Below are 57671 nucleotides of genomic sequence, written 5' to 3' on the forward strand. Positions count from 1 at the left end.
CCTCACCCTCATGGATCAGGCCCAACAGGATGTGCTCCGTACCGATGTAATTGTGGTTGAGCATCCGGGCCTCTTCCTGGGCCAGGACGACAACCCGTCGCGCTCGGTCGGTGAACCGCTCGAACATGCCCTCGTGCTCCTCACGTGCCGTGCGCACTCGATCTTGGTGGTCAAGACTCTCGGCGGGGCCGGATACGCGAGCGCCCGGGACGGGCGTCCGCGCCTCATTACTCTATCGCCGCGAGCCGACTCGGCTGACCTCGTGTGTCTGCGTCGTAGGCCCGGTACGCGTCGTTTTGCACAACCATCCACGCTCAACGGGTGTTCCGGGCATGGTCTGTGTACGCGCAGAGCGAAATTCGACCCGGCGGCCGGGGCCTCCCGGGAGCGCCGCACGGGGCGCCCCGGCCCGGGACGGCACCGCCACGGCACCATCCACAGGTTGTGGACAAGACATCCACCGGCTGTGGACAACATGCGGTGAGCCCCGAATAGTCCCGACGACGACGCCGGCCCGGAGAGTGTCTCCGGGCCGGCGTCGTGGCCGCTCTTGGTGGCTGGTCTCAGTGACCGGCCTTCGAGTGGTACTCGTCGACGATCTCCTGGGGGATCCGACCTCGGTCCGAGATGTCCTTGCCCGCCTTGCGCGCCCAGGCCCGGATGGCCTTGTTCTGCTCACGGTCGGCGGTGGCGCCACCGCGCCCACGGGCAGCCCGGCCACCGACGACCACACCGCCGCGACCGACCTTGGTGCCGTGAGCGATGTACGGGGCGAATACCTCGCGCAATTTCTCTGCGTTCGAACCTGACAGGTCGATCTCGTACTGAACACCGTCGAGCGCGAACTTGACGGTCTCGTCCGCGTCCCCGCCGTCCAGGTCATCGACCAGCTTGTGAATGATCTGCTTGGCCATGCCACATTCCTTTCGAGCAGGGCTGATCCTGCCAACTGCACAAGCACAATAACCCGTCAGATGCTTGCCGCGTCAATAGGATGCGGTAACGAGGCGGTAAGTTTTCGTACGACTACTCGGGGCGAACCAAGGGGAAGAGGATGGTTTCCCGAATTCCCAGGCCGGTCAGCGCCATCAGGAGGCGGTCGATTCCCATTCCCATGCCACCGGCCGGCGGCATTCCATACTCCATCGCGCGGAGAAAGTCCTCGTCCAGTCGCATCGCCTCGTCGTCGCCCCGGGCGGCCAACTGCGCCTGGGCCATCAGGCGTTCCCGCTGCACCACCGGGTCGACCAGCTCGGAGTACGCGGTGCCCAGTTCGAAACCGAGCACGTAAAGGTCCCACTTCTCCGCCAGGCCCGGCTCGCTGCGATGGGAGCGGGTCAGCGGACTGGTCTCCTCCGGGTAGTCGCGCACGAAGGTGGGCGCCTCCAGGCCGGGTACGACCAGTTCCTCGAACAGTTCCTCGGCGAGCTTGCCCGGCCCCCACTTCGGGTCGACGGCCAGGCCCACCTTGTCGGCGTACTCAACCAGGCGCGCCCGCTCGGTGTGCACCGTGACCTCCTCACCGAGCGCCTCGGAAAGCACACCGAAGAGAGTGACCGAACGCCACTCGCCACCGAGGTCGAACTCCCGACCGTCAGCGTGGGTGACCACCGTCGATCCGGAGACCGCGATCGCCGCCCGCTGGACGAGATTGCGGGTCAACTCGGCCATCGTGTTGTAGTCGCCGTACGCCTCGTACGCCTCCAGCATGGCGAACTCGGGCGAGTGCGAAGAGTCGATGCCCTCATTACGGAAGTTGCGGTTGATCTCGAAGACCCGCTCGACGCCGCCGACCACGGCACGCTTCAAAAACAGTTCCGGCGCGATTCGAAGATACAGATCGGTGTTGAGCGCATTGCTGTGGGTCACGAAAGGCCGGGCCGCCGCACCACCGTGCAGCAACTGCAACATCGGGGTCTCCACCTCAAGGTAACCCTCGCCGTGCAACGAATCGCGCAGACTGCGCAACGTCGCCGCCCGAGTACGCACCATGTGCCGCGCCTGCGGACGGACGACCAGATCGACGTAGCGCTGCCGGACCCGGGCCTCCTCGCTGAGCGGCTTGTGCGCCACCGGGAGGGGGCGCAAGGCCTTGGCGGTGACCGCCCACTGCTCGGCCAGCACCGACAACTCACCCCGGCGGCTGGTGATCACCTCTCCGCTGACCCCGACGTGGTCACCGAGATCCACCAGGCGCTTCCAGGCTTCCAGCCGATCCGCGCCGACCCGGTCCAACGACAGCATGGCCTGCAGTTCGGTGCCGTCGCCGTCGCGCAGGGTGGCGAAGCAGAGCTTGCCGGTGTTCCGCACGAAGATCACCCGGCCGGTGACCGAGACCCGGTCGCCGGTGGCGGTGTCCGTCGGCAGGTCCGCGTACCGCTCGCGCAGCTGGCTCAGCGTGCTGGTACGCGGGTAGCCGACCGGATAGGGCTGCACACCGTCGGCGAGCATCCGGTCCCGCTTCTCCCGGCGGACCTTCATCTGCTCGGGAAGGTCGTCGGCGGGGTCGACTGGCACGGGGCTCTGATGGGTCACGGCACGCTTCCTCAGCGGGAGAATTCGGGCGGGGTCAAGCCCCGAGCGTACTCAAACGCCCCGGGGACCGTTACTGGATAGCCTGCCGGTCATGACCGACCCCACCCAGGCCCTCTCCTTCGGCACCGCCGCCGCCGAATACGACCGCTACCGTCCCCGCTATCCAGCGGCGGCGCTGCGCTGGGCGCTCGTCGGCATCGACGCTCCCGCGCAACTTGTCGATCTGGGTGCCGGGACCGGCATCCTGGCGCGCGGGCTGCTCACCCTGGGGCACCGGGTGACCGCCGTCGAGCCCGACCCCGCGATGCGGGCCCAGCTGACGTCGCTCGACGGCGACGCGCTCGCTCTGGCCGGCAGCGCCGAGGCGATGTCGCTGCCCGACGGGTACGCCGACGCCGTCCTCACCGGGCAGGCGTACCACTGGTTCGACCGGCCGCGGGCGCACGTGGAGATCGCCCGGGTGCTGCGGCCCGGCGGGGTCTTCGCGCCGGTGTGGAACCTGCGGGACGACGCGTGCGCCTGGGTGACCGAGCTGAGCCGAATCGCCGAGATCGGCGACACCGTCGAGTACCTGCGGCAGAGCGTGACCGACTTCGGCGACTCCTTCACCAGCCCGGAGTGGGCCGAGTTCACCCACACCACCACGCTGACCCCCGACGAACTGCTCGGCCTGGTCCGCACCCGCTCCCACTACCTCACCGCCACCCCCGCCCGCCGAGCCGAGGTCGACCGCCAGGTCCGCACCCTGCTGCAAACCCACCCCGACCTGGCCACCAGAGAGACCATCACGCTCCCCTACACCACCCTCGTAGCCCGCGCCCGGAGAACCTGAACCACTCACGCACGAGACCGCGACAGACGGACGGCCCCCCACCCACCACCACAGACCCCACCCTCAGCGGACGGATGACGCGTACCCACCGAAGGGTTTCCGGGCAGCCCGACCGGCGCAGGGATCAAGCCTGACCGCCCGGAGCCGGTCGGGCTGCCCGGAAACCCCACCGCGACCACCGAAGCTGCCCGGAAACCCCACCGCAAGAAAGAGCGAGAAAGCGTCAGACGTTCCGCTCGTACACCATGCGCAACCCGATCAGCGTGATCATCGGCTCGTGATGCGTGATCGTCCGGCATTCGTTGAGCACCAGCGAGGCCAGCCCGCCGGTTGCGATCACCGCCTTCAGCTCGCCCATCTCGGCGGCCATCCGCTCCACGATCCGGTCCACCTGACCGGCGAAGCCGAAGTAGAGGCCAGCCTGGAGGCACTCGACGGTGTTCTTGCCGATCACCGAGCGGGGCCGGGTCGCCTCGACCTTGCGCAGCTGGGCGGCGCGGGCGGCGAGCGCGTCGAAGGAGATCTCGATGCCCGGGGCGAACGCACCGCCGAGGAACTCGCCCCGGGCGCTGATCACGTCGAAGTTGGTGGTGGTGCCGAAGTCGACGACGATGGACGGCCCGCCGTAGAGGGTGTACGCGGCCAGCGTGTTGACCACCCGGTCCGCGCCGACCTCCTTCGGGTTGTCAATGGCGAGCTGCACCCCGGTACGTACGCCGGGCTCGACGATGACGCTCGGCAGCTCACCGTAGTAGCGGGTCAGCATGGTCCGAAGCGAGCGCAGGGCCGCCGGGACCGTCGAGCAGGCGGCCACGCCGGTGATCTCGACGGCGTCACCGGCGAGCAGCCCCCGGAACATCAGCCCCAGCTCGTCGGCGGTCGAGCGGGCGTCGGTCTTGATCCGCCAGGAGTGCACCAGCTTGTCGCCGTCGAAGGTCGCCAGCACGGTGTTGGTGTTCCCGATGTCGATGCAGAGCAGCACGCACGCAGCCTAGACGGGTTCACTCCGTCCGCAGGTCCAGGGCGATGTCCAGGATCGGTGAGGAGTGGGTGAGCGCGCCGACGGAGAGGAAATCGACGCCGGTGGCGCCCACCGCCGCCGCGTCGGCGAGGGTCAGCCCGCCGGTCGCCTCCAGCTCGGCCCGGTCCCCGACGGCGGCGACCACCTCGGCGAGCACGGCCGGGGACATGTTGTCCAGCAGAAGAAAGTCGACGCCGGCCTCGACCGCCTCCACCGCCTCGGCGAGGGTGTCCACCTCCACCTGCACCGGCACGTCCGGGAACGCCGCCCGGACCCGCCGGTAGGCAGCGGCGACGCCGCCCGCCGCGAACTTGTGGTTGTCCTTGACCATGGCGACGTCGTGCAGGCCCATCCGCTTGTTCGTGCCCCCGCCGGCCCGGACCGCGTACTTCTCCAGGGCCCGCAGTCCCGGGGTGGTCTTGCGGGTGTCCAGGACCATCGCCTTGCTGCCGGCCAGCGCGTCCGCCCAGGCCCGGGTGTGGGTGGCCACCCCGGACATCCGGCTGAGCAGGTTGAGGGCGGTGCGCTCGGCGGTGAGCAGCACCCGGGTGGGTCCGGTAACCGTGGCCAGCACGTCCCCTCGGGCCACCCGCTCGCCGTCGCGGGCCACCAGCGAGACCTCGACGGTACGCCCGATCCCGGTACTCTCCGCGGCCAGTTCGAACACGGCGGCGGCGACCGCCAGCCCGGCCACCACGCCGTCGGCGCGGGCCACCACATCGGCGGTGTCCGTCTGGGTCGCCGGGATGGTGGCGACGCTTGTCACGTCGAGCCCGTCCGGACCGAGATCCTCGACGAGCGCGTTCTCGATGATCCGGCGCACCTGCTCCGGGTCCAGTCCGGCCGCCCGCAGCAGCCGTACCGTCTCGCTGGTCATCGCGTCTCCTCCCACCGGGTGGTCAACCGTCCCTGCTCGCCGACGGCACCGATGAGGTGGCCGTGCCACCGCTCGTCGGCCACCGGGAAGTCCTCCCGCCAGTGGCAACCCCGGGTCTCCCGGCGGGCGTACGCGGCGGCCACCAGCGTGGCGGCCACCGTGAGCAGGTTCGTCGCCTCCCAGTCAGCGGTACGCGGTGTGCCACGAGCAACGCCCAACTCGACCAGTTCGGCGGCGGTCGCGGCGAGCGTCGCGGCCGAGCGGAGCACTCCGGCGCCCCGGGTCATCGCCCGCTGCAACACCGGCGTCGCCGCGGCGGGCAGCAACCAGCCGCCCTCCCCACGCCACGCTCCGGTGTCCGCCGGGCGGGCCTGCTCGGGGAGACCGGCGGCGATGTCGTCGGCGATCCGTCGGGAGAAGACCAGCCCTTCCAGCAGCGAGTTGCTGGCCAGCCGGTTCGCGCCGTGCACGCCGGTGCAGGCGACCTCGCCGCAGGCGTACAGACCTGGGATCGAGGTCCGACCGTGCAGGTCGGTGCGGACCCCGCCGGAGGCGTAGTGCGCGGCCGGTGCCACCGGGATCAGGTCGGTTCCCGGGTCGACCCCGATGGCCAGGCACGACGCGACGATTGTGGGAAACCGGCGGGCCAGGAAGTCGCCGCCGAGATGGCGGGCGTCGAGGTGGACGTGATCGTCACCGGTGGCCAGCAGCACCCGGTGGATGCCCTTGGCGACCACGTCCCGTGGCGCCAGTTCGGCCAGTTCGTGCTGGCCGAGCATGAAGCGTTTGCCGTCGGCGTCCACCAGGTGCGCGCCCTCGCCCCGCAACGCCTCGGAGACCAGCGGCTGCTGGGCGTGGCCGGCCCCGGGCTCTCGGGAGTGTTCCGGCACGATCAGCGCGGTCGGATGGAACTGCACGAACTCCACATCGGTGACCGCCGCACCGGCCCGCATCGCCAGGGCGACCCCGTCGCCGGTGGAGACCGCCGGGTTGGTGGTGGCCGCGAAGATCTGCCCCATGCCGCCGGTGGCCAGCACGACCGCGCGGGCCAGCAGCGCACCGACACCGTCCTCACTGCCCTCACCGAGCACGTGCAGGGTGATCCCACACACCGCACCGAGCCCGTCCGGACCGTCACCGGTGGCGCGGAGCAGATCCAGCACCAGCGCGTGCTCGACGAGCCTGATCCACGGGTCACGGCGCACCGCTTCGTGCAGTGCCCGCTGCACCTCCGCACCCGTCGCGTCGCCGCCGGCATGCACGATGCGGTCGGCCCGGTGCCCACCCTCCCGGGTGAGCATCAACGAGCCGTCGGCGTTGCGGTCGAACTCGGCACCGAGGCGCATCAGTTCCCGCAGCCGGGTCGGCCCCTCCTCCACAAGTACGCGGACCGCCGCCGGGTCGCACAGGCCCACGCCGGCGATCTCGGTGTCGGAGGCGTGCATGGCCGGGGTGTCGGTCGGGTCGAGTACCGCGGCGATGCCGCCCTGTGCCCACCGGGTCGATCCCTCGTCGATGTCGACCTTGGTGACCACGGTGACGTGCAGGCCCGCCTCACGCAGGTGCAGCGCGGCGGTCAGCCCGGCCACGCCGGAGCCGACCACGATCACGTCCGTGGTCTCCACCCAGCCGGGTGCCGGGGCGGCCAGCCGGTTCGGCAGCGCCGGCAGGCCGACGGTCGGTAGGTCCATGCCCACAGTCAACCCGAATGGCTTTCGTCTCGGGCGGTGGGGGCGGGACGAGTGGTTCCCGCTACTTCGTCCGGACCGGTAGCTCGCCCGGGCCGACTCCCTTGAGCGTCCCGGTCACCCGACGGTCGCTGAGCCACAGATAGCAGCGGATCCCCCGATCGCCCACCCGCCACCGACCGGCGCTTGGCGGACGCACCACCACGTCGGTACGGAAGACCAGGTCGTCGTCGTCTGGCAGACCGGCGAAGCGGGCCAGAACCGACCGGCAACCCGCGTAGAAGGGTGCCCACTGCGCGCTGCGCGTCGGATACGGGCGGTCCGGGGCCGGCCAGACCCCGGCGAACTCGGCGTCGTGGCGCTCGGTGCACGGCACCGGAACCAGTGTCTGCACCACCCCACCCCCGCCGGTGCGCGTCCGCTGGCAGCCCAGTCGCAGCGCCGACGCCGTCCGCAGCACGTCACGCAGCGAGCCGGTCCGCAGCACGACCTTCGCACCCGCCTCGACCGTGTCGACCTCCATCAGGTCGCAGCGGTACCAGCGCGAGCCGGCCGCCCAGCCCGGCTCCGACGGCACCGCGACCGCCAACCGGAGCCGTCCGGCCCGCCAGTTGTCACCGACGTAGCCGGTGGCCCGGTTGTCACACTCGACGAAGGCGGTACGCAGTTCCGCCGAGCTGGTGGACGGCGGTTGAGTCCGGTCGGCGGGGAAGGTGCCGACGTGCACCGTCTCCACCCGGTGCGGCGCGGCGCAGTCCACCGGCGCGTACGCACCGAGCGGCACCACCTCGGCGAAGTCGGCCTCGTGACAGACCCCGGCGGCCGGGGTGAAGGCCCCGGGCGGCGGCAGCGCGGCCCAGTCGTCCACCAGGTTGCCGTCCAGCCCTCCGGTCGAGCCGCAGCCGGCCAGCAGCGCCGCCACGGTGAAGACGGTGACCAGGGTCCTCGTCGCATACTGCATGGCGCCGCCTCCCCCAGTCAGCGGCCGTCCCCCGACGGCGCCTTCAGGGTAACCAGAAATGACCTTCCGGTGACAGACCGGAATCGCGGCGCGATCGTCGCCGCCGGTCCGAGAGGTCGCCCGGGCAGGCGCCGACGAAGCCTGGCCGCCGGGCGGCCCCCGTTACACCGACAGCGGGTTCGGCACCGGGGTGCCGGCGGTGCCGGGCGCGGCTGTCGACGGGTCGGCACCGAGGTCGACGACCCTGTTGTCCGCGTCCACGTGCACCACCCGGGGGCGGTACGCACGAGCCTCGGCATCGTCCATCTGCCCGTACGAGATGAGGATGATCAGGTCGCCGGGCTGCACCAGGCGGGCTGCGGCACCGTTGATGCCGATCACCCCGCTGCCCCGCCGGCCCGGGATCACGTACGTCTCCAGCCGGGCGCCATTGGTGATGTCGACGATCGCCACCTGCTCACCGGGGAGCAGGTCGGCGGCGTCGAGCAGATCCTCGTCGACGGTCACCGAGCCGACGTAGTGCAGGTCCGCCTGGGTCACCGTGGCCCTGTGGATCTTGGACTTGAGCATCGTGCGGAACATCGGGACGCCTTTCGCGGGTATGTGTGGTCAGGAAGCCGGGTCGAGTCGGATCGGAGCGTTGTCGATCAGTCGGGTGGCGCCCACCCAGGCCGCCACGAGCAGTCGGGCCGGGCCGCGTACCGGCCCGGGCTCCAGATCCGGGTCGGTGAGCACCAGGTAGTCGAGCCGCGCTCCGGAGTCGCCGGCGCCGAAGGCCACGTGCGCGGCGGTCAGGACCGCCGCGGCGTCACGACCAGCCGCGGCTGCCTCGGCACCGGCCCGCAACGCCCGGGACAGGCTCAGCGCCACCGAGCGCTCGGCCGGCGAGAGGTAGCGGTTGCGGCTGGACAGGGCGAGGCCGTCCGGTTCCCGGACCGTGGGCACCCCGATCACCTCGACCGGCACGTCCAGGTCCCGGCACATCCGTCGGACCAGGGTCAACTGCTGGTAGTCCTTCTCACCGAAGAAGGTCAGGTCCGCGCGGGTGAGCTGGAGCAGCTTCAGCACCACGGTGAGCACGCCGTGGAAGAAGCCGGGCCGGCTCAGCCCTTCCAGATCCTCACCGAGCGGCCCCGGATTGACCCGAACCACCGGCTCGCCGCCGGGGTACATCTCCCCCACCGGGGGAGCGAAGACCAGGTCGGCACCGGCCCGCCGACACACGTCAAGATCAGATTCGAGAGTACGCGGGTAGCGGTCGAAGTCCTCGTTCGGCCCGAACTGCAGCGGATTCACGAAGATTGTCACGATCACGTGGTCGGCGCGCGCTCGGGCCTCCCGCAGGAGGGTCTCGTGTCCCTCGTGCAGCGCGCCCATGGTCATCACCACCCCCACCGTCCCGGTGCGGGCGGCTCGCGCCCGGGCCAGGTCGGCACGGGTGTGCACCAGTTCCGTCACGTGATCCACCTCGCTCGACACCTGTCCTCCGCCGACGGTCACGCCGCCACCCCGCTCCGGTAGTCGTCCAGGACGCCGAGCAGTGGGGCCACGTCACCCGGACGCAGCCGACCGGCCGCGACAGCCCGATCGGCGGTACGCCGCGCCAGCACGAGGTAGGGCTCGACCGACTCTGGTGCGGTGGCGGCGAGCTGCGCCAGGTGCCGCCGCACCGTACCCGCGTCGCCACGCGAGACCGGGCCGGTCAACGCGTCGTCACCGAGGCGCAACGCGTTCTCCAGCGCGGCCCGCAGCAACGGGGCGAGCACCTTCTCGGGCTGACCCACCCCGGCGTCACGCAGCCGGTCGGCCGCCTCGTTGACCAGGGTCACCAGGTGGTTGGCACCGTGCGCCAGCGCCGCGTGGTACAGCGGTCGGTCCGCCTCGGCGATCCACTCGGGCACCCCACCGAGGTCGACCACCAGACGGGCGGCCAGCGGGCGCAGGTCGGCCAGCGCGGTCACCCCGTATGAGATGCCGGGCAGCCGGCCGAGGTCGTCGGGCGTACCGGCGAAGGTCATCGCGGGATGCAACGCCAGCGGTCGGGCGCCGGCCGCGCTGGCCGGCGCCAGGACCGCCAGACCGTGCGCCCCCGACGTGTGCGCGACCACCTGGCCGGGACGCAGCGCGCCGTCGGCGGCCAGACCGGCCACCACCTCGGTCAACGCGTCGTCCGGCACGGCGACCAGCAGCAGATCGGTGGCAGCCCGAGCGACCTCGGTGGCGGACCGGCGAGGGACGGTCGGCAGCAGCAGTGCCAGGCGGGCCCGCGAGGCACCGGACGCCCCGCTGGCGGCGACCACCCGATGGCCCGCCGCGGCCAGCGCGGCGCCCAGGGTGGCACCCACCCGCCCGGCGCCGATGACGCCGACAGTGAGCACGGAAGCGGTGGCGACCTGGGTCGATGCCACGGTCGCGGGCCGCCGACGGGCGGCCGAGTCGGTGCGCAGCGGTGCGCTCATGTCACGATCCAGTCCTCGAGACGGGGTACCGGTCGGGGCAAGTATGCGTCGCTGACGCGGATCTGAAACAAGGATGTGTGAAATCGTTCACCGGTGTGAGGAGGGCCCCATGTCGATGCGCTGGCGCGAGGCGATGCGGCAGGCGCTCTACGGACCCGAGGGCTTCTTCGTCTCCGGCACCGGGCCGGCAGCCCACTTCCGGACCAGCGTTCATGCTTCCCCGATCTTCACCTCCGCGCTGCTCCGCCTGATCCACCAGCTCGACGCCACGCTGGGCTTTCCCGACCGCCTCGACGTGGTGGATGTGGGGGCTGGGCGGGGTGAACTGCTCCACGCTCTCGCTGTTGGGGTTTCCGGGGAGCCCGCCCGCGCCGGGCGGTCAGGCTTGATCCCTGCGCGGGCGGACTCCCCGGAAACCCGGACCACCACGGCCGCCGTCCGCCTCGGCCCGGGTGGTGTCTCGTTCGGATCCGTCGATTCGTCGCCCTCCGCGCCGGTTCCGCTGGCTCGGCGAGTACGGTTCACCGCCGTCGAACTCGCCCCGCGCCCTGCCGATCTCCCCGACCAGATCACCTGGACGAACGAGATCCCCACCAGCATCACCGGCCTGCTCCTGGCCACCGAGTGGCTCGACAACGTCCCCCTCGACCTGGCCACCCGCACCGACCACAACTGGCACTACCTCCTCGTCGACCCCACCACCGGCGCCGAGACGACAGGCGAACCGATCAGCCCCGCTGACCTCCACTGGCTGACCACCTGGTGGCCCACCCCGACCGACCAGCCCCCCAGGGGGCGGACAGTCGCGGACGGCCCGGATCTCCCACCACAGACCGAAACGGACGGGTCGGACCCGACCACGTCGGGTATCCGGGCAGCCCGGCCGGCGCAGGGATCAAGCCTGACCGCCCGGAGCCGGCCGGGCTGCCCGGAAACCCCCACGGACGGCACGCCCACGGACGGCACCCCCACGGACCGCGTACCGCCGATGGGGCGGGCGGAGATCGGGCGGACCAGGGACGTGGCATGGGCTGACGCCCTGAGGCGCGTCGACCGAGGGCTGGCGTTGGCGGTGGACTACGGACATCTGCGTGCGGAGCGGCCGATCGACGGGACGCTTACCGGGTACCGGGCTGGGCGGCAGGTGCCGCCGGTGCCGGACGGCTCCTGCGATGTCACAGCCCACGTCGCCATGGACTCGGTCGCCTCCTCCGGTGAACGGGTCGCCCGGTGCGCGTACGTCCTGACCTCGCAGCGGGAGGCGTTGCGAGCGCTCGGGGCCGACGGCGGACGACCGGCGTTGAGCCTGGCCTCCAGCGACCCGGCCGGCTACCTGCGGGCGCTGGCCACCGCGTCGGCGGCGGCCGAGTTGACCGACCCGGGCGGCCTCGGCGGCCACTGGTGGCTGTGGCAGCCGGTGGGACTGCGCGCCGACCAGCTGCCGTCTCTCGCGGCCCTGACCGACGGTGCCGACGGGCGGCGCGGCTGATGGGCGACCACCGCCAGTCCCGGCGGTTCATGGCACGATGGCGGGCATGACCACGGGCGAGCTGCGCGAGCTGACCGTTGGCACCGGCGCCGGGCTGGTGGCCGGCACCGGCGGCGAGCAGCTCGGCGCGGACATGGTGCTGAACATCGGACCGCAGCACCCCTCCACGCACGGCGTGTTGCGGCTCAAGCTCGTGCTCGACGGCGAGCGGGTGCTCGCCGCCGAACCGGTCGTCGGCTACATGCACCGGGGTGCCGAGAAGCTGTTCGAGGTGCGCGACTACCGGCAGATCATCGTGTTGGCCAACCGGCACGACTGGCTCTCGGCGTTCGCCAACGAGCTGGGCGTGGTGCTCGCGGTGGAACGGCTGATGGGCATGGAGGTCCCCGAGCGGGCCACCTGGCTGCGGATGGCGCTCGCCGAGTTGAACCGGGTGCTCAACCACCTGATGTTCCTCGGTTCGTACCCGCTGGAGATCGGGGCGATCACTCCGATGTTCTACGCCTTCCGGGAACGCGAGACGCTCCAGGCGGTGCTGGAGGAGGTCTCCGGCGGGCGGATCCACTACATGTTCAACCGGGTCGGCGGCCTGAAGGAGGAGGTGCCGGCCGGCTGGACCGGTCGGGCCCGGGCGGCCATCGGTGAGGTACGCCGCCGGATGCCGGACCTGGACAACCTGATCCGCCGGAACGAGATCTTCCTGGCCCGTACCGTCGGGGTGGGGGTGCTGTCGGCGGCCGACGCGGCGGCGTTCGGTGCCTCCGGTCCGGTCGCCCGGGCCTCCGGACTCGACCTGGACCTGCGCCGGGACGAGCCGTACCTGGCCTACGACCAGCTCGACGTGCCGGTGGTGACGAAGACGGCCGGCGACTGCCACGCCCGCTTCGAGGTGCTGCTCGACCAGGTGTACACCTCGCTCGATCTGGCGGAGCAGTGCCTGGACCGGGTCGACCAGCTCACCGGGCCGATCAACACCAGGCTGCCGAAGGTGCTCAAGGCACCTGAGGGGCACACGTACGCCTGGACCGAGAACCCGCTCGGCATCAACGGGTACTACCTGGTCTCACGGGGCGAGAAGACGCCGTGGCGACTCAAGTTGCGCACCGCCTCGTACGCCAACGTGCAGGCCCTGGCCACCCTGCTGCCCGGCTGTCTGGTGCCGGACCTGATCGCCATCCTCGGCTCGATGTTCTTCGTGGTCGGCGACATCGACAAGTGACGGCCCCTTTCCGGTGCCACTGGCGGGCGGCGGCAGCGTCCCGGGGTCAGCGCCAGCGGCCAGCGCCGCTTTCGTACGCGGCCGGGCCGTGGTCAGGCTCCTCCACGCGGTGCCGGCGGCCATACGGCTCCCCGGTCGCACGCTGTCCCCGCGCCGATTCGGGCTGATACCCGTACGCCGGCTCCGGCGGATAGCCGCGCGCCGGATCGGGCTGGTAGCCGCTAGCTGGTTCAGGCTGGTGACCGCGCTGACGGGGCGGGCGCCACTCCTGCGGCACCGGCACCCCACCGGCGGGTAGCGCCGGACGGCTCTCCGGCTCACCCCAGGCGTCCCGCCACGCGTCGTCGCTCGCCGCCTCCCGGCGTGGCTCGTCACGACGTACGCTCGCCCAGCGGTCCGCCATCCGGTATTCGGTGCCGCTCGGGTCGGCATGCAGCTCGGCCCGGCGTTCGCCGACGCGCAACTCGCGGCCCCGGTCGTCGTCGCGTACCGCCGCCCACCGGTCGCCGGCCCGCAGCTGCGCCCAGTACTCACCGGTGTCGTCCGCCCGGTGCCCCCGGGCCGCCGGCACCGGGTCGGCGGGGGCCTCCCAGCGCTGGTCACCCGCGTCCCAGCCCCGGTCGTCGCGCGGGCTCCAGTTGCCGTCCCGGTCCGCCGAGGGCCCGTCCGGATAGCCGGAGCCGCCGTCGCGGGCGGCGGACCACTCGTCGTGCGCGGCGGACCAGCGACCCTGCTCCCGCGATGGGGACCAGGAGCGTTCCTCTTCGCCGGGTGAACCGGACCAGGAACGCTCGTCGTCGCGGGACGATCCGGACCAGGGGCGCTCCTCCTCCCGGGCTGCCCCGGACCAGGAACGGTCGTCGTACCGCTCCGCACCGGACCAGCGGTGGCCGTCGTCCCGGCGGGCACGGTCCTCGCCGTCGGACCACGAGTGGTCGTCCCGGTCAGTGCCGCGCCCCTGCCCGTGCTCCCCGGGCTGCGCTCCCGACCACGCCGACGAGTATCCGCCGTACCGGCCGCCGGACTCGCCCACGATGGTGTGCCGGGTGGTGACGTGCACCGTCTCGGTGTGCCGGACCATCCCGAGCGGCCTCGACGCCGGCTCGCCCGGACGCGTGTCCTGCTCCGGACGGACCGGCGAACCGTAGACACCGGCTGAGCCGCTGGCCGGGCGATCGTTGCCGGGCCGGGAACGTTCCCCGCCGTACCCACCGACCGGGCCGTGACCGGGCTGGGCCGTGCCATAGACCCCGGCCTGCGCGGCCGGCCTCGGCGGAGCCTCCGGGGCCGGCACCCGGGCCCGGCCGGGGCCGGGTGGCTCGTCGTTCGTGACCGCGTCGACGCTACCCGCGTCGATGCGCCGACGTACCCCGACCAACGCCTCCTGTACCCGCTGGACCTCGTCGAGCGCCTGGTTACCGCGCTGGGCGGCGGCCACGATCTCACCGCGCAGCTCCCGCCGCAGCTCGTCGACCTCCGCCCTGAGTTCCTCGGCGTGCTGTCCACCGCCGTCTGTACGCAGCGTGATGGAGAGCCCGATCAGCACCACAGCCAGGATGGCCAGCACCGCGGCGAAGCGCAGCGGCCCGTTGCCGTCAGCGACCAGCAGGATCAGCACTGCGACGGGAGCCAGGGCCACACCGCCCCAGAAGAGCACGGTGAGCAGCTTGCGCGTATCGGCGGGCACCGGGGCGGGCATGGCTCCGCAGCCTACCGAGAGTTGCGTCACGTGGGAACGGCTTGACGGCAGGTCTCCGATGCGAATACCACCGGGGTTACCGCTGAGCGGTTACGGCCGGCACACGACGTGGCACCCCGGCCGAGTCGGCCGGGGCGCCATCGCGGTTGGCGCGGCTGCTCAGCTCTGCGCGTACGCCGCGTCGGTAGAGAAGACCAGGCCGACGCTGATCGTGCCGTTGCGCAACGCGGTCTTGGTCAGCGGGCCACCTCCGTCGAGCGAGGAGAACGAGCCGACCGCGAGCCCATAGGTCTGCTCCAGACCGGGCTTGCAGAACGGACGCTCCTGACACTCCGGCGGGCCACCCAGCACCGTCGCCGTACCCGAGCACTTCTCGGCCAGGTCGGACAGGGTCCGCACGCCGTACTTCTCGGCGAACTCCTGGGTCACCGCGAAGGCGTTCTGGGTCTGTGCCGCTGCCGGCGCGCCGAAGGTCAGGCCGACCTTCTCGCCCAGGCCACGCAGCGCGGTGACGGTCTTGTCGACGTCCGGCGAGGAGACCGGCTGGCCACCGCTGTTCACCTTGCCGTTGAGGAACTCGGCGAGGGTGGCCGCGTACTCCGGGACGACCTGGATCTCGCCCTTCTCCAGCGCCGGCTCGTACAACTCCCGGTTGCCGATCTGCTGCACGCTGGCCTGGTAGCCCGCGGCCGCCAGCTGGATCTTGTAGAGCTCGGCGATGATCTCGCTTTCGGTGAAGTTGCCCGCCCCAACCGTGATCTGCCCGCCCGGTCCCTGCTCCACACCGTCGGTCAGCGAGTTGGCGTCGGCGAACTCCTGTGCCGCGGCCTGGGCGCTCTTGCGGTCGACGTCGACCGCCTTGTTGAGCTGAATCAGCTTCGGCGTGTCGAGCACTGCGGAGACCTTGTCGAGCGCGGCGATCAGCTGCGGGGTCGCCACCTCGCTGTTGACCGCCGGAATGATGTTGTCGGCGTTCTGCAGTGACTTGTCGTCTTCGAGTGCGATCAGCTGCTCACCGGCCACCGGCGCACAACCCTCACCGGAGGCACCCTGCTCGGGCGCCTCGGTGCCGGACGAACCAGCGTCGCCGCAACCCGCCAGGACCGCCGCCGCCGCGACAGCCCCCACGACCGCGATGGACAGTCTTCTACCTGCGCGCATCAGCCCGCCTTCCGTGTCCCGGCGCGGCCCGGGTGGGCCGGCCGCGTGTCCGACGGGCGATCCGCCCTCCGGCCGCCCGCGTTTCCACCCAACATCCTGACGCGGCCCCCCGACAACCCGAGGAGGCGTTCGTCACCGGAACGTCACCCATTGGGGTCATCGCGGCCGGGCCGGTGCCCCCGCAGGTGGCGTCGACCGCGCGTCCGGCCCGATGGGCCGGGGTGTTCGGTCCCGTGGTCTTCGATTGAGGGGGTCCCCTGGTCAGGAGCCGGCGACGGCGTCCGCCGCACGTCGCCCGGCACCACGCCGGGCGCGGCGCAGCGGGCGGGGGTGACCAGCCGTTCGACGAGGGCGAAGAGCAGTTCGACGCTGACCGCGAGCCCGGCGACCAGTAGCCCGCCGGCCAGGATCTGGCCACCACCGACCGCGATGCTCAGGCCGAACCCGAACCGGATGATCTCACCGAGGCCACCCCCGTTGACGAAGGTCGCCAGCGCCGCGGTGGCGACCACCTGGACGGCGGCGGTGCGAAACCCGGCCGCGAGATAGGGCACCGCGAGCGGCAGTTCCACCCGACGTAACACCTGCGCCCCGGTCATGCCCATGCCACGGGCCGCCTCCCGGGTCTGTGGATCGACCTGCCGCACCCCCGTGTACGCGTTCGCCAGCAGCGGCGGCACGGCGAAGACCGCCAGCGCCACCACCACCGCCGGCCGGCCGAAGCCGAGGAAGGTCAACGGAAGAATGGTGAGCAGGGCCAGCGTGGGCACCGCCAGGGTCAGGTTGGAGACGAGCACCACCAGTTCGCCGCCTCGGCCGGTGTGTCCCAGCCACAGACCCAGCGGCCAGGCCAGCAGGCAGCCGACCAGCACCGCGGCGGCCGACATGCTGACGTGCTCGCCGAGCCGGTCCAGGATGCCGCCCGGGTTCGTCCAGTTCAGCGGATCGTTGAGCCAGACCACCGCCTGGGACACCGGATTCGCCGCGGCGCTCATCCGGTCCGCCCGCGAAGCCATGGGGTGAGCAGCCGGCCGGCCCCCACCAGGAGCAGGTCGAGCACCAGCGCCAGCAGGACGCAGAGCAGCGTGCCGGTCATGATCTGGGCCTTGTAGAGGTTGTTCTGGAAACCGGCGAAGATGATCTGCCCGAGCCCGCCCCGCCCGATCACCACACCGACGGTGACCAGGGCGACCGTGGACACCGTGGCCAATCGCAGTCCGGTCAGGATGCCGGGTAGCGCGAGCGGCAACTCGATCCGCAACAGTCGTCCCCAGCGGCCGTACCCCATGCCCTCGGCCGCCTCGCGGACCTCCGCCGGCACCTGGTTGAGCCCGGCCACGGTGTTTCGGACGATCACCAGCAGCGCGTACAGCACCACCACGCTCAGCACGGTCGCGACACCGATGCCCAGATAGGGTGCGACGAATGCGAACAGGGCCAGGGAGGGAACCGTGTAGAGCACCCCGGTCAGTGCGAGAATCGGCCCGGTGAGCGGCCGGAACCAGTACGCCACCACCGCCAGCGGGACGGCGATCAACGCGGCGATGAGCACCGCCCGGAGGGTCAGCGTGGCGTGCTCACGCAGGGCGTTGAGCACGGTTTCCGAGTTGTCCCGCAGGTACTGCCAGGAGAACCACGGGTTACCCGGATCAGCCCGGTAGCTCAGGCGGAAGGACATACGTGGACGTTACCCCGGGTGCCGACGGCGATCGACGTGCCGCGTCGATCACCCTCGACGGCATCGGCAAGCGCTACCCGGACGGCACCGAGGCCGTCCGCGAGCTCAGCCTGCATGTCGATGAGGGCGAACTGGTCGTGCTGATCGGTCCCTCCGGTTGCGGCAAGTCGACCGTGCTGCGGATGATCAACCGGCTGATCGAACCCACCGAGGGCCGGATCCTGCTCGGCGAATCCGACGTCACCCGGGTCGACCCGGTGAAACTACGCCGCCAGATCGGCTACGTCATCCAGAACGTCGGGCTCTTCCCGCACCAGACGGTGGCCGCCAACGTCGCCACCGTGCCCCGGCTGCTCGGCTGGGCCGCCGGTTCCGTCAAGCGCCGGGTCGAGGAACTGCTGGAACTGGTCGGTCTCGATCCGGCGCAGTTCGGCCGGCGCTACCCCCACGAACTCTCCGGCGGCCAGCGGCAGCGGGTCGGGGTGGCCCGGGCGCTCGCCGCCGATCCGGTGGTGCTGCTGATGGACGAGCCCTTCTCCGCCGTCGACCCGATCGTGCGCACCCGGCTTCAGGAGGAGTTTCTGCGGTTGCAGGCGGAGGTACGCAAGACCATCGTCCTGGTCACCCATGACCTGGACGAGGCCGTCCGGCTCGGCGACCGGATCGCGGTGCTCTCCGAGGGCGGCCGGTTGGAGCAGTACGACACCCCGGCGGCGCTGCTCGGCGCCCCCGCCACCGGCTTCGTCCGCGAGTTCGTCGGAGCCGACCGGGGCATCCGCCGGCTGGTCGTCACCCCGGTGACCCGGGACGTGCTCGATCCGCTGCCGGTCGACGGCGTGGCGGACCTGCCATCGGTGCCGCTGGGCGGGTCGGCGTACGACGCGCTGGCCGTGCTGCTCACCGCCGCCGGTGGCCAGGCCGTGGTCACCGAGGACGGCCGCCCGGTCGGCACGCTCAGCCGGGAACGCATCCTGACACTTACGGATTCGGCCGGCTGAGTGCCGCGCGGGCGTCGCCCGGCTGACGGCTGGGCAGGGCGTGGCCGGTCGTCCGGCACCGGGTACGGCCGGGCCCGTCGTGCCGACGGACCCGGCCGTACGGTCAGCGCCGGCCCCGGTAGCCGCCCAGGGTGGCGATGCCGATGATCCAGCCGACGAAGAGGCCGTACTCCGCGCCGTCCCCCGCAGCCTGGAAGGCGCCCAGCAGCGACGGGTTGGTCCGGATCAGCGTGGTGAACAGGGCCGCGAAGGCTCCGGCGAAGACGAACGCCGCCCAGCCGGCGAAGAACTGGCTGATGGTGCCCCGGGCACGGGCGAGCTGGGAGCCCGGCAGCAGGTAGAGGAACAGGAAGGTGAGGACGACCACGAGGATCGCCCTCAGGTCGTCGGCGAAGATCTCCTGGATCGAGTCGGAGGAGTCGAACCGCCAGGCCGGCCAGGCGAGCAGTCTCAGGAACCACCCGCCGGCGCTGTCCGGATCGGTGTTGTCCCTCGCCCAGTCGACGTACCAGGGACTACCGAAGACCAGGACCAGGATGAGCGCGGCGAGCGTGCCAGCGCCCGGTGCGGACTTGTATCGATTGGTGAGAGCCATGGCCCCGCTATTTCCCAGCGGATCGACGCGGGCAAACGCGAGGCGTCTTTTATGGTATTACGCGCGTTTGTCGACGCCTAGTGCTTCATCAGGTAGTCGATGAACGCGGCGCGCAGCAGCGGTGCCGACTCCTCGTAACCGTGCCCGGTCATCTCGCGCCAGAGGGCCACCGCCTCATCGACCGTCGGCCCCACCGAGTTGGGCGCGCCGTCCAGCGCCGCGGCCTCGTCCGCATTCGGCAGGTGCCGCAGCACCGACCAGAAGAACCGTACGTCGCGGCGCTCCCGAGCGAGGGTGAACGCCCGTTCACGCAACTCCTCGGTGGAGAGGACGTCCAACTCCTCGAACGACCGGCCGCCGGAGATCGATGATGTGTCGGTCATGTGCCGAGCCTAACCGTCGAGATCACGCTCGGCGCGCCGACAAGCTGCCGACCCGTCATCGGTCGTCGGCCTCCCAGGCCGGCGGGCCGGTCTCCCAACGCCGGGTCCCCCACGGGTCGGTACCGCTGACGGTGGGTTGGGCCGGCAGCACGGGCGGCCAGTCACCGACCGGTTGCGGCTGCGTCACACTCCATCCTGCCCCGGTATTCGGTTCGGCGGGCGGCGGGGGCAGTGCCCCGAGGACCGGCAGCGGACGTCCGTACCTCTCGACCAGGCGCGTGACGATGAGCCCGACGGCCAGCGCCGCACCACCGACCGCCCAGTAGCTGACCGTCCAACTGCGCGCCCCGGCGTACGCCAGGAACAGCCCGATCGCGCCGGCCGTCAGCAGCGTGCCGAAGACTCCGCCACGCAGCCCGAACGCGCTGGTACCGGCGAGCAGCGTCGCGCCCACCGCCAGCACCGTCCAGTCCAACCCCGCCGCCGGTGTCACCGTCCCGTCCGCCGCGGCGATCAGCACTCCGGCGAGGGCCGCCAGTACGGTGGAACAGACGTATCCAGCGGTGGCGACGAGGGCGGCCGCCGCTCCTCGCCGCCGGGCCGGGTCGGCGACCGGACGGAACCGGCCGACCAGCCGACGGATCGGGCTCACCGCTCCGAAGAGGCCACCGAACACCGCGATCGCGGCGAAGCCCACGAAGAGCTGTCCGGCGGACCCCCGAGGGTCGTAATCCCCCTGCACGAGTACGGGCGCGGAGCGCTGCTCGATGTAGACGATGACGCCGGCCGCGCCACCGAGGCTCGCCGCCCAACCGGGCACGTGCAGCAGCGCGACCACCAGCCCGAGCAACAGCCCACCGATCGCGGCCACGGCCGTGGCCATGCCGACGGTACCGAGCAACCCGCGGTCACTCTGTTCGGCGAAGTGCAGCCCGGCCGCGACGGCCACCGGCCCGACAGCGAGGTTGACCGCGGCGGTACGCAGCGTCAGCCCGACGGCCAGGGCGAGCAGACCCAGGCCCACCACGTCGACGATGAGGTCCCGCAGTCCGCTGCCGCGCAGCAGGGCCGGATCCTCCCGCCACACCAGGTAGACCAGTGCGCCGAAGCCGAGCAGCAGGAGCGTCTCCCAGACGATGAAGACGCCGAAACGGTCCCGGCCCGGCTCGGCGTCGGGATCGTCGAGCACGGCCTCCGCCCCGGTCGCGGGACCGGCCGAGGTAGGCTCCGGCCGTCCGTCACGGCCCGGCTCGTCGTACCCCATGATTCCTGCCTCCCAGCGGTCGCCCGGACTCCACCGACGCAGGGACGGACCAGCGGCGGGGCGTTGCCCTTCGGTCGCAGGCACCGTACCCGCGCGCGGGAGCGGACGTAACCCCCTGCCTGGGCGGGTGGCTGACGGCCCAGACCACGTTGCGCAGGCCCGGCGAGCCTCACGCAACGGGTCGAGCGCAGTGTCCAGGCGACCTAGCGGTGGCCCGGGTGGTTCTCCCAGTCGTCCGGCTCGTGCTCGTCGTCGGGCCGTTCCGGGACGCGGCACGCCCGCTCCAGCCAGAGCGCGGCGGCCACCAGGGCGGTCGAGGCCAGCAGGCCGGCAATGGCAGCCGGGCGGTCGTCGGCGGCCGCCCGCGTCGGTTGCACGAACAACCAGCCCGTCAGCCCCGCGTACCCTCCGGCGAAGATGGCACCGACCAGCGCGGACGCCTTGGCCAGTACGACGAACCGAGCCACCATCAACGGATTGACCGGGTCGCGGCCCGGTCGGCGGTCGATCCGACCCCGGGTGTTGATCGCGGCGTACGCCTCCAGCACAGCCAACCCGGCCAGCGTCACCACCGGCAGCCAGGGCAGCGGCGGCAGCCGCTCGTAGTAGATGCCGCTGATCAACAGCCAGGCCACCGCGGCGGCGGCGAGGGCGGCCACCACCAGCGTCGAGATGCGGGTGGGGCCCATCCGCGACCCGTCGGGCGGCGGTGAAACGCTCATGCCGGCGCCCCGCTGCACGTCGCACCGCCAGGAGACACCGTCGCGCTGAGCCTGATGGTCCGCTCGGTGCGCTCGCTCATGCCGTCGACTCTAACGTCAGATCGGGTCGGGGGCTCAGTTCCGGCACCTCGGCGGCGAGCGGACCGGTGGTGAGCAGGTCGGTCAACGAACCATGCCCGGGCAGTCGGCCGTAGGGCTGGATGTCGATCCACGGTCGCAGCACGAATGCCCGCAGATGGGCCCGGGGATGCGGCAGGGTCAGCTCGGGGTCGTCGTTGAACACCGGGCGGTCGTCGTCGGTCCACACCGCGACGACGTCGACGTCCAGCGTGCGGGGACCGAAGCGCCGCCCCGAGTCCCTGACCCGGCCGGCGGCGGCCTCCGCCGCCCGCGCCCGCGCCAACCAGTCGTAGGGGCCCGCGTTCGGGTCTGCGGCCAGCAGCACGGCATTCAGGTACGCCGGTTGTGCGGTGTCACCCCAGGGTGGGGTCTCGTAGACGCCGGAGACCACCAGCACACTGTCACCGAGGACGGTCAGGGCGGTGCGCAGGTGACCGAGCCGGTCACCGAGGTTGCTGCCGAGGGAGAGCACGGCTCGGGTCATCGGGTACGCGTCCGACGCATCGTCACGGCCACGTCGGTGAAGGCGTGCGGGACCGGCGCCTCGGGCTTGTGCACCGTGACCGTCACGCCGGACACCCGCGGATCCGCCAGGCAGACCTCGATCAGCCGGTCGGCGAGCGTCTCGATCAGATTGACCGGCTCGCCGGTGATCACCTCGACCAGCCGCTCGGCCAGTTCGCCATAGTGCACGGTGTCCCGCACGTCGTCGGACCGGGCGGCCGGCCCCAGATCGAGTTCGAGCACCGCGTCGACGACGAACTCCTGGCCGTTGGCGCGCTCGAAGTCGTACACCCCGTGCCGGCCGTGCGCCCGCAGGCCGGTCAGCTCGATCCGACCGGTCATCGTCGCCCCCGCCCGTCGATCGCGCTCCCGTCGGCGGCAGCCGACCAGACGACCTCACCAGCGGTCGGCCCGCCACCGGGGATGATATCGGCGGCCAGCCGGGGACGGCCGGTGGCCTGCCAGACGGCGAGGGCGTCGACGGTGGCGCGCACGTCGTGCACGCGTACCCCCCAGGCGCCGGCCGCGACCGCGAGCAGGCTGGTGGCGACGGTGGCCGTCGTCCGCCCGTCGGTGGGTCGGGGCACGCCGTCGGCGTCGGCCAGCAGTTGTCCCAGGTACGACTTGCGGCTGGCGCCGAACAGCAGCGGGTAGCCGAGTTCGATCAGTTCGGGCAGCCGGGCGCTGAGTTGCCAGTTGTGGGCGGCGTTCTTGGCGAAGCCGAGGCCCGGATCGATGATGATGCGACCCGGGTCGACTCCGGCGGCGAGCGCCGCGTCCACCCGCTGAGCGAGTTCGGCACGGACGTCGGCGACCACGTCGCCGTAGCTGGCCAGCTCGCTCATCCGGCGGGAGTGGCCACGCCAGTGCATCAGCACCCAGGGGCAGCCGGCGTCACTTACCACCCGGGCCATGTCGGTGTCGGCGAGCCCTCCCGAGACGTCGTTGACCAAGACCGCGCCGGCGTGCAGCGCCGCCACGGCCACCCGGGCTCGGGTGGTGTCGATGCTGACCGGGACACCGGCCGAGGCGAGTTCCCGGATCACCGGCACCACGCGGGCGGTCTCGGTCTCCGCGTCGACCCGGTCGGCACCGGGGCGGGTCGACTCACCACCGACATCCACCAACCCCGCTCCTTCGGCTTGTAGCCGGACGCCGTGTGCGACAGCGGCCTCGACGTCGGCGTAGCGTCCGCCGTCGGAGAAGGAGTCGGGCGTGACGTTCAGGACGCCCATCACCACCGGGGCCGGAGCCCCCACCAGATCGGTCACGAGTAGGACGGTACCGGTCCGGTGGCACGTCGCAGACCGCCCCGTCGGCACCCCTGACATGGCAATTGGAACAGGTGTACGATCGGTCGTCCGGGCCGCTTCGGGCAGCATCTTCGCGGCTTGTCGCAAAGGGGGGCGGCCCGTACGCTGTGGAATTGCCCAGCATCGAGATGGCGACGGCAGAAGGGAGGGCCGAAACGGGACAACCCGCCCAAAAATCGCCACCCTACGTGGCGGTTGTCGTACGCAGGGTCTTGAGCGCTGCGCACATTGAGCACCGATCCCGCCAGGCTTGCCTACTGCACCACCGCGGCGCCGCCGGCCGCGACTTGGGGAGGTTTCAGTGATCGCCATCGAGCTGATGGAAACGGCGTCCACCAGCGCCGTCCACCTGCTCTCCACCCTGGCATCGTCGATTCCGTTCGCCGCCGAGGAGCCGAAGGGGATCGACACCGAAGGCGTCGTCACCTTCTTCGCCAGCAAGATCGCTCCGATCCTGCTGGCCGTGCTGGGCGTCATCTTCATCGGCCGCGCCAGCCGAGGCGAGATCTCCAAGGTGCTGACCAGTTCGGCCATCGCGATCGTCGGGTTGGCCTTCATCGCCGGAGCCGCCACCCTCTTCTTCATCGGCGACTTCCTGATCAACCTGATCTTCGAATAGGCGCGGGCACGAGATGCGGCTGCGCACCGACGACGACATCTACCGGGCCCGCCTGGTCTATCTCGGCCCGCCCGGCTACACCCTTCCGGTCCACCTGCCGTACGCCCAGTACGGGCTCTTCATGCTGCTCGTTCCCCTCTACATGTTCATCCACTGGCTGTTCACGCTGCAGGTCGAGCTCTTTCCCGCCTGGGAGATCGCCCTCGCCATCGTGACCACCTCGTTCGTCTTCCGGTACGTCGACCCGGACCGTCCGGCGCGCATGGTGATCCGTACCGCGCTGACCGACTGGCGACGCACCCGGGAGCCGGCCGCCGAGCAGCGCGATCCGCGCCTGGTCGGCAGCAGGATCAGGATCCGGGAGGAACTGGCATGACCGGCTGCACGCCGTACGGGCCGAACGAGGACACGGGCAGGGCGATCGCATGAGCCGCTCCGCCACGCCGGGATCCCCGGCCGGACGTCCGGCCGCACCACACGGTAACCGTGCGCGTTCGTTCGACTACCCTGAATCCGACGAGCGGGACGAAGCCACGCTGGATCCGGCGCTCGCCACCACCCCGGGTCACGGCAGCGTCGGTGTGTTCCAGGCACCTCGCCCGCCGCAGCGCCGGGCGGTTCCGGCCGACCCGACCCCGGCCACCCGGGACGGCGCAGACATCGACTCTCCGTTCCTCGATCTCTTCGGTGGCGCATACCCTCGCGGCGGTTCCGCCCAGCGGGGCAACGGGCTCCCCGCGCGGGCCCTGCCGCAGCAGCCGCACCCCACGCCACCACCCGCCGTCGGGCCCGCACCGGCCGCTCATCGGGCGGCTACGCCACCGGCGCACCCGCGACCGCCCGGCCCCACGCCGGCCACGCCGCCCGTCCACCTGGTCGACGACGCGGTGGCAGCCCCGAGCCTTCCGCCGGCCCCCTCCCGGGTGGCACCGACCCCCTCCCGGGTGGTGCCAACCCCCGGAGACCGACTACCGAGCGCCCGGCCACCCGCCGACGATCGTCCCGCCGGAGACGACCGTCCGGTCCGGGAGGACCGCCGCGCCCGCGACAACAACGACAACGACCCGGCATCCGCCGATGCCGAGACCCGGACGCCTCGCCGGATGGCGCCGCCGGCCAACCGCCCGGCTCCCCGGCAGCGGTCCGTCGACCACCGGGACCGGCCGGTCAAGCCGGTCCGCGTTCGGCCACCGAAGATCAAGTTCGGCGATCGGGATCCGGCGGTCGAGCTGGCCATCACCGAGATCGCCGGTCACCTGACCTTCACCCCCAACACGGTCACCGCCTGGTACTGGCTGCCCGAGGTGCGCTGGGCCTTCCGCCCCGACGCCGAACGCGAGGCTTTGCTCGCGGCCATCTCCGAGCAGTACGCGGGCCTGGCCGGCTTCCGGCTGCACCTGCGCCGGACCACCCGACCCTTCCCGGCCGACGAGTGGGCCCGCACCATCGACGCCAACACCGCCGCACCGCTGCCCGACGTTCCCGGCACGCCCGGGTGGGCCGAGCACCTGGTCGCCGCGCAACGGCACCTGCTCTCGGTCAATCACGCCGAGGGCCAGACCTACCTCGGCGTCACCTTCGCCCGCCGTTCCCTCGGTGACTCGCTCACCGAGCGACTGCTGCGCACCTTCGGTCGCGGCGTCGCCGATGGCGAGCGACGCAAGCTCGGCCGCACCGTCGAACAGTTCGACGAGGTGCTCGGCGCCTTCGGCATGCGCGGACGGCGGGTCACCGCGCACGAACTGGAATGGCTGCTCTACCGGTCGGTGGCGCTCTGCATGGCGCCCCCCGGCACGCTCTCGCCCATCACCGACGGACGTTGGGAACGCGGCGACCTGCTCGCCCTCACCGAGCAGGTCGAGCGCTACCGCACGCCCTACGGCTCCACGGTCAAGCTGGTCCACCGGATGACCGGCGAGGAACGGCACGTGGCGGTGCTCGCCGTGGGTCGGATGGAGCCGCTCGAGATCCCCGAGCGACACGAGCCCTGGCTGCACTTCCATGAGCGACTGCCCTGGCCGATGGAGCTCTCCACCCGGATCGACATCCTCGGTTCCGGCGACTCCTTCCGCAACCTGGAACACCGGCTCCGGATGATCCGGTCACAGCAGTTGGACTACGCCGAACACGGCATCGACGCCCCGCCCGAGCTGGAGCGACTCGCCAAGCGGGCCCTGGTCATCGGCGACGAGATGACCACCGGGCTGCCGGTCGACTCCGCCCGCGCCCACGGCTGGCACCGGATCGCGGTCGGCGGCCGTACCCGGGAGGAGTGCCTGGAACGGGCCCGCCGGCTCATCCAGCTCTACTCCCGCGAGCTGCGCATCTCCCTGCAACACCCGAAGAACCAGGACTGGCTGGCCCGCGAGTTCATTCCCGGTGAGCCGATCGCCAACACCGGCTACGTACGCAGGATGCCCGTCAACCTGCTCGCGGCGGCGCTGCCGCAGGCCGCCTCCACGGTGGGTGACCGACGTGGCGACCTGATCGGGCGTACCGCCGGCACCTGCCGTCGGCCGGTCTTCCTCGACCTGCACTTTCCCATGGAGGTGCGGGAGCGATCCGGTCTGGCGGTCTTCGTCGCCGAACCGGGCGGTGGCAAGTCCACGCTGCTCGGCGCGTTGGGCTATCTCGCCGCTCGCCGCGGCGTTCAGGTGACCCTGCTCGACCCCTCCGGCCCGCTGGCCCGGCTCTGTGCGATGCCGGAGCTTCGGCCGTACTCGCGGGTGCTCAACCTGACCGGCTCCGAACACGGCACGCTGGCGCCGTACGCGCTGATCCCGACACCCCTGCGCAGCGAGTTCGCCACCGGCGCCGCCGGCGACCGGGAGTTCGAGATCGCGGTTTCCAACGCGCGGGCCGAACGCCGGATGCTGGTGCAGGACATCTGCATGATGCTGGTGCCACCGCAGGTGGCCCGGGAGGCCTCCACCGCCACCCTGTTCCGGCACGCCGTACGCCAGGTCCCGGCCGAGGAAACCTCCACGCTGGACGATGTGGTCACCTGTCTCGGCCAGCTCGATGACGACGCCGGCCGGGAGCTGGCCAACCTGCTGCTGGACACCGCCGAGATGCCGCTGGCGATGCTCTTCTTCGGCCGCCCGCCGGAGGGTCTGCTCGGGCCGGACGCCGCACTCACCGTGATCACCATGGCTGGCCTGCGACTCCCCGACCTCAAGATCGAACGCGAGTACTGGTCAGCCGAGGAGGCGCTCGCCCTGCCGATGCTGCACACCGCGCATCGGCTGGCGGTCCGCCGGTGCTACGGCGGCTCGATGGCCTCGCGGAAGCTGGTCGGTCTGGACGAGGCGCACTTCATGGAGGGATGGCGTTCCGGCCGGTCCTTCCTCGTCCGGCTCGCCCGTGACTCTCGCAAGTGGAATCTCGCCGCACTGGTCGCCTCGCAGAACCCCCGTGACATCCTCGGTCTCGACGTACAGAACCTCGTCTCCACCGTTTTCGTCGGTCGGATCGCCGAGGACGCCGAGATCGCCTCCGAGGCGCTGCGGCTGCTGCGCGTACCGGTCGACGACGGCTACGAGGCCACCCTCGCCTCTCTCTCCACCGCCGACGCGACCTCCGCCAGCCGGCTCGGCTTCCGGGAGTTCGTGATGCGCGACGTCGACGGCCGGGTCCAGAAGGTCCGGGTCGACGTCTCCTACGTGGACGGCCTACTGGACCACCTCGACACCACCCCCGCCGCCATCGCCGCCGCCGCAGGGGTGCTGCCGACCGTGCTGCCTGACCTGGAGGCGTGACATGGCGAGGGCCCGGGCACGGATCACGGCGCTCCTCCTGGCACTCGGCGTCCTCGCCGCAGCCACGATCGGCTGGCCCGGGCTCACCACCACACCGGCGTACGCAGCTCCGGTGACGTACCAGGCCGCGGCGGCCGAACTCTGTTCGACCGAGGAGTGGCAGGTCGATTTCCGCGCCTGCGTCGCCAAGCTTCAGCAGGTGGCGGAGTCGGAGGCGACCTGCCTCAACCCTCCGACACCAACTGCCCCCGACTCCGGCATCGCCGGCTGGTTCGCCTCCCGTCCGGAGGCCTCCAAGCTCCCCGGCCCGAAGGGTTACTACAGCGACTACGGCTATGCCGGCTACAGCTACAGCACCTACAAGATCGAATCTGGCTGCGCGACCACCCTGCTGCACCCGGACTACAAGTTCACAAACACCATCGCCAACGGCGAGTTCATGATGGCGACGGCGATCATCGGTGCCTCGAACGCCCTGCGCGAACGCGCCTGGGAGCCGGGCACCATGTGGGGCTGGGCCGACCCGCTGGTGGACCAGGCCACCAAGGCGATCTACCAGAAGGTGTTCAGCGTCTTCGGCATCGTCACCCTCTGCGTGGTCGGGCTCTACCTGCTCTGGCGCTCGCGCCAGTCCGACATGAGCAGCGCGATGACCACGGCGGGCTGGGCGTTGGTGGTGATGGTGGCGGTCACCGCGCTGGCCGCCTGGCCGGTCAAGTCCGCGAACCTCGCCGACGGCGCCCTCGTCTCCACCCTCGGCGTCGTGCACGACGCGGTGGGCCCGGCCGCCAAGGACGTGCCGCCGGACCGGTGTGCGATGCCAAACCCGGACGCCTGCACGGACAAGCGTCCACCGGCGGTCCGGGCCAGCGACACGGCCGCCGAGGCGATGCTCTACCGGAACTGGCTGCGCGGCGCGCTCGGCTCGGCCGACAGCGATACCGCCAAGAAGTACGGCGCGGCGCTCTACGACGCCAAGTCGTTGTCCTGGGAGGAAGCGGAGAAGATCCGGGCCAATCCACAGACGCGCGAAGCCACCATCAACGCAAAGAAGCAACAGTGGATGACTGTCGCCGCGCAGATCGAGCGGGAGGATCCGGAGGCCTACGAGTACCTGCAAGGCGTCCGGGACATGGACCGGGTGGGTGCCGGGTTCATCGCGGTGCTCGCCGCCCTGCTCTTCGCCATGTTCGACCTGACCGCGTCGCTGCTGGTGCTGCTGGGCTTCCTGATCTTCCGGTGGGCGGTGATCGCGGCACCCATCCTGGGCACCATCGGCCTGCTCCGTCCGGCCAGCGCCGGCCTGCGGCGGCTGGGCAACGCGGTGGTCGCGGCGCTGTTCAACATCGCGATCTTCGGCACCGGTGCCGCGATCTACCTCTTCGCGGTCGACCTCATCATGAGCACGACGACCCTCCCCGGCTGGCTTCAGGTGGTGCTGGTCTGGCTCTGCGGGGTGGTCGGCTGGCTGCTGCTGCGCCCCTATCGCCGGATCACCCAGCTCGGCGGCAAGGACAACAGCGAGGCGGTCAGCTCGGCAGGCTCCTGGCACCGCCGGTTCTTCCGGGACATGCGCACCGCCGCCCGGCTCGACATCGCCGAGCCCGGTGGTACCGCCGAGCCGACCGTCGGACGACGCCGGGCGATCGCACCCGAGCAGCCGAAGGTGCGTCCGGAGGCTCGTCCGGACCCGGTCCCCAGCGGCGCACCCGCGACCGCGAAGCGGCCGGACGGCCGCGAAGCCGGCGCCGACCAGACCCGGGAGCGGCCCGCCAAGGGGGCCGTCGCGCCCAGGCCCCGGCGCCGACAGCCGGCCTCCTGGACCGAGCCGGACGTGCCGGACGAGAACCCCTCCTACGCCATCTACCGTCCCGGTTCAGCCGAACGGGTTCCCGAGAAGCCGGCACCGCGGGTCCGCTCCGAGGCGCGGTGACGGTCGTGCGCCGGGCGATCGAGTTCCTGTTCCTGCGGCTGCTGCGGTCTCGGCTGGGGGTCGCGCTCGGGATCGCCGTGCTGGTGCTCGGGGTGGTCGGGGCAGCCAGGTTGGTGGCTGGCCCGAGCGGCCCGGCGAGCGGGCTTAGTAGTCGCCCGATCGACCCGATCACCACGGTGCATCCGACCACCGGGGACGACGGTGCGATCTCCACGACCACCACACCGTCCCCGATCACCCGGCCCGGCCAGCCGACACCGGATCTGGTCGCCGAACGATTCGCCGCCGCCTGGCTCGGCCGCCCGGGCCAGACCGCCGAGGACTGGCACGACGCGCTACGTCCGCTCTCGACCACCGGCCTCACCGAGAAGCTCTCCGGCGCCGACCCGACCGACGTTCCCGCCAGCGCGGTCACCGGCGAGGTGACCCTCCGCCCACGCGGTGAGACCTTCGTGGAGGCGACGGTCCCGCTCGACGGTGGGCAACTCCGGCTCGAACTGCTGGCACCCGACGGGCGATGGTTGGTGGACGCGGTGGACTGGAGCAGGGATGAGTGAACAGAGCCGTCCCCGTCGACCGGTCCGGGCCGGTGCCCTCGCCGCCGCGCTCACCGCGACGCTGGTGCTGCTCTGCTGCACCGGCGGCGCGGGTGCGTTCTTCCTCACCGAGTTGGGTGGCGACGCCGCCGAGCAGTTGGCCCCGGCCAGCATGGAGTGCACCGGCGATTTCGAGGTCGACGTCACCGGCAAGATGCCGCGCTTCGCCGAGTACGGGGAACGCCAGCTGCGGAACGCCGCAGTGATCATCAAGGTCGGCCAGGAGATGAAGGTGCCGCCGCGGGGCTGGGTGATCGCCGTGGCAACCGCCATGCAGGAGTCGCGGCTGCTGAACCTGGCGAACAGCACGGTCGGCGAGTCACAGGACATCCCGAACGAGGGGATCGGGGCCGACCACGATTCCGTCGGCCTTTTCCAGCAACGGGCCTCGTGGGGCACGGTCGCCCAGCGGATGAACCCCGCGTACGCGTCCCGCAAGTTCTACGAGAAGCTGGTCGACGTCGCCGACTGGGAGCAACTGCCGCTGACCGTGGCCGCGCAGCGGGTCCAGATCAGCGCCTTTCCGGACGCGTACGCCAAGCACGAGGAACTCGCCGCCCGCATTGTGGATGCGCTGGCCGGCGGCGCGGCACGAACCGCGCTGATCGCGGGACAGGAGGTGTGTGACGCCGCCGCGGGCGGCGAGATCGCCGCCTCCGGCTGGACCGCGCCGATCCCGGGCGGGGTCGGCTCCGGATTCCGGACCGCCAGTCGGCCCGGGCACAACGGTGTGGACATCGCCGCGCCGAAGGGCACCGATATCAGAGTCGCGGCGACCGGTCGGGTACTGGTCTCCCGATGTGACCCCGACCGGAGAGGGCGCCTCAGCTGTGCTGCGGACGGCTGGCCCGGCAAGGGAGGCTGCGGTTGGTTCGTCGACGTGCTGCACGCCCAGGGTTTCATCACCCGCTACTGTCATCTGGTGGATCGTCCCCTGGTCGCCGTCGGCGACACGGTGCAGGCCGGTGAGGTGATCGGCGAAGTGGGCAGCAGCGGCAACTCCTCCGGGCCGCACCTGCACTTCGAGGTGCACGTCGACGGCGACCGCAGCAGCCGGGGCGCCATCGACCCGGTCCCGTTCATGCGGTCGAAGGGCGCGCCGTTGAAGGGCGCCGGGTGAACCACGGGCCGTCATGACCGAACCGCTTCCGGACCCCTTCGCCGACCAGCCCGACTGGGCCCCTCAGCCGCCCCGTCCGATCGAGATCGTCCCCGCCGCCGGAAGCGTCGAACTGCGCGGACGGCGGGTGCTGGTCGGCCTGCCCGGTCTGGGATGGCGTGCCGACCTACGGGCCGACGAACGGGTGGTGCAGAACAGCCGCACCTACGTCCCGGTCATCCCTGAGCACGAGTGGTATCGCGCCGAGTCCGACCAGGTCGAGGTGTTCGCCCCGCTGGTGCCGGTCGAACGGGTCTGGGTCGAGACGGTCGGCCGAGCGCCCACGCCGACGACGGACGGCGGCCTGCGGCTCGTCTCGCTGGACGCCCCGGCCCACCCGGCGCCGACGCCGGTCTTTGAGACGGACTCGGTCACCGGGCGACGGGTCGTGCACATGGTTGGCTCGGTCGAGCACCGTGATCTGCGCGCCGTCACCGAGGCCTACTCGGGTGCCGAGGGCGATATCTGCGTACGGGTGACACCCGAGGTGGAGTGGTACCGCTGGGCCTGGCGCGGTCAGTCTCCCACCACACTGGAGGTTCCGGTTCACCTGCTCTGGGTGGAGTGAGGCTAGCTGAGCGAAGCTGAGCAGACCCGCCAGTCCTCGTTGAACCGGGTGGTGAACGTCCAGGATTGCCGATCACTCTGCCGAATACCGTCCACCTGCGCCGCGAAGGTCAGATCGACACGCACCTCGGCGCCATCTCCATTGCGATCGACTTGGAGCATCCCCCAGACGACCGACATCGTCGTACTGAATCGCACCTCCCGAGCCGCTAGGTCGTCCCTAAGCCGATGAAGTTCATCCAAATCCGTGCTGCCCTCGCAGGTGAAGAGCGACGCGCGCACGTCATTGCGGTCGACCAGGAAGGCACGCAGGTAGTTGTCCACCACAACATCCGGGGCGCTGCGGTCGGGGGTGGTGGCGCGGTCGTAGACGAAATAGCCGACGACTCCTCCGGTCAGGCAGAGCACCGCGACCACCCCAGCGACCACGGTCAGTACCGTACGCAGGCGTCGCCGGGGCTGGCGCGGGGCCGGCGCGACCGCAGGCGGTGCCAGTTCCTCCGGCGGTGTCCTCTGCGCCGGTACGCGGGAGACCTGGGAACCGGCGGGGGGCGGCACTGATTCCACCCCCTGAGGCTATCGGCTGGCGGCCCAGGACCCAATGCCCCAGATTTGGCAGATCGTGACCGAACGCTGCCGATGGGTGAGATCCATGACAACACCGACGCAGCGCCGACGCGCTTCCCGCAGGTGGAGTCATCACTGGGATACCGTCGTTGCTGCCCGGCGAGTGGGTGCCGACCTCGGGCGGAGGGGGTGGACACGGTGGGCGGTCCGAAGGCACGGACGCTCCGCGCCGCCGCGCTGCACCGCCGGGCCGCCGCGACGGTCACGGCGGCGACGAACGTTCTCGACGAGACCCGTCCCGTCCCGGCCGACCAGCGCCGCCAGTACGCGCTGGCCGAGCGGCTGCGCGAGGTGGCCACTGTCCTCGCCCCTGGTTGGGCCGGGTCCACGCTGGATGTGGTCGAGCCGGCGCATCCCGCCGGGGAGGGACCGCCGCCGTTCGTCCGGGTGGGCACCGCCGCCCCGCTGGACGACGCCCGTTTCCCGGCTCTGGTGCCGATGTTCGGCAGCGGCCACCTCGTGGTGGACGCCGACGCGCACGAGGCACGGGTCGCCGGGCTGCTGCGGGCCGTACTGCTGCGGATGCTGGCGGCGACACCAGCCGGGGCGCTGCTGGTACGGGCGGTGGACGCCACGGGTGTCGCGCTGGCGCCGTTCGCGGCGCTCGGTGACGCCGGGGTGCTTGCCCCACCGGCCACGGACGCCGACGGTCTACAGGCCGTGCTGGCGGAGGCGGAGCGGTGGGTGGCGCCGGACGCCGCCGGTCCTCGTCGGCATGACCGCGCGCTGCTGCTGGTGCTGGCCGCGCTGCCCGAACCGTACCGGCCAGGCGATCTCGCGCGGATCGAGGCGCTCGCCGAGCAGGGGCCGGAGGCCGGACTGCACCTGGTCGTGGCGGGGTGGCCAGCGGCCCGGGCCGCACTGCCCAGGGCTACGCCGCTGGCGATGCGGACGGCCTACGCGTTGCTCGGTGATCCGCCGGGCGCGGCGTTCGCCGGTGGCGGCACCGACGGAGGGCTGAACTCTCCGGTATTCGTCGACCCGGATCCGCCGGCCGAGTTGGTCGATGCCGTGTGCCGCCGGATCGCGGCCCAGATCGAGGCCGGCAGCCGGCTCTCCCTGTCGCACCTGCTGCCGTCCACCGAGGATCTGTGGCAGGCGGCCGGGGCGGACGGGCTCAGCAGCACCGTTGGCGACGCGGGTGGTCGACCGGTTTCCCTCGGCTTCACCGAGCTGACCCCGCACTGGCTGGTCAGCGGCCGGTCGCGGGGCTGCCGGTCCACCTTCCTGACCACGGCGCTGTTGGGGCTCGTCGCGCGGTACGGCCCGGACGAGCTGTCGCTGTACCTGGTGGACCTCGGTGACGGCGAGTCCTTTGCGGAGTTCCTGCAGACGGAGCGGGACCGAACCTGGGTCCCACAGGTCCGGGCGGCCGCGATGGCCGCCGACCGGGAGTACGTACTGGATCTGTTGGACCAGTTGACCGCCGAGGTGCACCGACGTGCGGAGGCATCCGCCCGCGCGGGTGGGCAGCGCTTCGCCGAGTTGCGGAAGCATCGCCCGCTCCCCCGGGTGGTCTGCGTGGTGGAAAATCTGCCGTTGCTCTTCGCCGAACGGGACCGTCTGTCCGCCGAGGTGGCCGCACGGTTGGACGCGCTCGCCCGGACCGGGCGGGCGTACGGGGTTCATCTGGTGCTGGCTGGCGAGGGTGACCTGGGCCTGGGCACCCGATCGGACGGTGGGCAGCGGGACTCCCTGCTGGGCCAGTTCCCGGTGCGGGTGGCGCTGCCGGGCGGCGGGGCGGTGCTGGCGCCCACCAACGACGCCGCAGCCGGCCTGCCGGTGGGCAGCGCGGTGGTCAACACCGCTGGCGGTCTCGGCGGTCCCCGCGGGGCGATCCGAGGTCATGAGCGGATGGTCCGGTTCCCCGACCCGGCGGACGAGCCGGAGACGGTGGTTGGGCTGCGCCACCGCCTCTGGGCGGCCCGGCCGCCGAACGCGACGGCACCCGTCGTCTTCGCCGGGTACGCGCGGCCGGTGCTGGGCAACGACCCGCGCTATCGGGCAGCTGTCGCGGGGCAGTCGACGGCCCCGGCCGCCTTGCTCGGCCGGGCGGTGGATGTCGCGCGCAGCACCGCGGCGGTGCCGTTCGGACCGGCGGCGGGGCGCAACCTCGCGGTTCTCGGTCCGCGGCCTGCCGCGTGTCGCCTGTTGACGACAGCCGCGCACAGCACGGCGGCTCACCATCCGGCGGGTACGGCGCGGTTCGTGGTCGCCGTACCGGACGCCGAGGCTGGGCACTTGGCCGACGCTCTGGTCGCGGAGTTGGCCGAACGCCACCAGGTTGACCGGGTGGACCTCGCCGGGCTGGTCGCCGTGGCGGACGCCGGTGAGCCGGCGTACCTGGTTGTCTTCGGACTGGATGTGGCACCGCCCGAGCAACTGCCGGCGGCCAGACTGCGGGCCCTGCTGCGCGACGGACCACCGGCCGGGCAGCACCTGCTCGGCTGGTGGCGTACGGTGCCGTCGTTCGCGACGCTGATGGAACCGGACGAGACCGTGGACAAGCTGACCGCCGTGGCGGTGGCGGGTGTGCCGGGGGCTCAGCTCACTCCGGTCTTCGGCCGCGCGGTGGAGTGGCGCCCTCGACCCGACCGGGTGGTGCTCTGGGACGGGCCGGCAGAGCGCGGCGTGGTGCTGGTTCCGTACGACGTGCCTGGCAGCGTGCAGGGGGAATCCAGATGACTCTCGATCAGTCGCCGGTCACCGCCCCCGGGCCGGTTCGGCAGCGGTCGGCCGGCGCACCGGGGGATCCGGTGCGGGCCGCCTGGTCCGACTATCTCGCCGCAGCCCGGCAGCTCGACGGGGTACGCCGTGGCGCGGCGACCGCCGCGGGCGAGCAGGCCCGCGCGGTTCAGGCCGCCCGGGAGGAGCTCGCTGCGGTACGCACCCGGCTGGCACCCCAGGAGAGCCGGCTACGTGAGCTGGGCGTACCCCCGATCTCGCTGGTGCCGACACCGCCAGAGCTGGCGGAGGCGACCCGGTCGATGAGCGGCGGCCCGGCGGCGGCGCTGACGGCGTTGCGGGATGCCCGACGGTGGGCTGTCGGCGCGGATGACACGCTCGCCGCCCGTGGCCTGTCCCAGGTCGCGCACTGGCCGTCCCGCGCCCGCAACCTCCTGGTGTACGGGCCGCTGGGGTTGCTCGTTCCGGTGCTTCTGGCGGTGGTGTATGCGCTGGCCGGCACCGGTGCGGTGACCGGTTTGGCGTTGCTGGTGGGGCTGCCGGCACCGGCGGTCGCGTTCGGCCTGGGGTGGTTCGCGGTGGGCCGTTGCTTCCCGCCCGGTCCGGGGGAGCGGGTGGATCGCACGCCCCGGTTCGGCGCGCTGGTCTGTTTGGTCCCGGCCGTGGCGGTCAATGCGGGAATCCTGCTGGCGATGCTGTCGTCCTGAACAACCGACCGCCGGTCAGCGAGGGATGATCAGCGCCATCGCCTCGGCCCGGGACTTGGCGTCGTGCTGCAGGGTGCCCCGCACCGCAGACGTGATCGTCTTGGCGCCGGATTTCTGGATGCCACGCATCGCCATGCACATGTGTTCGCACTCGAGCACGACGACCACGCCGCGCGGTTCCAGCCGCGTCATCAGCAGGTCCGCGATCTGCGAGGTGAGCCGCTCCTGCACCTGGGGACGCCGGGCGAAGACCTCGACCAGCCGGGCCAGCTTGGACAGCCCGGTGATCCGGCCGTCGGGCCCGGGGATGTAGCCGATGTGGGCACTGCCCCGGAACGGCAGCAGGTGATGCTCGCAGAGGCTCATCACGTCGATGTCCCGGACCAGCACCAGTTCCTCGTGGTTGGCCTCGAAGGTGGTGGTGAGCACCGTGGCCGGGTCGACGCGCAGGCCGGCGAAGAGTTCCGCGTACGCCCGGGCGACCCGGGCCGGGGTCTGCTGGAGGCCGTCGCGGTCGGGATCCTCGCCGACCGCGATGAGGATCTCGCGGACGGCCTTCTCGATCCGGCCGAGGTCCATGGTGTCCTCGACGGGACGACCGGTGAGCCGGCCGTTGATCAGCCGCGCGGCGATGTAGTCGAGGCGATCGGTGTCGGGTTCGGTGGCGGAGGCGGCCAGTCCCCGCTGCGGGGAACTGGCCGCCGGGTCGTCGGTGCTCAGTGCGAACCGTCCGAGGAGTTGTTGGAGCTGCCGCCCCCGACGGTCGCCTCAGCGCCGTCGGCCTCCGCCTGCACCTTCAGCGCGTCCTTCTCCGCCGGGGTGAGTACGGGCGGCTCGGTGGAGGGCTGCCGCTTACCGAAGCCGTTGTACGGGGCCATCGGCGGCCGCTTCACCACCCGGGCGCAGATCCGGGCCATGTCGGCGGTGGAGAGGGTTTCCTTCTCCATCAACTCGAGCACGATGTTGTCCAACACGTCCCGGTACTCGACCAGGATCTCCCAGGCCTCGTCGTGGGCCAGTTCGATGAGTGCCCGCATCTCGCCGTCGATCTCGGCGGCGACCGCGTCGGAGTAGTCCCGCTCGTGGCCCATGTTGCGGCCGAGGAACGGCTCGTCGCCGCTGGTGCCGTACTTGATCGCACCGAGCTTGGAACTCATCCCGTACTGGGTGATCATCGCGCGGGCCAGCTGGGTGGCCTTCTCGATGTCGTTGCCGGCACCGGTGGTGGGCTCGTGGAAGACGAGTTCCTCGGCGGCCCGGCCGCCCAGCGCGTACGCCAGGGTGTCGATCATCTCGGCCCGGGTCTGGGTGTACTTGTCCTCCGTGGGCAGCACCAGGGTGTGGCCCAGGGAGCGGCCCCGGGACAGGATCGTCACCTTGTGCACCGGTGCGGCGTGCGGCAGCGCCCAGGCGACCAGTGCGTGCCCACCCTCGTGGTACGCGGTGATCTTCTTTTCCTGGTCACTCATCACCCGGGTCCGCCGCTGCGGGCCGGCGATCACGCGGTCGATCGACTCCTCGAGCGAGTCGTTGGAGATGGCCCGCTGATCCTTCCGGGCAGTCAGCAGGGCCGCTTCGTTGATCACGTTGGCGAGGTCGGCACCGCTGAAGCCCGGCGTCCGCTTGGCCACCGAGTCGAGGTCGACGTCGGGCGTGAACGGCTTGCCCTTGGCGTGCACCCGCAGGATGGCCTTGCGGCCCTCCATGTCGGGAGCGTCGACCGGGATCTGCCGGTCGAACCGGCCCGGACGCAGCAGCGCCGGGTCGAGGATGTCCGGTCGGTTGGTGGCGGCGATCAGGATGACGCCGCCCTTGACGTCGAAGCCGTCCATCTCGACGAGCAGCTGGTTCAGGGTCTGCTCGCGCTCGTCGTGGCCACCGCCCATGCCGGCGCCACGGTGCCGGCCGACGGCGTCGATCTCGTCGACGAAGACGATCGCGGGCGCGTTCGCCTTGGCCTGCTCGAACAGGTCACGGACCCGGCTGGCACCGACACCGACGAACATCTCGACGAAGTCGGAACCGGAGATCGAGTAGAACGGCACCCCGGCCTCGCCGGCCACCGCTCGGGCGAGCAGCGTCTTACCGGTGCCGGGCGGGCCGAAGAGCAGCACGCCCTTCGGGATCTTCGCACCGAGCGCCTGGTACTTCGCCGGGTTCTGCAGGAAGTCCTTGATCTCGTGCAGCTCCTCGACGGCCTCCTCGGAGCCCGCCACGTCGGCGAACGTCGTCTTCGGCGTGTCCTTGGTGATCATCTTCGCCTTGGACTTGCCGAAGTTGAGCACTCGGGAGCCGCCGCCCTGCATCTGCGACATGAAGAACAGCAGCAGGAGCACGAGCAGCACGATGGGAAGCAGGTTGACCAGCAGGCTGACCCAGATGCTGTCGGACGACACCTCGGTGTCGGCCGGCCCGGTGACCCGGTTGTTGGCCTTGGCGTCGAGGACCTGGTTCCAGACCTCGTCGCCGACCTCGTAGGGGAATTGGGCCTCGATCAGCTTGGTGGTGGTATCGCCGAACTCGGTCTCCTCGGCCAGCTCGAGCTGGATCGTCTGTTCCTTGTCCTGGAAGACGACCTTCTCGATGCCGCCCTTGTTGAGCTGGTCGAGCGCGACGGACGTGTCCACCCGGTGGTAACTGGGTCCACCGGTGAACAACTGACTGAGCACGACGGCGCCGAGGATGACCAGGATGACCCAGAACACCGGTCGGCGGAAGAAACGCGTACGTTCCATGCTGTTGTCGAGCGCCGAGACGCCCGCATCCTCCTGATCGACGTCCTGACCGACTGTGGGTGTCGCCGCCTGGGCGGCTGCCGGAGCCGCCGTGCGGGCCGGCCTCGACCCCGGGACGCGATTGCCGCGCCACGGTCATTCGACGGTACACCGTGCGAGACCGATATGAGCTGGCGAGCCCAGCACTTACGCGCACGGCGAACCGGATGTCAGCCGGCGTGACCCGGAGTCGGATCCCCGGGTCACCGTGGTCAAAGGTAGTCCGATCAGCTGAAAGTCGGCTGAATGTCGGGCGGACGCGCCCGCGACGACAGTCGGGCCCGGCGGCGTGGCGGCCGGGGTCGTCGACGGTCCGCGACGAGGGCTGACGGTCCGGCGGCACCGCGACGCGACGCCGCCGCACGGTCAGGAGCGGGCGTAGACCTCCGGCTTGAGCACCCCCACGTACGGCAGCTCTCGGTAGCGCTCACCGAAGTCGAGGCCGTACCCGACGACGAACTCGGTCGGAATGTCGAAGCCCACGTACCGGACCGGGACCGTCACCTTCACCGCGTCCGGCTTGCGGAACAGCGCGACCACCTCGACGCTCGCCGCCGACCGGGACTCCAGATAGCGCAGCAGCCAGGACAGGGTCAGCCCGGAGTCGACGATGTCCTCCACGACGACGACGTGCCGACCGGCGATGTCCCGGTCGAGGTCCTTGAGGATCCGCACCACGCCGGAGGAGGTGGTGCCCTGCCCGTACGAGGAGATGGCCATGAAGTCCAGCTCGGCCGGAGGGCCGTGCCGGCCCAGCGCCCGGGCGAAGTCGGCCATGAACATGACCGCGCCCTTGAGTACGCAGACGAGCAACAGCCCGTCGGTGACGTGGGAGTAGTCCGCGGAGACCTGCTTGGCCAGCTCCGCGGTCTTCTCGCGGATCTGCGCCTCGGAAATGATCACGTGGTCGATGTCGGCGTCGTACCAGGAGCCGTCAGCCATGACCATAGCCTGCCGTACGCCCCGGGTTCACCGTCGGCGGGGCCGCCCGTTTCGAGGCCGCCCCGCCCGGTGATTTTTCGGATGAAGGGAACATTCGCCTCAGCAGTGGTGTGACTGCCACCTGCGGCCCCCGTCGGAGGGCTTCCAGTCCGCGGAGTCACGGCTGTCGGCGGTCAGCCCCAGGGCGGACAGCAGGGCGAGGGTCAGGAAGAACAGCAGGAAGAACAGGAAACCCATGGCGGCGCTCGCTTTCTGGCGTCTGCGGTTGTCGTGTCGCCGCCGGTGCGCACCGGACATCTACCAGTCTGCGTACGTCGCCGATCCTCGGACAGTGGCAGAAATGCCACTCCTGCTCGATTTTCTGCCACTCCTACGGTTACCCTCGTCACATGCTTCGTTCCGTGGCCGTACTCGTCCTGGACGGCGTCGCCCCATTCGAACTCGGCGTGCTCGCCGAGGTGTTCGGCACCGACCGCACCGCCGACGGACTGCCCGGCTACCGCTTCGACGTGTGTGGCCCCGGGCAGGCCCCGGTCCGCACCTCCGCCGGCTTTCACCTGGTGCCGAACGCCGACCTGGATCCGCTGGAACAGGCGGACCTGGTGGCCGTTCCCGCCCACGACCCGACCACCACCGCACCGGCCGAGGTCCACGAGGCGCTGCGCCGCGCCGCCGACCGGGGCGCGTACCTGTTCAGCGTGTGTGCCGGCGCGTACCTGCTGGGCGAGGCGGGCCTGCTCGACGGCCGGGAGTGCACCACGCACTGGCGGCACGTCGACGAGTTGCAGCGCCGTCACCCGAGCGCCCGGGTGCGCTGCAACTCGCTGTACGTGCAGGACGGTCGCCTGCTCACCAGCGCGGGCACCGCCGCCGGCATCGACGCCTGCCTGCACCTGGTACGCCAGGCGCACGGCTCGGCCACCGCCACCCGACTCGCCCGACGGATGGTGGTACCCCCGCATCGCGACGGCGGGCAGGCCCAGTACATCGAGGCGCCGATCCCGAAGGCGCCGGAGGCGCCCACCCTGGAACCGGTACTGGAGTGGCTGATGGGCCATCTGGACCGGCAGACCAGCGTCGACGAGTTGGCCGCGCGGGCCGGGATGGCGCCACGGACGTTCGCTCGCCGGTTCCGTGCCGAGACGGGCACCACCCCGCACGACTGGCTGACCAACCAACGCGTCCTGCTGGCCCGCCGGCTGTTGGAGGACACCACGCTCACCGTGGAGGGGGTGGCCGAGCGGGCCGGCTTCGGTGACGCCGCCGCCCTGCGGCACCACTTCACCCGCCGGGTGGGCGCCACGCCACAGGCGTACCGCACCACGTTCCGCGATCGTGCTCCGACCGGCTGACCGGTCACCGGCCGGTCGCGTAGGTCAGAAGCCGCCGGCACCGCCGTCTACCCGGGGCTCGGAACCGACGACGTATCCCCCGTCGGCGTGTCTCCAGATCGCCTGCCCGTAGCCGAAGACGGTGGAGTCGGACGCGACGGTCACCTGGTGCCCCCGGTCCCGCAGGTCGGCCAGCCGCGCGGCACCGCCGGGCCCGGCGATCAACTGCTCCTCGACCAGCAGCGAACGACCCGCGTGCCAGTACCAGCGAGGCTTGTCCAGCGCCGCCTGCGGGTCGAGGCCCGCGTCCACGGTCCCCGAGACCAGCTGAACGTGGCCCTGGGGCTGCATGTGCCCACCCATCACCCCGAACGGCCCCACCGGCGCCCCCTGCCTGGTCAGGAAACCGGGGATGATCGTGTGGTACGGCCGCTTCGCCGGGCCGACCACGTTGGGATGGCCCACGTCGAGCCGGAAACCGAGCCCACGATTCTGCAGCGCGAACCCGTACCCGGGCAGCACCACGTGCGAGCCGAAGGCCAGGTAGGTGGACTGGATCAGGCTGACCATCATGCCGCTCTCGTCGGCCGTGCAGAGGTACACCGTCCCACCACGCTCCGGCGCGCCGGTCACCGGGTCGGCCGCCGCGTCGGAGACCGTCGCGCGGCACCGCGCCAGATGTTCCGGAGTGAGCAGCCCGGATGGGACCGGAGCAAGGTCGGGATCGGCGACATGGGCATGCGCGTCGGCGAAGCCGAGCTTGACCGCCTCGATCTGCCGGTGCAGCCACCGCGACCCGTCGGCCGGGTCGAATCCGTCCAGGATGCCCAGCGCGATCAGAGCGGCCAGCCCTTGCCCGTTCGGCGGCAGTTCCCAGACCTCGTGATCCCGGTAACGCACCGGCACCGGGTCGACCCAGACGCTGGCGTGGGCCTCCAGGTCCGCCGCGGTGAGCAGCCCACCGGTACGGGCGGCATGGTCGGTCAGGGCCGCCGCGATCCGCCCCCGGTAGAACTCCCCCGCCCGGCTGTCGGCGATCAGTCGAAGCGTCCGGGCCGCGTCGGGATTGCGCCACCGCTCGCCCGCCCGGGGAGCCCGCCCGTCCGCTGCGAACACCCGCCCGAACTCCGCGTACTCGGGACCGGTCAGGCCGGCGTGCCCGGCGACCGCGCGGGACCAGGCCGCCGCTGTCGTGGTGGAGACGGGGTGTCCCTGCTCCGCGTAACCGATGGCGTCGGCGAAGAGGTCCGCGAAGGGCAGCGATCCGAACCGCTCGTGCAGGTCGCGCCAACCTGCCGGCGCGCCCGGTACGGTCACCGGCAACCAGCCCCGGGCCGGCATCGCCGGGCCGGCCGCCTGTGCGCCGCCCAACGCGTCGACGGGTTCCACGCCTCGACCGCCGGTCGCCGCGAGTACCAGGTCCCGGGTCAGCCCGGCAGGCGACCGGCCGGAGGCGTTCAAGCCGTGCAGCCGTCGGCCGTCCCAGACGATGGCGAAAAGGTCACCGCCGATGTCGTTGGAGGGTGGTTGCACGACGGTGAGCGTGCTGGCGGTGGCCAGCGCGGCGTCCACGGCGTTGCCACCACGACGCAGCACGGCCAGGCCGGCGGCCACGGCCAACGGATGGCTGGTGGCCACGGCGCCACGCGGCGCGTACAGCGGTTGCCGGGGATGGGTCACCCTTCGACCATCGCATCGTCGGGCGCTGACCCCACCGTCTCGGACACCGGTGCTGAGCCGGCCGGCGAAGCCGGTGATGACTCCGACACCAGCCGATCGTCGCGGCGGAGCACCCGCAGCCCGCCCGGCAGGTAGCTGGCTCGCTGGCCGCGCCACGCCGTGACCAACGCGTCGAGCGCGGCGACGTGGCGATGTGACAGTGCGGCCGGCGGGGCACCCAACTCGTGGGCCCAGCTACGCAGCACCCGACCGCGCACGGCGGGCGCCAGCTCGGTCAGGATCCGGGTGGCCAGGCCACCGGCGGGATGCCGGGCCCGGCTCAGCGCCACAACGGCGAGCTCGTCGAGGACCGCGTTGTCGGCCGCCACGAGCGCGGCGGTACGGGCGAGGTTGTCCAGCACGCCCGGTCCGAGCGCTCGGATCAGCACGGGCAGCACGTCGGCCCGGACCCGGGAACGGGCGTAGGCCGGGTCGCTGTTGTGCGGGTCGTCCCACGGCACCAGCCCGAGGGCCACGCAGGCGGCACGGGTCTCCGCCCGCCCGATCTCCAACAGCGGTCGTACGAGTGGGGTGCCGGCCAGGTCCCGGCGGGCCGGCATGCCGGCGAGTCCGCGCGGGCCGGCACCCCGGGCCAGCGCGAGCAGGACCGTCTCCGCCTGGTCGTCCCGGGTGTGGCCGGTGAGCAGTGCCGAAGCGTGGTACCCACTGGCGATCTCGGCCAACGCCTGGTAGCGGGCGTCCCGGGCCGCCGCCTCCGGGCCACCGGGCCGACCGGCAACCTCGACCCGGACCACCTCCACCGGCGCCAGGCCGACCTCGGTCGCCCAGCGCGCCACAGCCTCGGCCCGGTGCCGCGACCCGGCCTGCAACCCGTGATCCACGGTGACCAGCCCGGCGGCGCGGCCCGCCCGGGGCGCCACGAACGCGGTGGCCGCGGCCAGGGCCAGCGAGTCGGCACCGCCCGAGCAGGCGACCAGCACCGGACCGTCCGTCGGCAGGTCGGCCAGGGCACGACGGACCGCGATCCGGATCGCGGCCACCGGCGGTGCGAGCGGGGCCATCGGTGCGACGACGCGCTCAGCCGGCGGTCGGTACCGGACCGACCGGTCCGTGCACCCGCGCCACCCAGGCGTCCGGTTCGCTCAGCTCGGACAGTCGGGGCAGGGTGAGCGGCGACTCGAAGACCCGGTTGAAGCCGGCCATGCCGACCCGGTCCACCACGGCGTGCACGAACTTGCGGCCCTCGGCGTACTGCCGCATCTTGACGTCGATGCCGATCAGCCGCCGGATCGCCTTCTCCACCGGGTTGCCGGCCTCGCGCCGCCGGTTGAAGGCGGACCGGATCCGCTCCACACTCGGGATAACCTGCGGTCCGACGCCGTCCATCACGAACTCGGCGTGCCCCTCCAGCAGGGTCATCAGGGCGGTCAGTCGGTCCAGCACGGCCCGCTGCCCGGGCGTCTGCACGATGTCCAGCACGCTGGACCGGCTCTGCGGGTCGCGGACGGCGTCAGCGAGGGTGCTCACCCCCCGACGCAGCCGCTCCAGCAGGTGCTCGCCGCCCTGGGCGGCATCGACGAACGCCTGCACCTCACCGAGGAAGTAGGCCCGCATCCAGGGCACCGAGGTGAACTGCGTCCGGTGGGTCACCTCGTGCAGGCAGACCCAGAGCCGGAAGTCGCGTGCATCCGCGCCCAGCTTGCGCTCCACCTCGACGATGTTCGGCGCGACCAGCAGCAGTTGCCCCGGGTTGGCGGAGAAGACCTCGTACTGCCCGAGGACCCGGCCGGAAAGGTAGGCCAGCACGGTGCCGGCCTGCACCCCGGTCACCCGGGAGCCGATCGCCTCGGTGAGCGCACCGGGCTGCTTGTCCTGAGTGAGTCGGCCGACCAGCGGGGTGATCACCTCGCGGAGCCCGGCGATGTTGGTCGCCGCCCAGTCCCGCCGATCGACCACCCGCACCGGCGGATGGGTGACCTGCGAGGTCAGCCCGGTGTAGTCGGCGACGTGCCCGGCTGCCTCTTCGGTCAACCGGCGCAGCTCGGAAACCACCTCGGTGGCCTCGGCGTACGTCACCCGGGGGCCCGACTTGCCCAGGGCCCCCGCCGTCGCGGTAGCCAGATCCCAGTCCACGAACTGCGCCATGCAACCCACCGTACCCGCGCCGCGACACCCCACCCGGCCGGCTGGTCCGGTGCCCGTCGTTCTCAGCGGCAGCCGCAGCCGGCCAGGGCGGCGGCGATCCTGTCCAGCGCGGCGCGGGCCGGCTCCATCCCGTCCGGCGGGACATCGTCGGTGAGCACCGCGAAGGTGAGCAGGCGCCCCTCGGCGGTGGTGACCACTCCCGCGATGGCGTGCACCCGGGTCAGGGTGCCGGTCTTGGCCCGGACCACACCGGCACCGGCGGCGGTGCCGGGTGTCGCGCCGTACCGATCGCGCAGCGTGCCGGACCAGCCCGCGACCGGCAGGCCGCCGAAGATGCCGGCAAGCTCGGGCCGGTCCGGGCTGGCCGCGAGCGCCAGCAGTTCGGTCAGCAGGGCCGGGCTGATCAGGTTGTCCCGGGACAGTCCGCTGCCGTCCGCCAGGTCGAGCCCAGCCACCGGCAGGGCCAGCTCGGAGACCACCTCGGCCATCGCCGCCGCGGCACCGGCGAAGGAGGCCGGCCGGTCGCGGGCCAGGGCGACCTGGCGGGCCAGCGCCTCGGCGACGATGTTGTCGCTATCGCTGATCATGATGTCGACCAGCCGGATCAGCGGCGGCGAGTGCACCACGCCGAGTTCGGCTCCGGGTCCACCGCCACCGACCGGTTCGGTCGCGGTCCCGGCCGGCGCTGGCGGGGCGGTGCCCTTGCGCACCGTGTCGACCGGTGCCCCGAGCAGTTTGGCGAAGGCACGGCCGGCGACCAGGTCCGGTTCGGCAACGCGTTCGGCCCAGCCCGGGCCGGCCTTCGGATTCGTGCGTGCTCCGTCGAGCATCAGTGCGGTGATCGCCCCGCCGTAGCCGCCGGTGGGAATGTCGTCGTCCCAGCCGGGTTCGTACACCGGGCCGGAGTAGCGCGAGGAGTCGACGACGACTCTTTTGGGTACGACCCCGCCCAGCGCCTTCCGGACCTGATCGGCGAGGTCGGTGAGGTTGGCCGCGCCCGGGTAGAAGCCCTTCGGGCCGGCTGCCAGCGTCGGATCCCCGCCACCGACCAGAACCACCTCGCCGGGTTGCGCACCAGCCACCGCCCGGGTCGGGATCCGATGGCCGGGGCCTCGGGCGGTCAACACCGTCACGGCGGTCACCAGCTTGGTCACCGAGGCCGGCACGGTTCCTTCCCCGCCACCGCGATCGAAGAGCATCTCCCCGGTCAGCGCGTCGGCCACCGCCACGTTGACCCGGCCGCCCAGCGCGGTGTCGTCGATCAGCGGTTCGAGGGTGGTCCGGAGCCCGTCCGTGCTGGGCGGCGGCGCGCCGACGTCGGCAGCCGCCAGCACCGGGACCGGCGCGGACTCCACCGCCCCGGTTGCCGCCGGCGTCGCGGGTGCGTCGCCCAACCAGCGACCCACCGGCCCGGGCCGGACCACGACCAGACCCACCGCGACCAGCACGAGCACCAGCACGGCAGCGAGCACCAGCGGCAGCCGCCGCCGCGGCGCCGGCCCGCCCGGGGGCGGCACCGCACCGGCGGGCGGATCACCCGGCATGCCGGCCGCCGGCACGACCGGCACCGGGCGCACCGGCACGGTTGCCGATCCGGTCGGCGGCCCGGCGGGGTTCGTGGGGACGGCGGCACCGGGACCGGCGGCCGGGCTCGTCGGGGCGGTGGGGCTCGTGGGGGCGGCAGCACCGGGCGCGGCGGCCCGTCCGGACACCGTCCCCCGGGGCGGTGTCGTCGGCGGTTGCGCGCCCGCGGGCGGATGCGCCTCGGACCGGTTCACGGACGTCGGTGTGACGGGCGGCGTCGGAGATTGTGGCCGGAGGACCTGCGCGTCCGGCACGGGTACCCGCCCCGCGGCCGGCTTGACCGGCGGTTGGTTCGGACCGCCCTCGGCGGCACCGCCGGGACGGTAGTGTGAATCTTCCCTCCCCACGACCCCCTCCTCCCCCACCAGGAACCGGCCTGGGTGACACTACTTCGGTCCGAAGACTATGCGGCGGCCGGAGTCGGCGGGTTGGCAATCGCCCGCCCGGCTCCGCCGCCGGTTCCGTCAAGCCAGCGTGGGCCAACGAGGGAGCGTGCAGATGGATTTCGACGTCACGGTTGAGATCCCCAAGGGGCACCGCAACAAGTACGAGGTGGACCACGTGACCGGGCGCATCCGGCTGGACCGCACCCTCTTCACCTCCACGCAGTACCCGGCCGACTACGGCTTCATCGAGGGCACCCTGGGTGAGGACGGCGACCCGCTGGACGCCCTGGTGCTGGTGCCCGAGCCGACCTTCCCCGGCTGCCTGATCCGGTGCCGCACGATCGGCATGTTCCGGATGACGGACGAGAAGGGTGGCGACGACAAGGTCCTCTGCGTCCCCTACGAGGACCCGCGGCAGGAACACCTGCGCGACATCCACCACCTCGGCGAGTTCGACCGGCTGGAGATCCAGCACTTCTTCGAGGTGTACAAGGATCTTGAGCCGGGCAAGTCGGTCGAGGGCGCGACCTGGGTGGGGCGCACCGAGGCCGAGGCCGAGATCCAGGCTTCGTACCGGCGCGCCAGGGAGGCCGAGGAGCGCGGCGAGTCCACCCACTGAGCGTCCGACCGGTCCGGGGATCGCTCAGCCGAGCAGTCCCCGGGCCCGCTCGTAGAGGCCGAGAACCGCGCAGGCGACCGGCACCACCGAGACCACCAGCAGGGTGTCGGCCAGGTCAGCGACCCGTCCGAGGTACGGGGAGACCGGCCGGCGGGCGTACGTCGTGCCGCCCGCCACCACCAGCAACGCGCCCAGCAGCCCGCCGCTGACCAGGATCAGCCGGACCGCCGCGTCGGCGGCCCCGGCCAGCGCCCCGCCGAGGACCGCGTACCCGGCCAGGCCGGCGAGCATCGGCGCGATTCGGTGCCGGATCGTCCTGAAGAGCCGGGCCCGCAGCAGCAGCACCGTCGCGGTCACCCCGACCAGCAGCCGACCGGCGGTGCCACCGGTGCTCACGAGGATCACGGCCGCGCCGACGGCCAGCACGGCCTGACCGATCAGCAGGCCGGTGAGCATTTCCTCGGTACGGGCCACTGCTGCGCGCACCCGGCCACGGTCCGGCAGGTCACGAGCCTGGTCCGGATCATCCGACGCATCGGTGGGCAGGGTCGTCGGCGGCAATGGCACCTTGCCCAACCGGATGGCCAGCAGCGGGACGGCCCCGACGGCGAAGGTGAGCACGCCGAGCAGGACGGCGGCCGAGCCGGCCGGGCCGAGCAGCAGGTCGCCGAGAGCGGCTGATCCAGCACCCGCGCCCACCACCGTGCCGGCCACGAAGATCCGTAGCCCGGTGGCCACTCCGAACAGCCCCAGCACCGAAGCCAGCAGCAGCGTCACCGACCCGGCGAGCAACTCCGGTGCGCCCACCCAGCGCAGCGCGCCGATCGGCCCGACCGGGTCGCCCGAGCTGACGGCGAGGGCACCGGCCAGTGCCGCGTAGGGCAGCGCGTGTCCGCCCAGCACAGCGCCGGCCGGCCCGTCGCCCTGCGCGCGGGACAGCACGGTGCCGGCCAGCACCAGCAGACCCGCCACCACGGTCGCGGCCGGCCAGCCGGCGGGGTCGCCGGGCCCACCGGCGGCCAGGGCGAGCAGGCCGACGGCGAGCGCAACACCGGCACCGACCAGGGCCACCGCCCGGGTGGCGGCGGGTGACCAGGCCCCACCGCGTCGGCGGGCGGCGTCGGCGATGGCCTCCACCACGTCGTCGTACTCGAACTCCGGCCACTCGGTGCGAGCCGGCACCAGGTGCAGCACCTCGCCGTCGCGGACCCCCTGAGCGAGCAGCGCCTGCCCGCCGGTCAGCACGGTGCCGTCGGCTCGCCGGAGCAGCCAACCGCCGTGCTGCTCCCCCTCGTCGGCGAGCCCGTCGCCAGCGTGGCGCAGCACCTCGGGCAGCAACTCGGCGAGCGGTACCTGATCCGGTAGCGCCACGTCGACCCGCCGTCGGGGCGTGCTGACGGTGAGCCGGGCAAGCCCGATGGTCATCGACTCACCTCCATCCCGAGCCGGCCTGCTGCTGCGCGGACGACAGGACTTTACCTACCATGAGCCAGGCTCGGGTCACCGTGCGCAGTCGGGAGGTCGAGTGTCCACTGTCGTCATCCGGCGGCCGGCGCGACGCCCGGCGCCCGAGATACCCGTCGGTGACCTACCGGTGCAGGCGCCCCCGGAGATTCCGGCCGCCACCGACACCCGCTGGCACCAGTTGCTGATGCTGCTGCCGATGCTCGGCGGTACGGTCGCGATGGCGATGATGTTCGGCCGGGGCGGCGGGGCGTACGCGTACGTGGTCGGCGGCATGTTCGGCCTCTCCTCCCTGGCGATGCTGGCGACCTCCTGGGGCAGCGCCTCCGGCAACCCGAAGAAGTCCGAGATGATGGCCGCCCGCCGGGATTACCTGCGGCACCTGGCCATCCTGCGCCGGCAGGTTCGGCAGACCGCGGAGCGACAACGCGCCGGCCTCTGCTACCGGTACCCCGATCCGTCGCTGCTCTGGTCGACGGTGCACAGCCACCGGGTCTGGGAGCGACGGCCCACGGACCCGGACTTCGCGGTGATTCGGGTCGCCGTCGGGCCGCAGACCCTGGCCACACCGCTGGTGCCGCCGGTCACCCGCCCGCTGGAGGAACTGGAGCCGATGACGGCGGGCGCGCTGCGGCGCTTCCTGGACGCGTACTCGGTGGTGCCCGACCTGCCGGTGGCTCTCTCGCTGCGCAGCTTCGCCCGGGTCTTCGTCCGGGCCGCTCCGGCCGGACCCACCGGGTCGCCGGCCGCGCAGGCGCTGACCCGGGCCATGCTCGTCCAGCTCGCGGTCTTCCATGCCCCGGACGAGCTGCTGGTCGCCATCTGTGCCGGGCCGGAACGACGCGACCGTTGGGAGTGGGTCAAGTGGTTGCCCCACGCCCAGCACCCCACCCGCACCGACGCGCTCGGTCCGGTACGGCTGGTGGCCAGTTCCGCGGTGGAGTTGGAAAGACTGCTCGACCGGGTGTTGGCCAGCCGGTCGAGGTTCAGCCCGGTCGGACCGGCCACGGACGGGCCACACCTGGTGGTCGTGTTCGACGGCGGCGACCGCACCGACGCCACCGAACTGGTCGGGGACGGCGGGATCGACGCGGTCACCCTGATCGACCTGGACACCCCGCCTCCGCGCCTGCTCGACCGGTTCTCCCTGCTGCTGGAGCTGCGGGACGGCCGGCTGCACTCCCGCTCCTCGGACGGGCCGGCCGAGGTCGGCTCCGCCGACGCGCTGGAGGTCGCCGAGGCCGAGGCGGTGGCCCGTCGGCTGGCGCCACTGCGGCTGGCTGCCACCCCAGGTGCCGACGCCGCACTCGGCGTCGAGCCGGGTCTACCCGAGCTGCTCGGCATCGGCGAGCCGGAGGGCTTCACCGTCGAGCAGGGGTGGGTTCCGAGGTCCCCGCGGGACCGGCTGCGGGTGCCGGTCGGCGTCGGCGTGGACGGCGGCGCGGTCGAGTTGGACCTGAAGGAGTCGGCGCAGGGCGGCATGGGCCCGCACGGGCTGCTGATCGGAGCCACCGGCTCCGGCAAGTCCGAGCTGCTCCGTACGTTGGTGCTCGGCCTGGCCGCCACCCACTCCGCCGAGCAGCTCAACTTCGTGCTCGTCGACTTCAAGGGCGGGGCCACCTTCGCGCCCTTCGACCGGTTGCCGCACACCGCCGCTGTGATCACCAATCTGGCCGACGCGTTACCGCTGGTCGACCGGATGGTCGATGCGATCAACGGGGAGCTGGTCCGCCGGCAGGAGTTGCTGCGCCGCGCCGGCAACTTCGCCAGCCTGCGCGACTACGAGCGGGCCCGGGCGGCCGGCAATTCGCTGCCCCCGCTGCCGTCGCTGCTGCTGATCTGTGACGAGTTCTCCGAACTGCTGTCGGCCAAGCCCGACTTCATCGACCTGTTCGTCCAGATCGGTCGGCTGGGCCGCTCCCTCGGGGTACACCTGCTGCTGGCGAGCCAGCGGTTGGAGGAGGGACGACTGCGCGGGCTGGACACCCACCTGTCGTACCGGATCGGTCTGCGGACCTTCTCCTCGCTGGAGTCCCGCACCGTGCTCGGGGTGCCTGACGCGCACGAGTTGCCCCCGGCGCCGGGGCACGGTTTCCTGCGCTTCGGCACCGAGCCGCTGCTGCGTTTCAAGACCGCGTACGTCTCCGGCCCGGTACGTCGGCTCGCCCTGGCGACCGACGCGGCCGGACCCGAACGTCCCCGGCTGCTCGCCTTCTCCACCCACGTCACACCGGTTCCGCAGCCGCCCGCCCCACCGGCTGTGAAAGACGAGGCGGACGCCACGGAGACCGTGCTGCGTCTGCTCGTCGACCGGCTGGCCGGGCAGGGCGCACCGGCCCACCGGGTGTGGCTGCCGCCGCTGGATGTCGCTCCGGCCCTGGACGAGTTGGTCGGTCCGCTCACGGTCGACGCGGTCCGGGGGCTGACCTTCGGCAATCCCGAACTGCACGGCACCCTCCAGGTGCCGGTGGCCGTCGTCGACCGGCCCTTCGAGCAGCGCCGCGACCTGCTGTGGTTGGCGTTGGACGGGGCTGCCGGCCATGTCGCGGTGGTCGGCGGTACGCAGAGCGGCAAGTCCACCGCGCTGCGTACGCTGATCTGTGCGCTGGCCCTCACCCACACGCCGGCCGAGGCTCAGGTCTACTGCCTCGACTTCGGTGGCGGTGGGCTGGCCTCGGTGCGTGACCTGCCGCATGTCGGTGGGGTCACCGGTCGGGCCGATCCCACCGGCGTGCGCCGCACCGTCGGCGAGATGTCCACCCTGCTCGCCGATCGGGAGCGCCGCTTCGCCGAACTGGGCGTGGAGTCGGTGGCCGTTTGGCGGCAGCGGCGCGCCAGCGGCGACACCGGCACCGACCCCGGCGATTCCGACGCGTACGGCGATGTGTTCCTCGTCGTGGACGGGTGGACGACCCTGCGGACCGAGTACGAAGATCTGGAACCGCTGATCACCGACCTGGCGACCCGGGGACTCTCCTACGGCGTCCACGTGGTCGCCACCGCGGTGCGTTGGCTGGATTTCCGACCGGCCATCCGGGACCTTTTCGGCTCCCGGCTGGAGCTACGCCTCGGTGATCCGTCCGACTCGCTTGTCGCTCGACGGGCGGCGGCGCACGTGCCGGAGCAGACCCCGGGGCGTGGCATCACCTCGGAGAGCCTGCATTTCCTCACCGCGCTGCCCCAGCCGGTCGGAACGGACACCGCCGGGCTGGTGAAGCGGGTCAACGACGCGTGGTCCGGCCCGGTCGCACCCCCGGTCCGGCTGCTCCCGGCCGTGCTGCCGTACGCCGACCTCGACCTCGACGCCACGACGGGGCTGCGGATTCCGGTGGGCGTCGCCGAGGCGGACCTACGTCCGGTGGTCCTCGACTTCGCCACCGAGCCACACCTCGTGGTCTACGGGGATGCCGAGAGCGGCAAGTCGTCGTTCCTGCGCGCCCTGGCCACCTCGATCGTCGCCCGGTTCACGCCGGAACAGGCACGGGTGATCCTGGTGGACTATCGGCGCAGCCTGCTCGGCGTCATCTCCACGGAGCACCTGATCGGCTACGGCACCGCGGCGGCACACGCCGCCGACCTGGTCGAGTCGGCCGCCGGTTACCTGGCCGGCCGCGCACCGGGCCCGCAGGTCAGCCCGACGCAGCTGCGGGAACGGTCGTGGTGGTCCGGGCCGGAACTGTTCGTGCTGGTCGACGACTACGACCTGGTGTCCAGCGGGCCCGCGAACCCGCTGCGGGCGCTGGAGGAGCACCTGCCGCACGCCCGCGACGTCGGGCTGCACCTGGTGCTGGCGCGCCGCTCCGGCGGTGCCGCCCGTGCCCAGTACGAGCCGTTGGTGCAGCGGCTACGGGAACTGTCCACCGCGGGCCTGGTGCTGTCGGGCAGCCCGGAGGAGGGTGCCCTGGTCGGTCCGGTCCGTCCTGGTCCGCTGCCGCCCGGGCGCGGTCGGCTGTTCACCCGGCGCGAGGGCGTACGCCTGGTCCAACTGGCCCACCTGCCGCCACAGTGACGTCGACTCCACGGAACGTCCCTGTAGGCGGGTCGAAACCGGTAATCTCCGATCGTCATGTGTCCCGCGACGAATGGCTGAGGATGTGACCAGGCTGCGGCACACCGGCCCGGCGAGGGCCGGCCGGTTCGCCAACCGCGTGCTGCTCGGAGCGGCCGCCACCGCGCTGACGGCTGCCGTCGCGGTCATGCCCGCCGCCGCCGTGCCCGTCCAGGCTCCCGCGCTCGGCACGCCGGCTGCCCACAACCCCGACGCCGCGCGACGCGCTGATCAGGTCCGTGACGAGCAGTGGCAACTCGACAAGTTGAACGCGCGGACGGCGTGGCGTACCTCGACCGGGCGCGGTGTGGTCGTGGCCGTGATCGACTCCGGGGTGGACGGTTCCCACCCGGACCTGACCGGTCAGGTGCTGCCCGGGCTCGACCTGGTCGCGCAGAACGGAGCGACCCAGGCGGATCCGGTCGGGCACGGCACCACAGTGGCCGGTCTGATCGCGGGTCGCAACGACGACCGCCGTGGTGTGGTGGGGCTCGCGCCGGACGCCCGGATCCTGCCCGTGCGGGTCCTGGATGCGGAGAACCGCTACGACGACGCGCTGATCGTGGCCAAGGGGGTGCGATGGGCGGTCGACAACGGCGCGAAGGTGATCAACCTGTCGCTCGGCGGTAACGGCGACAGCGCGGCGCTGGCCGCGGCGATCGACTACGCCTTCGCCCGGGACGTGGTGGTGGTCGCCTGCACCGGCAATCTCGCCACCTCGCCCGAGGCCAAGGTGTGGTATCCGGCCCGCGAACCTGGCGTCATCGCGGTCTCCGGCCTGGAGCGCAGCAGCGACAACCTGTGGAGCGGGGCGATCACCGGTCGCGCCACGGTGCTGACCGCCCCCGCCAGCGGACTGGTGGGCGCACGTCCGCCGGGTGGTTACTGGCGGGTGCAGGGCACCAGCTTCGCGGCACCGCTGGTCGCCGCCACCGCTGCCCTGGTGCGGTCGCGTTACCCGCAGATGTCCGCCGGTGACGTGGTGAACCGGCTGCTGGCCACCGCCAGGGACATCGGGCCCACCGGGCGGGACGAGCGGTTCGGGTACGGGCTGATCGATCCGGTCGCGGCGCTTACCGCAGAGGTGCCGCCGACGGACCGAAACCCGTTGGACGACAACGACCCGCCCGGGGTGACCGGCTTCGGTCCTGCGCCCGGCTCCGCGACGACGGGCGATCCCGACGCCGAGCAACTCGGGCTGACCGGATCCGGGCAGGAGACCCAGTGGCGGGCGCGGGCCGCCGGCTCGCCGGACGACGCCGGCTCGGAGCGGCTCTGGATCGGCTCGGCCATCTTCGTCGCGCTGCTCACCGGGGCGGCGCTGATGGTGCGCCGGTTCCGGCAGTCGCACCGCTGACCGGTCCCGGTCGACGTATCGCGCGGCAAATTTCGCGCATCGCCCGGGGCAGGCCCGGCCAGCGGGGTACAACCATCGCCGTGGACACCTTCGAACGAGTCGATCCGGCGCCGCCCGCCGGCCCGGACCGGGTCGGACAACCCGACGACCGGCCAGGTGTGCGGCCCGCCCACACCGTCTCCGGCGTGCTGCTGGTCGTGCCGTTCGCGCTGCTCGCCACGCTGGTGCTGGGTGACTGGCCGCCGCTGCGTCGACTCGACCTGGCGATCACCACTGAGCTGCACGGGTACGCCCTGGACCACCCGGTCTGGGTCCGGGCGATGAGCTTCTGGACCGACGCCTTCGCGCCGATGTCCCTGCGGGCCGTGGCGCTGGTCCTGGTGATCTGGCTGGCCCGCGACGGTGCGCGGCGGCTCGCCGGCTGGGTCGCCAGCACCATGGTGCTCGGTGGTCTGCTCGGGCCGCTGCTCAAACTGCTCGTCGGCCGGCAGCGACCGGACCTGCCCGACCCGGTGGCGCAGGCACCCGGCCTGGCGTTCCCGTCAGGCCATGCGCTGAACGCGATGCTCGCCGCCGGGGTACTGCTGGTGGTGTTCCTGCCCCGGACCGGGCCCCGCTCCGCGACCCGCGCGGCGGTCTGGCTCGGTGCGCTGACGATCGCCGTGGTGACCGGGTTCAGCCGGGTGGCGCTCGGCGTCCACTGGAGCAGCGACGTGCTGGCCGGGTGGCTGCTCGGCGCGGCGGTGGTCGTCGCCACCGCCACCGCGTTCGCCGTGTGGTCGCGACGCCGGTCGGGCTGACCCCGCGTCAGGTGCAGTCGCCGGTGTCGGTGCCCCGGGTGCGTTCGGCGCCGGCCAGCGCCACCGGTCGGGCCTCGGCGGCGGTGACCGCGAACCCGGTGTTCGGGTCGTCGGCCGCCGCCGCGAAGATCACCCCGAGCACCAGGCCGTTCGAGGAGACCAGTGGACCGCCCGAGTTGCCGCTGCGGACCAGGGCCCGGATCGTGTAGATCTCCCGGTTGACGTTCCCCGACGAGTAGATGTCCGGCCCGGTGATCCGGTCGACGTCGCGGATCCGCGCCGACTGGGCGTTGTACGGCCCGTCCAGTGGGAAACCGAGCACGATGGCGTCCGCGCCGGTGGAGGCGTTGCCGGCGGCGAACCGCATCGACGGGCCGGGTAGCCCGGGCACGTAGAGCACGGCCAGATCCCGGTCCGGGTCGTAGACGACCACCTCGCCCTCGTACCGGTCCCCGCCCAGTTCCACCGCGACCGAACGGGTGCCGGCGACCACGTGCGCGTTGGTCATCACCCGGTCGTCGGCGTACACGAAGCCGGACCCCTCGATCCGGCGCGAACAGCTCGGAGCCGACCCGAGCACCTTCACCACCGAGCGCTGGCCGTTGCTCACCACCTCGGAGCCGGCGAGCGCCGGGTCGGGCGGCTCGACCTGCCGGGCCTGGGTACGCCGCAGCCCGTCGAAGACATCGGGGAAGCCGTTGGTGTCGACGGTGTCGCGCAGCGCGGTGGAGAGCTGCTGAGCCTGGTCGGGCAGCACCCGGTCCACCACGTTGAGCAGCGCGCTGCTCTTCACCGAGGCGGCGAGCCAGGGCAGCGAGGAGGAGCCCAGCGGCACGGCGACCAGCCAGGCGACCAGCAGCACCGCGAAGAGCGAGACGAATGCGCCACCGACGTCGTCGGCCCGTCGTCCCACATCGCTGGCGATGGTGCGGCGCAGGTGCGATCCGAGCCAGCCGGCCAGTGCCTGACCCACCACGGCGAGACCGAAGATGGCGACCAGTGAGATCAGCACCCGGGTGCCGCTGTCCACGAACTGCTGGGCGAACATCGGGCCGACCTGAAGGCCGATCAGGGCACCCAGGAAGAACCCGGAGAACGAGAGCACGCCGATGACGAACCCCTGTCGGTATCCGCTGATCGCGAACACGAGCATGAGCAACAGCAGGACGAGATCCACGGCCGACACGGCTCAAGCGTACGGGGCCGGGGCTCAGGCGAAGACGATCGCTTGCGGAAGGTGACGGTCAGATCAGCGCAGGGCGCTCTCGTCGACCTCGTCGGTGCCGGCCGACGGGGCGGGTGAGGCACCGATCGGCGGAAGATCGATCACTCGGCTGCGCGGCCACGGGCGGCTCCAGCCACCCATGTCCAGCAGCGCGGCCAGCACCCCGGCCGTGAAGCCCCAGACCAGCATCCCGCGTACGGAGAAGGCGGGGCCGACCCAACCACTCGAATGGCGTACCCGGACCCGGTTGTCCGGGTCGACCAGCTCGGCGATCGGCAGGCGGGCCACGTGCGCCACCTCGGCCGGCTCCCGGGAGTCCACCGGATGCGGCGCGTGCCACCAGGCGAGCACCGGGGTCACCACGAAGTCGCTGACCGGGATCCACAACCTCGGCAGTTGGGCCAGCACCGTGACGCTGGTCGGGTCGAGCCCGACCTCCTCGTTCGCCTCCCGCAGCGCCGTGGCGGCGGCGTCGGCGTCCTCCGGGTCGGCCGCGCCACCGGGGAACGCCGGTTGACCGGCGTGGTTGCGCAGGGTCGCGGCCCGCTGGAGAACCAGCACGTCCGGGCCGGTGACGGCGTCCTCGCCGAGCAGCACCAGCACGGCGCTCTCCCGGCCACCCTGGTCCGGCGTACGGAGCTGGGTGAAGTCCTCCGTGCGTGCGGTGTCGAGCCGACCCAGCAGGGGCCCCAGCCAGCCCGGCGGTTGACGATCCGCTGGTTCGGGCACGTTCACGCCTGCACCGTGAGGCCGAGGTGCCGCCGGACGAGCTCGGCGAGACGGGCGTCGTCCAGCGCGCCGGAGCTGTCGATGTGCCGTACCCGGCTCTGGTCGTCGAGGAAGACGGTGAGCGGGACGGCGTTGCGACGCAGTGCTCGCTGCACCGCCTCGCCCTGGTCGACGAGCATCGGGAAGCGTACGCCGAAGTCCTCGCCGATCGACTGGGCGCCGTCGCGGCTGTCCCGGCTGTTCACGCCGATGACCCGCAGCTGCCCCTCGGCGCGCTCGTGCAGCCGCTGGAAGGCGGGGAGTTCCTTGCGGCAGGGCGGGCACCAGGAGGCCCAGATGTTGACCACTGCCGGTCCGCGGATGTCCCGCAGGGCGACCGGGGCCCCGCCGGTGAAGCAGGTGAGGGTCAACTCGGGCA

The 57671-nt window shown here is 72.0% G+C and carries 50 protein-coding genes and 2 pseudogenes (1 of these 52 running past the window's edge); 18 read left to right on the forward strand and 34 right to left on the reverse strand.

Annotation, left to right across the window (positions count from 1 at the left end; all coding sequences use genetic code 11):
* The 3 genes from KBX50_RS21105 to lysS form a co-directional block, all read right to left on the reverse strand.
* Positions 1–127: Clp protease N-terminal domain-containing protein (locus KBX50_RS21105; RefSeq protein ID WP_146605600.1), on the reverse strand; the 127-nt coding region annotated here is incomplete at its 3' end.
* Between the two features lie 436 nt (positions 128–563).
* Positions 564–914, reverse strand: a complete 351-nt coding sequence (locus KBX50_RS21110) for an Lsr2 family protein (RefSeq protein WP_093409819.1) — start codon at positions 912–914, stop codon at positions 564–566.
* A gap of 112 nt (positions 915–1026) precedes the next feature.
* The gene (lysS, locus tag KBX50_RS21115) at positions 1027–2535 is read right to left on the reverse strand and encodes a lysine--tRNA ligase (RefSeq protein ID WP_210939116.1); all 1509 of its coding nucleotides are present in this window, start codon (positions 2533–2535) and stop codon (positions 1027–1029) included.
* Between the two features lie 91 nt (positions 2536–2626).
* Between lysS and KBX50_RS21120 the strand changes: the two genes are divergently transcribed.
* On the forward strand, positions 2627–3367 hold the full coding sequence (locus tag KBX50_RS21120; RefSeq protein WP_210939118.1) for a class I SAM-dependent methyltransferase: 741 nt from the start codon (positions 2627–2629) through the stop codon (positions 3365–3367).
* 223 nt (positions 3368–3590) lie between these two features.
* Here KBX50_RS21120 and KBX50_RS21125 read toward each other — a convergent pair whose 3' ends face one another.
* The 7 genes from KBX50_RS21125 to KBX50_RS21155 form a co-directional block, all read right to left on the reverse strand.
* Entirely contained in the window at positions 3591–4349 is a 759-nt protein-coding gene (locus KBX50_RS21125; RefSeq protein WP_210939120.1) for a type III pantothenate kinase, read from the reverse strand.
* 19 nt (positions 4350–4368) lie between these two features.
* Positions 4369–5265 (reverse strand): carboxylating nicotinate-nucleotide diphosphorylase, encoded by an 897-nt coding sequence (gene nadC / locus KBX50_RS21130; protein ID WP_210939122.1) that lies wholly within the window; start codon positions 5263–5265, stop codon positions 4369–4371.
* Positions 5262–6956 carry an L-aspartate oxidase gene (locus tag KBX50_RS21135; protein ID WP_210939124.1) on the reverse strand — a complete coding sequence of 565 codons (1695 nt, stop codon included), beginning with the start codon at positions 6954–6956 and terminating at the stop codon, positions 5262–5264. The genes nadC and KBX50_RS21135 overlap by 4 nt, the downstream gene beginning before the upstream one ends.
* Before the next feature lie 61 nt (positions 6957–7017).
* On the reverse strand, positions 7018–7914 hold the full coding sequence (locus KBX50_RS21140) for a septum formation family protein (RefSeq protein WP_210939126.1): 897 nt from the start codon (positions 7912–7914) through the stop codon (positions 7018–7020).
* A gap of 162 nt (positions 7915–8076) precedes the next feature.
* The gene (gene panD / locus KBX50_RS21145) at positions 8077–8496 is read right to left on the reverse strand and encodes an aspartate 1-decarboxylase (protein WP_210939128.1); all 420 of its coding nucleotides are present in this window, start codon (positions 8494–8496) and stop codon (positions 8077–8079) included.
* 27 nt (positions 8497–8523) lie between these two features.
* The gene (gene panC / locus KBX50_RS21150; protein ID WP_210939231.1) at positions 8524–9372 is read right to left on the reverse strand and encodes a pantoate--beta-alanine ligase; all 849 of its coding nucleotides are present in this window, start codon (positions 9370–9372) and stop codon (positions 8524–8526) included.
* 38 nt (positions 9373–9410) lie between these two features.
* Positions 9411–10373, reverse strand: a complete 963-nt coding sequence (locus KBX50_RS21155) for a Rossmann-like and DUF2520 domain-containing protein (protein WP_210939130.1) — start codon at positions 10371–10373, stop codon at positions 9411–9413.
* Between the two features lie 109 nt (positions 10374–10482).
* Between KBX50_RS21155 and KBX50_RS21165 the strand changes: the two genes are divergently transcribed.
* Both KBX50_RS21165 and KBX50_RS21170 read left to right on the forward strand, forming a co-directional pair.
* Complete coding sequence (locus KBX50_RS21165) at positions 10483–11862, forward strand: SAM-dependent methyltransferase (RefSeq protein WP_247674148.1); 1380 nt, start codon at positions 10483–10485, stop codon at positions 11860–11862.
* A 37-nt stretch (positions 11863–11899) separates the two neighbouring features.
* Positions 11900–13081, forward strand: coding sequence for an NADH-quinone oxidoreductase subunit D (locus KBX50_RS21170; RefSeq protein ID WP_210939132.1), 1182 nt, complete (start codon positions 11900–11902; stop codon positions 13079–13081).
* Positions 13082–13127: 46 nt separating this feature from the next.
* Here KBX50_RS21170 and KBX50_RS21175 read toward each other — a convergent pair whose 3' ends face one another.
* From KBX50_RS21175 to KBX50_RS21190, 4 genes and pseudogenes are all read right to left on the reverse strand, one after another.
* Positions 13128–14780 (reverse strand): hypothetical protein, encoded by a 1653-nt coding sequence (locus tag KBX50_RS21175; RefSeq protein ID WP_210939134.1) that lies wholly within the window; start codon positions 14778–14780, stop codon positions 13128–13130.
* 159 nt (positions 14781–14939) lie between these two features.
* A complete protein-coding gene (locus tag KBX50_RS21180; protein WP_210939136.1) occupies positions 14940–15941 on the reverse strand; it encodes a glycine betaine ABC transporter substrate-binding protein in 1002 nt (333 codons plus the stop codon).
* A gap of 261 nt (positions 15942–16202) precedes the next feature.
* Positions 16203–16936, reverse strand: a pseudogene (locus tag KBX50_RS21185) (ABC transporter permease).
* Positions 16933–17619 carry an ABC transporter permease gene (locus KBX50_RS21190; RefSeq protein ID WP_210939138.1) on the reverse strand — a complete coding sequence of 229 codons (687 nt, stop codon included), beginning with the start codon at positions 17617–17619 and terminating at the stop codon, positions 16933–16935. The pseudogene KBX50_RS21185 and the gene KBX50_RS21190 overlap by 4 nt, the downstream one beginning before the upstream one ends.
* Before the next feature lie 2 nt (positions 17620–17621).
* Between KBX50_RS21190 and KBX50_RS21195 the strand changes: the two genes are divergently transcribed.
* Entirely contained in the window at positions 17622–18617 is a 996-nt protein-coding gene (locus tag KBX50_RS21195) for an ABC transporter ATP-binding protein (protein ID WP_210939140.1), read from the forward strand.
* A gap of 103 nt (positions 18618–18720) precedes the next feature.
* On the opposite strand, the gene KBX50_RS21200 is transcribed toward KBX50_RS21195, so the two are convergent.
* From KBX50_RS21200 to folP, 7 genes are all read right to left on the reverse strand, one after another.
* Positions 18721–19212, reverse strand: coding sequence for a hypothetical protein (locus KBX50_RS21200; RefSeq protein WP_093409853.1), 492 nt, complete (start codon positions 19210–19212; stop codon positions 18721–18723).
* A 77-nt stretch (positions 19213–19289) separates the two neighbouring features.
* The gene (locus tag KBX50_RS21205; protein WP_093409856.1) at positions 19290–19595 is read right to left on the reverse strand and encodes a hypothetical protein; all 306 of its coding nucleotides are present in this window, start codon (positions 19593–19595) and stop codon (positions 19290–19292) included.
* A gap of 55 nt (positions 19596–19650) precedes the next feature.
* Entirely contained in the window at positions 19651–20859 is a 1209-nt protein-coding gene (locus KBX50_RS21210; RefSeq protein WP_210939142.1) for an ABC transporter permease, read from the reverse strand.
* Between the two features lie 203 nt (positions 20860–21062).
* Positions 21063–21548 carry a DUF3180 domain-containing protein gene (locus KBX50_RS21215; RefSeq protein ID WP_210939234.1) on the reverse strand — a complete coding sequence of 162 codons (486 nt, stop codon included), beginning with the start codon at positions 21546–21548 and terminating at the stop codon, positions 21063–21065.
* 109 nt (positions 21549–21657) lie between these two features.
* Positions 21658–22185, reverse strand: a complete 528-nt coding sequence (gene folK / locus KBX50_RS21220) for a 2-amino-4-hydroxy-6-hydroxymethyldihydropteridine diphosphokinase (protein ID WP_210939144.1) — start codon at positions 22183–22185, stop codon at positions 21658–21660.
* The gene (gene folB, locus KBX50_RS21225) at positions 22182–22547 is read right to left on the reverse strand and encodes a dihydroneopterin aldolase (protein ID WP_093409862.1); all 366 of its coding nucleotides are present in this window, start codon (positions 22545–22547) and stop codon (positions 22182–22184) included. Before folB ends, folK begins: the two co-directional genes overlap by 4 nt.
* Positions 22544–23476, reverse strand: a complete 933-nt coding sequence (gene folP, locus KBX50_RS21230; RefSeq protein WP_210939145.1) for a dihydropteroate synthase — start codon at positions 23474–23476, stop codon at positions 22544–22546. The genes folB and folP overlap by 4 nt, the downstream gene beginning before the upstream one ends.
* Positions 23477–23819: 343 nt before the next feature.
* On the opposite strand from folP, the gene KBX50_RS21235 reads away from it, so the two are divergent.
* Genes KBX50_RS21235 through KBX50_RS21265 form a run of 7 tightly spaced genes read left to right on the forward strand, consistent with a single transcriptional unit; the run spans position 23820 to position 32151 of the window.
* Positions 23820–24137, forward strand: coding sequence for a hypothetical protein (locus tag KBX50_RS21235; protein WP_210939146.1), 318 nt, complete (start codon positions 23820–23822; stop codon positions 24135–24137).
* 13 nt (positions 24138–24150) lie between these two features.
* Complete coding sequence (locus KBX50_RS21240; RefSeq protein ID WP_093409867.1) at positions 24151–24513, forward strand: hypothetical protein; 363 nt, start codon at positions 24151–24153, stop codon at positions 24511–24513.
* Positions 24514–24562: 49 nt separating this feature from the next.
* Complete coding sequence (locus tag KBX50_RS21245) at positions 24563–27895, forward strand: ATP-binding protein (RefSeq protein WP_210939147.1); 3333 nt, start codon at positions 24563–24565, stop codon at positions 27893–27895.
* A 1-nt stretch (position 27896) separates the two neighbouring features.
* Positions 27897–29828, forward strand: a complete 1932-nt coding sequence (locus KBX50_RS21250; RefSeq protein WP_210939148.1) for an MFS transporter — start codon at positions 27897–27899, stop codon at positions 29826–29828.
* Positions 29825–30385, forward strand: a complete 561-nt coding sequence (locus KBX50_RS21255; RefSeq protein WP_210939149.1) for a hypothetical protein — start codon at positions 29825–29827, stop codon at positions 30383–30385. The genes KBX50_RS21250 and KBX50_RS21255 overlap by 4 nt, the downstream gene beginning before the upstream one ends.
* Positions 30378–31544 carry a M23 family metallopeptidase gene (locus KBX50_RS21260; protein WP_210939150.1) on the forward strand — a complete coding sequence of 389 codons (1167 nt, stop codon included), beginning with the start codon at positions 30378–30380 and terminating at the stop codon, positions 31542–31544. The genes KBX50_RS21255 and KBX50_RS21260 overlap by 8 nt, the downstream gene beginning before the upstream one ends.
* A gap of 13 nt (positions 31545–31557) precedes the next feature.
* Positions 31558–32151 carry a hypothetical protein gene (locus tag KBX50_RS21265; protein ID WP_210939152.1) on the forward strand — a complete coding sequence of 198 codons (594 nt, stop codon included), beginning with the start codon at positions 31558–31560 and terminating at the stop codon, positions 32149–32151.
* Between the two features lie 2 nt (positions 32152–32153).
* Here KBX50_RS21265 and KBX50_RS21270 read toward each other — a convergent pair whose 3' ends face one another.
* Positions 32154–32708, reverse strand: coding sequence for a hypothetical protein (locus KBX50_RS21270; protein ID WP_210939235.1), 555 nt, complete (start codon positions 32706–32708; stop codon positions 32154–32156).
* Positions 32709–32906: 198 nt separating this feature from the next.
* Between KBX50_RS21270 and KBX50_RS21275 the strand changes: the two genes are divergently transcribed.
* A complete protein-coding gene (locus KBX50_RS21275; RefSeq protein WP_210939153.1) occupies positions 32907–35462 on the forward strand; it encodes an FtsK/SpoIIIE domain-containing protein in 2556 nt (851 codons plus the stop codon).
* On the forward strand, positions 35459–36169 hold the full coding sequence (locus tag KBX50_RS21280; RefSeq protein ID WP_210939155.1) for a hypothetical protein: 711 nt from the start codon (positions 35459–35461) through the stop codon (positions 36167–36169). Before KBX50_RS21275 ends, KBX50_RS21280 begins: the two co-directional genes overlap by 4 nt.
* A 15-nt stretch (positions 36170–36184) precedes the next feature.
* Here the strand turns inward: KBX50_RS21280 and folE are convergent, their stop codons facing one another.
* From folE to KBX50_RS21300, 4 genes are all read right to left on the reverse strand, one after another.
* Entirely contained in the window at positions 36185–36847 is a 663-nt protein-coding gene (folE, locus tag KBX50_RS21285) for a GTP cyclohydrolase I FolE (protein WP_210939236.1), read from the reverse strand.
* 38 nt (positions 36848–36885) lie between these two features.
* A complete protein-coding gene (ftsH, locus tag KBX50_RS21290; protein ID WP_210939157.1) occupies positions 36886–38904 on the reverse strand; it encodes an ATP-dependent zinc metalloprotease FtsH in 2019 nt (672 codons plus the stop codon).
* A 405-nt stretch (positions 38905–39309) separates the two neighbouring features.
* Positions 39310–39885, reverse strand: coding sequence for a hypoxanthine phosphoribosyltransferase (gene hpt, locus KBX50_RS21295; protein WP_093410109.1), 576 nt, complete (start codon positions 39883–39885; stop codon positions 39310–39312).
* A 99-nt stretch (positions 39886–39984) separates the two neighbouring features.
* Positions 39985–40182, reverse strand: coding sequence for a hypothetical protein (locus tag KBX50_RS21300; protein WP_210939242.1), 198 nt, complete (start codon positions 40180–40182; stop codon positions 39985–39987).
* A 92-nt stretch (positions 40183–40274) separates the two neighbouring features.
* Between KBX50_RS21300 and KBX50_RS21305 the strand changes: the two genes are divergently transcribed.
* On the forward strand, positions 40275–41237 hold the full coding sequence (locus KBX50_RS21305; RefSeq protein ID WP_210939159.1) for a GlxA family transcriptional regulator: 963 nt from the start codon (positions 40275–40277) through the stop codon (positions 41235–41237).
* Between the two features lie 24 nt (positions 41238–41261).
* On the opposite strand, the gene KBX50_RS21310 is transcribed toward KBX50_RS21305, so the two are convergent.
* The 4 genes and pseudogenes from KBX50_RS21310 to dacB form a co-directional block, all read right to left on the reverse strand.
* On the reverse strand, positions 41262–42896 hold the full coding sequence (locus tag KBX50_RS21310; protein WP_210939161.1) for a gamma-glutamyltransferase family protein: 1635 nt from the start codon (positions 42894–42896) through the stop codon (positions 41262–41264).
* A 68-nt stretch (positions 42897–42964) separates the two neighbouring features.
* Positions 42965–43957, reverse strand: a pseudogene (tilS, locus tag KBX50_RS21315) (tRNA lysidine(34) synthetase TilS); the annotation flags it as partial.
* Positions 43958–43973: 16 nt separating this feature from the next.
* On the reverse strand, positions 43974–45041 hold the full coding sequence (locus KBX50_RS21320) for a zinc-dependent metalloprotease (protein ID WP_210939165.1): 1068 nt from the start codon (positions 45039–45041) through the stop codon (positions 43974–43976).
* A 62-nt stretch (positions 45042–45103) separates the two neighbouring features.
* Entirely contained in the window at positions 45104–46585 is a 1482-nt protein-coding gene (gene dacB / locus KBX50_RS21325) for a D-alanyl-D-alanine carboxypeptidase/D-alanyl-D-alanine-endopeptidase (RefSeq protein ID WP_210939237.1), read from the reverse strand.
* Between the two features lie 538 nt (positions 46586–47123).
* On the opposite strand from dacB, the gene KBX50_RS21330 reads away from it, so the two are divergent.
* Positions 47124–47630, forward strand: a complete 507-nt coding sequence (locus tag KBX50_RS21330; RefSeq protein ID WP_093409905.1) for an inorganic diphosphatase — start codon at positions 47124–47126, stop codon at positions 47628–47630.
* A gap of 24 nt (positions 47631–47654) precedes the next feature.
* Here KBX50_RS21330 and eccD read toward each other — a convergent pair whose 3' ends face one another.
* Entirely contained in the window at positions 47655–49055 is a 1401-nt protein-coding gene (gene eccD, locus KBX50_RS21335; protein WP_210939167.1) for a type VII secretion integral membrane protein EccD, read from the reverse strand.
* 100 nt (positions 49056–49155) lie between these two features.
* Between eccD and eccCa the strand changes: the two genes are divergently transcribed.
* From eccCa to KBX50_RS21350, 3 genes are all read left to right on the forward strand, one after another.
* Positions 49156–53103 carry a type VII secretion protein EccCa gene (gene eccCa / locus KBX50_RS21340; protein ID WP_210939169.1) on the forward strand — a complete coding sequence of 1316 codons (3948 nt, stop codon included), beginning with the start codon at positions 49156–49158 and terminating at the stop codon, positions 53101–53103.
* A gap of 73 nt (positions 53104–53176) precedes the next feature.
* On the forward strand, positions 53177–54499 hold the full coding sequence (gene mycP / locus KBX50_RS21345; protein WP_210939171.1) for a type VII secretion-associated serine protease mycosin: 1323 nt from the start codon (positions 53177–53179) through the stop codon (positions 54497–54499).
* An 80-nt stretch (positions 54500–54579) separates the two neighbouring features.
* A complete protein-coding gene (locus KBX50_RS21350; RefSeq protein WP_210939173.1) occupies positions 54580–55299 on the forward strand; it encodes a phosphatase PAP2 family protein in 720 nt (239 codons plus the stop codon).
* A gap of 7 nt (positions 55300–55306) precedes the next feature.
* On the opposite strand, the gene KBX50_RS21355 is transcribed toward KBX50_RS21350, so the two are convergent.
* The 3 genes from KBX50_RS21355 to KBX50_RS21365 all read right to left on the reverse strand — a co-directional run.
* Positions 55307–56485 (reverse strand): MarP family serine protease, encoded by a 1179-nt coding sequence (locus tag KBX50_RS21355; RefSeq protein WP_210939175.1) that lies wholly within the window; start codon positions 56483–56485, stop codon positions 55307–55309.
* Between the two features lie 63 nt (positions 56486–56548).
* On the reverse strand, positions 56549–57253 hold the full coding sequence (locus KBX50_RS21360; protein ID WP_210939238.1) for a CoA pyrophosphatase: 705 nt from the start codon (positions 57251–57253) through the stop codon (positions 56549–56551).
* 2 nt (positions 57254–57255) lie between these two features.
* Positions 57256–57671 carry the 3' portion of a TlpA disulfide reductase family protein gene (locus KBX50_RS21365; RefSeq protein ID WP_210939176.1) on the reverse strand. 193 nt of this gene lie beyond the right edge of the window, so 416 of the gene's 609 nt are visible here — the last part of the coding sequence; its start codon lies beyond the right edge, outside the window — the gene reads right to left on this strand; it ends in the stop codon at positions 57256–57258.

Source organism: Micromonospora sp. C51 (assembly GCF_018070435.1).
Classification (GTDB): Bacteria; Actinomycetota; Actinomycetes; order Mycobacteriales; family Micromonosporaceae; genus Micromonospora; species Micromonospora sediminimaris.

What these genes read in the sequence shown, in the direction of transcription:
- KBX50_RS21280 (WP_210939155.1), top strand. Translation starts at nt 35,459, where the DNA reads ATGACTCTCGATCAGTCGCCGGTCACCGCCCCCGGGCCGGTTCGGCAG.
- mycP (WP_210939171.1), top strand. Translation starts at nt 53,177, where the DNA reads ATGGCTGAGGATGTGACCAGGCTGCGGCACACCGGCCCGGCGAGGGCC.
- KBX50_RS21200 (WP_093409853.1), bottom strand. Translation starts at nt 19,212, where the DNA reads ATGGCTCTCACCAATCGATACAAGTCCGCACCGGGCGCTGGCACGCTC.
- KBX50_RS21180 (WP_210939136.1), bottom strand. Translation starts at nt 15,941, where the DNA reads ATGCGCGCAGGTAGAAGACTGTCCATCGCGGTCGTGGGGGCTGTCGCG.
- KBX50_RS21135 (WP_210939124.1), bottom strand. Translation starts at nt 6,956, where the DNA reads ATGGACCTACCGACCGTCGGCCTGCCGGCGCTGCCGAACCGGCTGGCC.
- KBX50_RS21250 (WP_210939148.1), top strand. Translation starts at nt 27,897, where the DNA reads ATGGCGAGGGCCCGGGCACGGATCACGGCGCTCCTCCTGGCACTCGGC.
- KBX50_RS21300 (WP_210939242.1), bottom strand. Translation starts at nt 40,182, where the DNA reads ATGTCCGGTGCGCACCGGCGGCGACACGACAACCGCAGACGCCAGAAA.
- KBX50_RS21320 (WP_210939165.1), bottom strand. Translation starts at nt 45,041, where the DNA reads ATGGCGCAGTTCGTGGACTGGGATCTGGCTACCGCGACGGCGGGGGCC.
- eccD (WP_210939167.1), bottom strand. Translation starts at nt 49,055, where the DNA reads ATGACCATCGGGCTTGCCCGGCTCACCGTCAGCACGCCCCGACGGCGG.
- KBX50_RS21205 (WP_093409856.1), bottom strand. Translation starts at nt 19,595, where the DNA reads ATGACCGACACATCATCGATCTCCGGCGGCCGGTCGTTCGAGGAGTTG.
- KBX50_RS21265 (WP_210939152.1), top strand. Translation starts at nt 31,558, where the DNA reads ATGACCGAACCGCTTCCGGACCCCTTCGCCGACCAGCCCGACTGGGCC.
- KBX50_RS21140 (WP_210939126.1), bottom strand. Translation starts at nt 7,914, where the DNA reads ATGCAGTATGCGACGAGGACCCTGGTCACCGTCTTCACCGTGGCGGCG.
- KBX50_RS21330 (WP_093409905.1), top strand. Translation starts at nt 47,124, where the DNA reads ATGGATTTCGACGTCACGGTTGAGATCCCCAAGGGGCACCGCAACAAG.
- KBX50_RS21165 (WP_247674148.1), top strand. Translation starts at nt 10,483, where the DNA reads ATGTCGATGCGCTGGCGCGAGGCGATGCGGCAGGCGCTCTACGGACCC.
- KBX50_RS21155 (WP_210939130.1), bottom strand. Translation starts at nt 10,373, where the DNA reads ATGAGCGCACCGCTGCGCACCGACTCGGCCGCCCGTCGGCGGCCCGCG.
- KBX50_RS21170 (WP_210939132.1), top strand. Translation starts at nt 11,900, where the DNA reads ATGGCGGGCATGACCACGGGCGAGCTGCGCGAGCTGACCGTTGGCACC.
- hpt (WP_093410109.1), bottom strand. Translation starts at nt 39,885, where the DNA reads ATGGCTGACGGCTCCTGGTACGACGCCGACATCGACCACGTGATCATT.
- nadC (WP_210939122.1), bottom strand. Translation starts at nt 5,265, where the DNA reads ATGACCAGCGAGACGGTACGGCTGCTGCGGGCGGCCGGACTGGACCCG.
- panD (WP_210939128.1), bottom strand. Translation starts at nt 8,496, where the DNA reads ATGTTCCGCACGATGCTCAAGTCCAAGATCCACAGGGCCACGGTGACC.
- KBX50_RS21120 (WP_210939118.1), top strand. Translation starts at nt 2,627, where the DNA reads ATGACCGACCCCACCCAGGCCCTCTCCTTCGGCACCGCCGCCGCCGAA.
- folK (WP_210939144.1), bottom strand. Translation starts at nt 22,185, where the DNA reads ATGACCCGAGCCGTGCTCTCCCTCGGCAGCAACCTCGGTGACCGGCTC.
- KBX50_RS21210 (WP_210939142.1), bottom strand. Translation starts at nt 20,859, where the DNA reads ATGGGGTACGACGAGCCGGGCCGTGACGGACGGCCGGAGCCTACCTCG.
- folB (WP_093409862.1), bottom strand. Translation starts at nt 22,547, where the DNA reads ATGACCGGTCGGATCGAGCTGACCGGCCTGCGGGCGCACGGCCGGCAC.
- dacB (WP_210939237.1), bottom strand. Translation starts at nt 46,585, where the DNA reads ATGCCGGGTGATCCGCCCGCCGGTGCGGTGCCGCCCCCGGGCGGGCCG.
- KBX50_RS21240 (WP_093409867.1), top strand. Translation starts at nt 24,151, where the DNA reads ATGCGGCTGCGCACCGACGACGACATCTACCGGGCCCGCCTGGTCTAT.
- KBX50_RS21110 (WP_093409819.1), bottom strand. Translation starts at nt 914, where the DNA reads ATGGCCAAGCAGATCATTCACAAGCTGGTCGATGACCTGGACGGCGGG.
- KBX50_RS21190 (WP_210939138.1), bottom strand. Translation starts at nt 17,619, where the DNA reads ATGTCCTTCCGCCTGAGCTACCGGGCTGATCCGGGTAACCCGTGGTTC.
- KBX50_RS21305 (WP_210939159.1), top strand. Translation starts at nt 40,275, where the DNA reads ATGCTTCGTTCCGTGGCCGTACTCGTCCTGGACGGCGTCGCCCCATTC.
- KBX50_RS21215 (WP_210939234.1), bottom strand. Translation starts at nt 21,548, where the DNA reads ATGGGCCCCACCCGCATCTCGACGCTGGTGGTGGCCGCCCTCGCCGCC.
- ftsH (WP_210939157.1), bottom strand. Translation starts at nt 38,904, where the DNA reads ATGGAACGTACGCGTTTCTTCCGCCGACCGGTGTTCTGGGTCATCCTG.
- KBX50_RS21175 (WP_210939134.1), bottom strand. Translation starts at nt 14,780, where the DNA reads ATGCCCGCCCCGGTGCCCGCCGATACGCGCAAGCTGCTCACCGTGCTC.
- KBX50_RS21245 (WP_210939147.1), top strand. Translation starts at nt 24,563, where the DNA reads ATGAGCCGCTCCGCCACGCCGGGATCCCCGGCCGGACGTCCGGCCGCA.
- KBX50_RS21260 (WP_210939150.1), top strand. Translation starts at nt 30,378, where the DNA reads ATGAGTGAACAGAGCCGTCCCCGTCGACCGGTCCGGGCCGGTGCCCTC.